Annotated in this window: 53 protein-coding genes; 18 read left to right on the top strand and 35 right to left on the bottom strand. The window is 69.1% G+C overall.

Annotated features, from left to right (window positions below; all coding sequences use genetic code 11):
* Window positions 1-213 precede the first annotated feature (213 nt).
* Complete coding sequence (locus EV651_RS36005; protein WP_133789737.1) at window positions 214-1,059, top strand: alpha/beta fold hydrolase; 846 nt, start codon at window positions 214-216, stop codon at window positions 1,057-1,059.
* Window positions 1,060-1,069: 10 nt separating this feature from the next.
* Here EV651_RS36005 and EV651_RS36000 read toward each other — a convergent pair whose 3' ends face one another.
* Window positions 1,070-1,390, bottom strand: a complete 321-nt coding sequence (locus EV651_RS36000) for a nuclear transport factor 2 family protein (protein ID WP_133789736.1) — start codon at window positions 1,388-1,390, stop codon at window positions 1,070-1,072.
* Between the two features lie 160 nt (window positions 1,391-1,550).
* Window positions 1,551-2,129, bottom strand: a complete 579-nt coding sequence (locus tag EV651_RS35990; RefSeq protein WP_133789917.1) for a Uma2 family endonuclease — start codon at window positions 2,127-2,129, stop codon at window positions 1,551-1,553.
* Between the two features lie 183 nt (window positions 2,130-2,312).
* Here EV651_RS35990 and EV651_RS35985 point away from each other — a divergent pair, with 183 nt between their 5' ends.
* A complete protein-coding gene (locus tag EV651_RS35985; RefSeq protein ID WP_133789734.1) occupies window positions 2,313-3,899 on the top strand; it encodes an MBL fold metallo-hydrolase in 1,587 nt (528 codons plus the stop codon).
* Here the strand turns inward: EV651_RS35985 and EV651_RS35980 are convergent.
* The 18 genes from EV651_RS35980 to EV651_RS35895 form a co-directional block, all read right to left on the bottom strand.
* Entirely contained in the window at window positions 3,838-4,524 is a 687-nt protein-coding gene (locus EV651_RS35980) for a sugar transferase (RefSeq protein ID WP_133789733.1), read from the bottom strand. The two genes, EV651_RS35985 and EV651_RS35980, sit on opposite strands and share 62 nt — an antisense overlap.
* A 9-nt stretch (window positions 4,525-4,533) precedes the next feature.
* Window positions 4,534-5,607 (bottom strand): hypothetical protein, encoded by a 1,074-nt coding sequence (locus EV651_RS35975; protein ID WP_133789732.1) that lies wholly within the window; start codon window positions 5,605-5,607, stop codon window positions 4,534-4,536.
* Entirely contained in the window at window positions 5,604-6,899 is a 1,296-nt protein-coding gene (locus tag EV651_RS35970) for a polysaccharide biosynthesis C-terminal domain-containing protein (protein ID WP_133789731.1), read from the bottom strand. The genes EV651_RS35975 and EV651_RS35970 overlap by 4 nt, the downstream gene beginning before the upstream one ends.
* Window positions 6,896-8,215, bottom strand: a complete 1,320-nt coding sequence (locus EV651_RS35965) for an O-antigen ligase (RefSeq protein ID WP_133789730.1) — start codon at window positions 8,213-8,215, stop codon at window positions 6,896-6,898. Before EV651_RS35965 ends, EV651_RS35970 begins: the two co-directional genes overlap by 4 nt.
* Window positions 8,212-9,264, bottom strand: coding sequence for an aminoglycoside phosphotransferase family protein (locus tag EV651_RS35960; RefSeq protein WP_133789729.1), 1,053 nt, complete (start codon window positions 9,262-9,264; stop codon window positions 8,212-8,214). The genes EV651_RS35965 and EV651_RS35960 overlap by 4 nt, the downstream gene beginning before the upstream one ends.
* Window positions 9,261-9,701 (bottom strand): hypothetical protein, encoded by a 441-nt coding sequence (locus EV651_RS35955; RefSeq protein ID WP_133789728.1) that lies wholly within the window; start codon window positions 9,699-9,701, stop codon window positions 9,261-9,263. The genes EV651_RS35960 and EV651_RS35955 overlap by 4 nt, the downstream gene beginning before the upstream one ends.
* The gene (locus tag EV651_RS35950; protein WP_133789727.1) at window positions 9,698-10,897 is read right to left on the bottom strand and encodes a glycosyltransferase; all 1,200 of its coding nucleotides are present in this window, start codon (window positions 10,895-10,897) and stop codon (window positions 9,698-9,700) included. The genes EV651_RS35955 and EV651_RS35950 overlap by 4 nt, the downstream gene beginning before the upstream one ends.
* Window positions 10,897-11,895, bottom strand: coding sequence for a hypothetical protein (locus tag EV651_RS35945; protein ID WP_133789726.1), 999 nt, complete (start codon window positions 11,893-11,895; stop codon window positions 10,897-10,899). The genes EV651_RS35950 and EV651_RS35945 overlap by 1 nt, the downstream gene beginning before the upstream one ends.
* A 68-nt stretch (window positions 11,896-11,963) precedes the next feature.
* Complete coding sequence (locus tag EV651_RS35940; protein ID WP_133789725.1) at window positions 11,964-13,193, bottom strand: hypothetical protein; 1,230 nt, start codon at window positions 13,191-13,193, stop codon at window positions 11,964-11,966.
* Window positions 13,194-13,221: 28 nt separating this feature from the next.
* Window positions 13,222-17,394: a PKD domain-containing protein gene (locus tag EV651_RS35935; RefSeq protein WP_238157418.1), complete on the bottom strand. Its 4,173-nt coding sequence runs from the start codon at window positions 17,392-17,394 to the stop codon at window positions 13,222-13,224.
* 61 nt (window positions 17,395-17,455) lie between these two features.
* Window positions 17,456-18,916 (bottom strand): RtcB family protein, encoded by a 1,461-nt coding sequence (locus EV651_RS35930; protein ID WP_133789723.1) that lies wholly within the window; start codon window positions 18,914-18,916, stop codon window positions 17,456-17,458.
* 37 nt (window positions 18,917-18,953) lie between these two features.
* A complete protein-coding gene (locus EV651_RS35925; RefSeq protein ID WP_133789722.1) occupies window positions 18,954-20,429 on the bottom strand; it encodes a nucleoside-diphosphate sugar epimerase/dehydratase in 1,476 nt (491 codons plus the stop codon).
* Window positions 20,426-21,688: a DegT/DnrJ/EryC1/StrS aminotransferase family protein gene (locus EV651_RS35920; RefSeq protein ID WP_133789721.1), complete on the bottom strand. Its 1,263-nt coding sequence runs from the start codon at window positions 21,686-21,688 to the stop codon at window positions 20,426-20,428. The genes EV651_RS35925 and EV651_RS35920 overlap by 4 nt, the downstream gene beginning before the upstream one ends.
* Window positions 21,689-21,787: 99 nt before the next feature.
* Entirely contained in the window at window positions 21,788-22,501 is a 714-nt protein-coding gene (locus EV651_RS35915; RefSeq protein ID WP_133789720.1) for a response regulator transcription factor, read from the bottom strand.
* Window positions 22,498-23,115, bottom strand: a complete 618-nt coding sequence (locus tag EV651_RS35910) for a response regulator transcription factor (RefSeq protein WP_133789719.1) — start codon at window positions 23,113-23,115, stop codon at window positions 22,498-22,500. The genes EV651_RS35915 and EV651_RS35910 overlap by 4 nt, the downstream gene beginning before the upstream one ends.
* Window positions 23,112-23,744, bottom strand: a complete 633-nt coding sequence (locus EV651_RS35905) for a sensor histidine kinase KdpD (RefSeq protein WP_133789718.1) — start codon at window positions 23,742-23,744, stop codon at window positions 23,112-23,114. The genes EV651_RS35910 and EV651_RS35905 overlap by 4 nt, the downstream gene beginning before the upstream one ends.
* A gap of 597 nt (window positions 23,745-24,341) precedes the next feature.
* A complete protein-coding gene (locus tag EV651_RS35900) occupies window positions 24,342-25,403 on the bottom strand; it encodes a sensor histidine kinase KdpD (protein WP_166658902.1) in 1,062 nt (353 codons plus the stop codon).
* The gene (locus tag EV651_RS35895) at window positions 25,396-26,061 is read right to left on the bottom strand and encodes a response regulator transcription factor (protein WP_166658901.1); all 666 of its coding nucleotides are present in this window, start codon (window positions 26,059-26,061) and stop codon (window positions 25,396-25,398) included. The genes EV651_RS35900 and EV651_RS35895 overlap by 8 nt, the downstream gene beginning before the upstream one ends.
* A 157-nt stretch (window positions 26,062-26,218) precedes the next feature.
* Between EV651_RS35895 and EV651_RS35890 the strand changes: the two genes are divergently transcribed.
* A complete protein-coding gene (locus EV651_RS35890; protein WP_238157417.1) occupies window positions 26,219-26,986 on the top strand; it encodes a helix-turn-helix domain-containing protein in 768 nt (255 codons plus the stop codon).
* A gap of 4 nt (window positions 26,987-26,990) precedes the next feature.
* Here the strand turns inward: EV651_RS35890 and EV651_RS35885 are convergent, their stop codons facing one another.
* The 4 genes from EV651_RS35885 to EV651_RS43070 all read right to left on the bottom strand — a co-directional run bounded on the left by EV651_RS35885 (window position 26,991) and on the right by EV651_RS43070 (window position 31,560).
* Window positions 26,991-27,776, bottom strand: a complete 786-nt coding sequence (locus tag EV651_RS35885; protein WP_238157416.1) for an SDR family NAD(P)-dependent oxidoreductase — start codon at window positions 27,774-27,776, stop codon at window positions 26,991-26,993.
* A gap of 36 nt (window positions 27,777-27,812) precedes the next feature.
* Window positions 27,813-29,003, bottom strand: a complete 1,191-nt coding sequence (locus EV651_RS35880) for an epoxide hydrolase family protein (protein WP_133789714.1) — start codon at window positions 29,001-29,003, stop codon at window positions 27,813-27,815.
* A complete protein-coding gene (locus EV651_RS35875; RefSeq protein ID WP_133789713.1) occupies window positions 29,000-29,425 on the bottom strand; it encodes a MarR family winged helix-turn-helix transcriptional regulator in 426 nt (141 codons plus the stop codon). Before EV651_RS35875 ends, EV651_RS35880 begins: the two co-directional genes overlap by 4 nt.
* An 86-nt stretch (window positions 29,426-29,511) precedes the next feature.
* Window positions 29,512-31,560 (bottom strand): FHA domain-containing protein, encoded by a 2,049-nt coding sequence (locus EV651_RS43070; RefSeq protein ID WP_133789712.1) that lies wholly within the window; start codon window positions 31,558-31,560, stop codon window positions 29,512-29,514.
* 532 nt (window positions 31,561-32,092) lie between these two features.
* Here EV651_RS43070 and EV651_RS35865 point away from each other — a divergent pair.
* On the top strand, window positions 32,093-34,393 hold the full coding sequence (locus tag EV651_RS35865; RefSeq protein ID WP_133789711.1) for a M4 family metallopeptidase: 2,301 nt from the start codon (window positions 32,093-32,095) through the stop codon (window positions 34,391-34,393).
* Between the two features lie 54 nt (window positions 34,394-34,447).
* Here the strand turns inward: EV651_RS35865 and EV651_RS35860 are convergent, their stop codons facing one another.
* Window positions 34,448-35,128 carry an SRPBCC domain-containing protein gene (locus EV651_RS35860; protein ID WP_133789710.1) on the bottom strand — a complete coding sequence of 227 codons (681 nt, stop codon included), beginning with the start codon at window positions 35,126-35,128 and terminating at the stop codon, window positions 34,448-34,450.
* Window positions 35,125-35,709 carry a transcriptional regulator gene (locus EV651_RS35855; RefSeq protein ID WP_238157415.1) on the bottom strand — a complete coding sequence of 195 codons (585 nt, stop codon included), beginning with the start codon at window positions 35,707-35,709 and terminating at the stop codon, window positions 35,125-35,127. The genes EV651_RS35860 and EV651_RS35855 overlap by 4 nt, the downstream gene beginning before the upstream one ends.
* Before the next feature lie 132 nt (window positions 35,710-35,841).
* Between EV651_RS35855 and EV651_RS35850 the strand changes: the two genes are divergently transcribed.
* The 10 genes from EV651_RS35850 to EV651_RS35805 all read left to right on the top strand — a co-directional run bounded on the left by EV651_RS35850 (window position 35,842) and on the right by EV651_RS35805 (window position 46,347).
* A complete protein-coding gene (locus EV651_RS35850) occupies window positions 35,842-36,759 on the top strand; it encodes a DNA polymerase beta superfamily protein (RefSeq protein WP_133789709.1) in 918 nt (305 codons plus the stop codon).
* A complete protein-coding gene (locus EV651_RS35845; RefSeq protein ID WP_238157414.1) occupies window positions 36,749-37,504 on the top strand; it encodes a DNA polymerase beta superfamily protein in 756 nt (251 codons plus the stop codon). Before EV651_RS35850 ends, EV651_RS35845 begins: the two co-directional genes overlap by 11 nt.
* Window positions 37,505-37,630: 126 nt before the next feature.
* On the top strand, window positions 37,631-39,748 hold the full coding sequence (locus tag EV651_RS35840; RefSeq protein ID WP_133789708.1) for an alpha-galactosidase: 2,118 nt from the start codon (window positions 37,631-37,633) through the stop codon (window positions 39,746-39,748).
* Window positions 39,749-39,782: 34 nt separating this feature from the next.
* On the top strand, window positions 39,783-40,727 hold the full coding sequence (locus tag EV651_RS35835; RefSeq protein ID WP_238157413.1) for a carbohydrate ABC transporter permease: 945 nt from the start codon (window positions 39,783-39,785) through the stop codon (window positions 40,725-40,727).
* Window positions 40,724-41,605 carry a carbohydrate ABC transporter permease gene (locus tag EV651_RS35830; protein WP_133789707.1) on the top strand — a complete coding sequence of 294 codons (882 nt, stop codon included), beginning with the start codon at window positions 40,724-40,726 and terminating at the stop codon, window positions 41,603-41,605. Before EV651_RS35835 ends, EV651_RS35830 begins: the two co-directional genes overlap by 4 nt.
* On the top strand, window positions 41,605-42,960 hold the full coding sequence (locus EV651_RS35825; protein WP_133789706.1) for a sugar ABC transporter substrate-binding protein: 1,356 nt from the start codon (window positions 41,605-41,607) through the stop codon (window positions 42,958-42,960). The genes EV651_RS35830 and EV651_RS35825 overlap by 1 nt, the downstream gene beginning before the upstream one ends.
* 170 nt (window positions 42,961-43,130) lie before the next feature.
* Window positions 43,131-43,634: a DUF1707 domain-containing protein gene (locus tag EV651_RS35820; RefSeq protein ID WP_133789705.1), complete on the top strand. Its 504-nt coding sequence runs from the start codon at window positions 43,131-43,133 to the stop codon at window positions 43,632-43,634.
* A complete protein-coding gene (locus EV651_RS35815) occupies window positions 43,631-44,044 on the top strand; it encodes a hypothetical protein (RefSeq protein ID WP_133789704.1) in 414 nt (137 codons plus the stop codon). Before EV651_RS35820 ends, EV651_RS35815 begins: the two co-directional genes overlap by 4 nt.
* On the top strand, window positions 44,037-45,497 hold the full coding sequence (locus EV651_RS35810) for a multicopper oxidase family protein (RefSeq protein ID WP_238157412.1): 1,461 nt from the start codon (window positions 44,037-44,039) through the stop codon (window positions 45,495-45,497). The genes EV651_RS35815 and EV651_RS35810 overlap by 8 nt, the downstream gene beginning before the upstream one ends.
* A 43-nt stretch (window positions 45,498-45,540) precedes the next feature.
* On the top strand, window positions 45,541-46,347 hold the full coding sequence (locus EV651_RS35805) for a hypothetical protein (RefSeq protein ID WP_133789703.1): 807 nt from the start codon (window positions 45,541-45,543) through the stop codon (window positions 46,345-46,347).
* Here EV651_RS35805 and EV651_RS35800 read toward each other — a convergent pair.
* The 6 genes from EV651_RS35800 to EV651_RS35775 form a co-directional block, all read right to left on the bottom strand.
* The gene (locus EV651_RS35800; RefSeq protein ID WP_133789702.1) at window positions 46,344-46,523 is read right to left on the bottom strand and encodes a hypothetical protein; all 180 of its coding nucleotides are present in this window, start codon (window positions 46,521-46,523) and stop codon (window positions 46,344-46,346) included. The two genes, EV651_RS35805 and EV651_RS35800, sit on opposite strands and share 4 nt — an antisense overlap.
* Window positions 46,524-46,620: 97 nt before the next feature.
* Entirely contained in the window at window positions 46,621-47,721 is a 1,101-nt protein-coding gene (locus tag EV651_RS35795; protein ID WP_133789701.1) for a sulfite oxidase, read from the bottom strand.
* Window positions 47,722-47,763: 42 nt separating this feature from the next.
* On the bottom strand, window positions 47,764-48,372 hold the full coding sequence (locus EV651_RS35790; RefSeq protein ID WP_133789700.1) for a response regulator transcription factor: 609 nt from the start codon (window positions 48,370-48,372) through the stop codon (window positions 47,764-47,766).
* A 175-nt stretch (window positions 48,373-48,547) separates the two neighbouring features.
* A complete protein-coding gene (locus EV651_RS35785) occupies window positions 48,548-49,681 on the bottom strand; it encodes a sensor histidine kinase (RefSeq protein ID WP_133789699.1) in 1,134 nt (377 codons plus the stop codon).
* A 41-nt stretch (window positions 49,682-49,722) separates the two neighbouring features.
* The gene (locus tag EV651_RS35780) at window positions 49,723-50,457 is read right to left on the bottom strand and encodes an ABC transporter permease (RefSeq protein WP_133789698.1); all 735 of its coding nucleotides are present in this window, start codon (window positions 50,455-50,457) and stop codon (window positions 49,723-49,725) included.
* Window positions 50,454-51,392: an ABC transporter ATP-binding protein gene (locus EV651_RS35775; RefSeq protein ID WP_133789697.1), complete on the bottom strand. Its 939-nt coding sequence runs from the start codon at window positions 51,390-51,392 to the stop codon at window positions 50,454-50,456. The genes EV651_RS35780 and EV651_RS35775 overlap by 4 nt, the downstream gene beginning before the upstream one ends.
* Before the next feature lie 209 nt (window positions 51,393-51,601).
* On the opposite strand from EV651_RS35775, the gene EV651_RS35770 reads away from it, so the two are divergent.
* On the top strand, window positions 51,602-52,255 hold the full coding sequence (locus EV651_RS35770; protein WP_238157411.1) for a DUF1269 domain-containing protein: 654 nt from the start codon (window positions 51,602-51,604) through the stop codon (window positions 52,253-52,255).
* Window positions 52,256-52,275: 20 nt separating this feature from the next.
* Here the strand turns inward: EV651_RS35770 and EV651_RS35765 are convergent, their stop codons facing one another.
* Window positions 52,276-53,265: a hypothetical protein gene (locus tag EV651_RS35765; protein WP_133789696.1), complete on the bottom strand. Its 990-nt coding sequence runs from the start codon at window positions 53,263-53,265 to the stop codon at window positions 52,276-52,278.
* A 72-nt stretch (window positions 53,266-53,337) separates the two neighbouring features.
* On the opposite strand from EV651_RS35765, the gene EV651_RS35760 reads away from it, so the two are divergent.
* Window positions 53,338-54,249: an aminoglycoside phosphotransferase family protein gene (locus tag EV651_RS35760; protein ID WP_238157410.1), complete on the top strand. Its 912-nt coding sequence runs from the start codon at window positions 53,338-53,340 to the stop codon at window positions 54,247-54,249.
* Window positions 54,250-54,324: 75 nt separating this feature from the next.
* Here EV651_RS35760 and EV651_RS35755 read toward each other — a convergent pair whose 3' ends face one another.
* Both EV651_RS35755 and EV651_RS35750 read right to left on the bottom strand, forming a co-directional pair.
* Entirely contained in the window at window positions 54,325-54,900 is a 576-nt protein-coding gene (locus EV651_RS35755) for a dihydrofolate reductase family protein (RefSeq protein ID WP_133789694.1), read from the bottom strand.
* A 228-nt stretch (window positions 54,901-55,128) separates the two neighbouring features.
* The gene (locus tag EV651_RS35750; RefSeq protein ID WP_133789693.1) at window positions 55,129-55,761 is read right to left on the bottom strand and encodes a TetR/AcrR family transcriptional regulator; all 633 of its coding nucleotides are present in this window, start codon (window positions 55,759-55,761) and stop codon (window positions 55,129-55,131) included.
* An 80-nt stretch (window positions 55,762-55,841) separates the two neighbouring features.
* Here EV651_RS35750 and EV651_RS35745 point away from each other — a divergent pair, with 80 nt between their 5' ends.
* Both EV651_RS35745 and EV651_RS35740 read left to right on the top strand, forming a co-directional pair.
* Entirely contained in the window at window positions 55,842-57,296 is a 1,455-nt protein-coding gene (locus EV651_RS35745; RefSeq protein ID WP_133789692.1) for an NAD(P)/FAD-dependent oxidoreductase, read from the top strand.
* Window positions 57,297-57,351: 55 nt separating this feature from the next.
* Window positions 57,352-57,591, top strand: a complete 240-nt coding sequence (locus EV651_RS35740) for a hypothetical protein (protein ID WP_238157409.1) — start codon at window positions 57,352-57,354, stop codon at window positions 57,589-57,591.
* Window positions 57,592-57,671: the final 80 nt, after the last annotated feature.

The raw sequence follows: 57,671 nt of genomic DNA, 5'->3' as shown, positions 1-57,671 counted from the left end.
CTTCTTGCCCGCACTTCCACGACACCCGACCGTCTGGATGCGGAACTTCGACAAAAGTTGTACAGACTTTCGTCCGGAAGGAGCGTTGGTCACGGTGCGTGATGGCGGAAGCGGCGAGGGTTCGCAGAGGCGGCGAATTGGTGCCAGCGGGAAGACAGCGGTGCGTCAGTGGTGTTGGACATCCTGGGATCTGTGAGCGAGGGAGGACCGGGGATGGGGGACACGGAGACGTGGGAGCGGGAGCTGGTCTCGGGGGTCGACGTCTTGTCGACCGGGGCCGGGCCCGGTGTGGTGGTGATTCCGGGGAACAATCGGCGGGCGCATCACTACGAGGGGCTGGCGCGGGCGCTGGCCGGGGCGCATACGGTGCATGTGGTGGAGCGGCGTGGGCGTGGAGCCAGTGCTGCGCGCGGTACGGCGTACAGCGTGGAGACCGATGCCGACGACGTACTTGCGGTGCTCGAGCACACGGGCGCGCGGGCGGTGTTCGGGCACAGTTACGGCGGGTTGATCGCGCTACATGTTGGTTTGCGGCGGCAGTTGGATGCGCTGATCGCGTACGAGCCGGGCGTGAGTATCGACGGGTCGTTCGACGGGAGTTGGCTGGGCGGGTTCACGCGGCAACTCGACGCGGGCCGGCGCGTTGCCGCGATGACGACGTTCCTCAAAGGCACGGACCTGTTGCCGTTCCGCGCCGTACCTTTGCTGTGGGCAATCTCCCTCGTGCTCGTCCGCGGACCCGGCAGTCGCGAGACGCGGGACATGATGCCGACGACGCCGGCCGAGATCGCTGAGATCCTCCGCCTCGACTCCGACGGCAGCCGGTACGCCGGGATCGCGTCGAGGACACTGCTGCTCGGTGGGGCCAAGTCGCCCGCGTACCTGACCGGCGTACTGCCACGCCTCGCCACGATCATGCCGAACGCCGAGTTCCGGATCCTCCCGGAGCTGGACCACAACGCCCCCGACGAGAACGCGCCGGACACGATCGCCCAGGAGCTTCGCCTGCACCTGGTCCGCGGCGAACGCCACCACCACGACACGCTGCGCGATCGCTAGCCTCGTGTAGTCACGCGGGCTGGACGACGTCCCAATGTTCGACGATCTGGTTGTTCTCGAAGCGCCAGATGTCGACTACAGCCTGGGTGGCTTCGGGGGTGGTCATCAGGTAGTGCACGACGACGTGGGTGTCGTCGGCGATGACGCGTTGGAGTGCGAGCTCGGCGCCGGCGACCGGGGCCTTGGCGAGGAACTCGATGAAGGCGTCGCGGCCGGAAGGGTTGCCGGGGCTGTGTTCGACGAAGTTCTCGTGCAGGAGCGGGCGGAGCGGTTCGAGGTTGCCGTTGGCGAATTCCTGGAAGGCGTGCAGGGTGAGCTGCTTGATCGTCATACGTACGACGATGCGCCGACCGCCGCGGCGCTGTCGATTACCTGCCTCGTCATGGCGCGGCCCTGGATACTCGGGTGTGTGAGTGACGACAGGCCGGTTGGGGAGTTGTTGCGGGAGTGGCGGCGGCGGAGGAAGCTGAGTCAGCTCGACCTCGCGGATCCTAGTGGAGATCTTCCAGGTCGAGGTTGATCGAGAACGGGTCGGTGCCGGTGAAGGTGCCGCCGACAACCTCGGCGTCGAGGTAGCCGAACTTGTCGGTGAGGTGGCACGCCAGCAGGGAGACCGGCTCGTCGATGTCGACGATCCAGTAGTGCGGGATGCCGGCGTCGGCGTACTCGGCCCGTTTGACGACATTGTCCGTACGGCGTGACCCAGGGGAGACGATCTCGATGACGACGAGGATCTCCGACGCGCGGATCAGCCCGCCTTCGGTCCTGACCCGCGGCCTGGCGGTTCTCCGCACGACGATGACGTCAGGTCGCCGGGAGAACCCGGGCTGGTCGGGCGGCGCGAGCTCGAGATCGATGTCCACGTCGGTAATGACCTCGAGATCCAGGGGCAGCTGCGGCATCAACTGCAGGGCGATTCGCAACCCGGCCATGTTGTGATCCGGGCTGGGGCTCGGCGACATCAAAAGATTGCCCTCCATGAGCTCCGACCGGCCGGTCTCCTCCTCGCCGAGTGTCGCGTACTCGCCGACGGTGAGCAGATGGGCGGGCGGCAGCGGGACAGCTGTCATCATCTCCTCCTCATCTCCAGCAACCATTGTTCCATGCGTGTATCTTCAACTCGGATCCGGCGCCGACTCGCCCCGTTACAGAATGGCTGATGGTGACTCCGTTGCGTGACCGCTGAATGGCGTAGGGGGGTTCGTGCGGGTGGGGGATGCGGGGTGGGGGCGGGGGTCGGGAGGCTTGGGGGTATGGGCGAGGGGACTGTCACGGCGCTGGGGCACGCCGGGTTGCGGGTGGATGGGGACGGGGTGCGGATTCTGGCGGATCCGTGGTTGTCGGCCGGCGGTGCGTTCCTCGGGTCCTGGTTCCCGTTTCCGGACAACTCGCATCTGCTGACGGCGGGGTTGCTCGACGTCGATCTCGTGGTGGTGTCGCACGAGCATCTGGATCACCTGGATCTCGACCTGATCGCCGGACTCTCCCGAAGCATTCCCGTGGTCGTGCCGCGGTATCCGTCGACGATCATGCAGCGCCGGTTGCGCGCGATCGGGCGGGCCCGGATCGTCGTGCTCGATCCCTGGGAGCGTTACCGCCTGAACGAAGACGACTGGCTGACGGTGATACCCGAGCAGTGCCCGATGAGCCACGACGCCGCCGTACTGCTCAAGCTCGGGAACCGGAGCGTGCTGCACACCAACGACGCCCGGATCTCCCTGTCCCAGGCGCGGCGCGCGATGACGGAGGTCGGCGGACAGCTGGATGTGATGGGTGTGCAGATGTCGGGGGCGAGCTGGCACCCTGTCCGCTACGAGTACGACGAGGTCGAGCGGGAGCGGATCTCGACGATCAAACGGGTCGGCAAGTTCAAGGCTGTCACCCGGCTGGTCCGGCAGGTCCGGCCGCGGCTGGTGATGCCGTACGCCGGTCCGCCGTGCTTCCTCGACGACGAGCTGTTCGAACTGAACAGCGGCCTCCGTCCGGGTGGGATCTTCCCCGATCAGGGCGAGGCGCTGGCCTGGCTCGCGGACCGGATCCCCGACCAGCCCGGCGTCTGCCTGCTGCCGGGGGACCAGATCCAGCTGGACGACCTCACCGTCGTACGGGACCCGCACTGGAACGACTTCGCGCTGGACGCCGGACCGGAGCAGCGGCGGCAGTACCTGAAGGAGTACGCCGCCCGCCGCCGGCCGGCCATCGACGCCGCCTGGGCCGCGAACCCCGTGTCGCGGCCCGGGTTGGCCCAACGCTTCAAGAACCATCTGGAGTCGCTCGGCACGCTCTCGGAGTACTTCCTCGCCCGGATCGGTATGACGTTGCGCTTCGACGTCTCGGGACCGTACGGCGGGATCTGGGACGCGCACATCGGACCGGACCGTGTGGTCGTCGATCTCGACGGCGGCGCAGGCCATGCCGACTACTGCCTGACCATGGACGGCCGATGGCTCGACGGGGTGGTGTCCGGCCGGACCCGCTGGGAGGAGCTCCTGCTGTCGATGCGTTTCACCGCACGCCGCGACCCGGACCGGTACAACGACTACCTGGTCGGCCTGCTGAAGCACGCGGACCGAGCTGCGCTCCGGGCGGTCGAGCGCTTCGAGGCCGCCCGCGATCCGGAGGAAACCACAACGATCGTTGTCGGTGGCAAGCAGTTGGAGATCGGCAGGTACTGCCCGCACGCCGGCGAGGACCTGGCCGAGACGGGCGTCGTGGTGAACGGCGTACTGCGCTGCCTCGGCCACAACTTCGAGTTCGACCTGACCGACGGGACCTGTCTCAACGCCCGCTGTGACCCGGTTCTGGTGAAGCCGGCGCCGTACGTGGACGAGGCGGTGTGACGGACTGCTGGAGGTCCGCCAACCCGACCATGAACAGGCCGGTGACCAGGACGTAGTACAACGTGCGGGGGATCGTCGGCCGGTCCAGGTACTCCCGGTCCGCGGCCACGCGGAGCGGCACGAGTACGTCGAGGTACCACAGCTCCACGTCCGTCCAGGCGTCCGGCGGTACCGCGGAACGCTCGCGGTACCGCAGCTGCGCCGGACCGGTCAGTCCCGGCCGTGCCATCAGCACCGGCCGGCACGCGTCCGGATAGCGCGCCGCCAGAGTCGCGCTTTCCGGACGCGGACCGACCAGCGTCATCTGCCCGCGAACCACGTGCCACAACTGGGGCAACTCGTCGATCGCCGTCCGCCGCAGGAAGGCGCCGATCGGCGTGATGCGGGCGTCGCCCGTGCTGGTTACCTGGGGGCCGGAGGCAACCGTCCGCATGGTGCGGAACTTGTACAACGTGAAGGTCCGGCCGTTCTCGCCCACGCGAGCCTGACGGAACAGGACGGGCCGGCCGCTGGTGACGAGCACGAGTACGCCGACCACCAGCAGCAGCGGCGACGCGACCACCAGTAACAGCGCGCCGATCAGCACGTCCAGCAACCGCCTGACCGGACCGACCTGTGACGACATGTCCGTCTCCTAACCGGTGCCGGCGGCAACGAAGACCGCGGTGAACGCATGGGCCGCGAGGTCGCACTCGTGGTCGAACGCGGCGGAATCGGTGGGCATCGTCGACGGCGTCATGTGGGTGATCAACCGCACGCCCAGTCGCCGTTCCTGGAGCAGGGAGGTCCACAGCGCGTTGCTGCCGAGGTCGGGCGCGAGCAGGCTGAAGACCTTGCCCTGGTAGCGCTGCCGCCAGGTCCAGATGTCCACCGCCTGTGCCCCGGCCGATACCGGTGCGGCGATGTACGTGGCCGTGTCGGTCGCGGCCTGGGCGGCGTTTCCCTGGTAGCCGTCGGCGGCCGCGAGCGCCTTGCGGGACTGCAGGATCGTCAGCGATTCCCAGCCCTGGGCGCGAACGCGACTCCAGATCTCGGTCTGTGCGGTGTGCTGGTCCAGGCCCCAGGTCTGGTAGGTGTTCGGGCTGAGCAGGCCGGTGCTGAGGTCCAGTCGGTCGATCAGGTCGGTCCGCAGGTAGCCCTCGACGGCCGCCGCACTGGCCGCCGGGTACTTCAGCCGGACCCGCTGTGCGCAGCCTTCCTGGTTGCCGCCGCGCCACGGCAGGCACCCGAGCTCCGGTACGACGGCGTCCACCAGAATCTGCTTGCCTGGGGCAACCTTGGCCAGGCCGCTGCGGGCCTGCCGGAGGAAGTCGGCGGCCTGGGCCGGGGAGGTCAGGCCGTCGCCGTACCCGATCTCGTCGGAGATCTTGAACCCGGCGGTCCCCGGTACGGAGGCCAGCTGCCCGAGCCGGGCGATCGCTCCGTCGAACGCGGCCTGTCCGTCCAGCCAGCGCTTCACCAGATCGGTTTCCCACCAGATGGCCACGCCCTTGTGGTGCAGCGCGGTGGCGAGCGCGACGTACCGGTCACCGGGGAGCACCACCGGCGCGCTGCCGCCCGTCGGCGTGCTGGACGGTGCCTGAGTCGGACCGGGAGTCGTTGCCGCCGGGCTGCTGTCCGGGAGTGCCGTCGGCTGAGCGGCGGGGCTGCTCGTCGAACAGCCGGCCAGCAGCATCAGCAAACCGGTAGCGATCGCCATCGCCTTCATGAGCTTCCCTCTCCGACAGCGACGGCCGCGCCACGGCGGGCCGACGGCGCGCTGAGCCGCAGCAGCAGACCGATCAGCAACGCATCGGTCGACAGGTACGCCGCGGTCGACGCGACGGCCGCGCCGAGTGCCCCGTAGCGAGGTATCAGCGTCACGTCGAGGACCACTGTGACGACCAGCCCGGCGCCGAGAACGATCGAATTGAGCCCCGGAGTACCGCGCCCGTAGAGATAGCCACTCGCGACGCCCGAGGCGCCGGCGAGCACCATGCCCACGACGAGCACCCGGGCCGGCGTGACCGCCGATCCGAACGACGCGCCGTACAGCAGTCGCAGCACCGGGTCGGCGAGCAGCGCGACCGGAACCGCGGCGATCGCGACGCCGGCCAGCGTCGGCCGGATCATCCGCCGTGCGAGCTCGGCCGCGCGATGCTGCTCGAGTTTCGCCAGGCGGGGGTAGAAGACCCAGGTCAGCGCGGTGCCGGGCAGCCGGAGCAGTTCGGCGTACTTCGAGGCGACCGCATACCCGCCGAGTACTGCGGGACCGGCGAGCGCGCCGAGGATCACGACGTCGAGCCGGAGGTTGAGCAACGTGATCAGGCCGCCCACCTGGCCGCGCAGGCCGTACGACGCCACCTGCCGGGCGAGGTTCTTGTCCGGCCGGCCGAACCACCCGCGGCCGGCACCGGCCAGACCGAAGCGACGCCAGCCGAGCCGGCCGGCGACCCGGCGCCATGCGTCGACCGCGACCACCAGGTCGGCGAGTCCGAGACCGAGGACGATCGCACCGATGCCGTGCACGCCGACGACCAGCGGGAGGACGAAACAGGGCAGGAATGCGAGCTCCTCGGCCGCGATCACCACATCACCGCCCCGGCGGTCCTCGAGTCCTTGCAGGGCGGTCTTGCCGAGCGTCAGCATCAATTGACTCGCGACGGTCGCGCCCGCGGCCGCGACCAGCCAGGGCGCCTCGTGCGGGAAGAAGACCTTGGCCAGCAGCGGCGTCGCGGCGATCCAGAGCGCCGTACCGACGGCCGCTCCGGCGCCCCCGATCGTCATCAGGGTCGGCCAGAGCCGGGGCAGGTCCCGCCGGGGTACGGCGAGGAAGTACGCGAGCGCCCCGGGCAGACCGAGGACGCACAGTACGCCGACCAGGCCGGGCACCATCCGGAGCAGCGCGTACTCGCCGACGGCCGACGGTCCACCGGTCCGGGCTACCAGGACGGTAGCGAGCGTGAGTCCGAGGACGGCGAGCAACCGCGCCGAGCAGTTGGACACGACGGATCGGATCATCGCGCCACCTCGTGCTGGTCGTGCTGGTCGTGCTGGTCCTGCATGGCGAGGACGAGGGCCGCGACCAGACCGAGCCAGGTCCACAGATGCCGGAAGTGCAGAACCTCGTAGAACCCGGCGGCGGTCGCCATCACCGGCCCGACGACGGCCAGCAGCCACGGTCTCGGTACGAGTTCGGCGTACGTCTTCGGCAGGTTCCCGAAAACCAGCCGCAGGCAGCGGGCGAACACCGCGACGCCGAACACCAGCAGGCCGATCCCGCCGATCACCCCGCGCTCCAGCAAGGTCGCCAGGTAGTCGTTGTGGGCTTCCTTGACGTACGGCGCGTGCGTGGCCTCCAGAGTCGCCTTCGTCCGGGCGGGCCCGTAACCGGCCGCATCGCCCTGGAGGAAGAGGTTCGCGCCCTCGCGGACGATCGTCGCGCGTTCGCCGCTGGAGTTCGCGCTGCGCCCGAACGAATCCCGCAGCAGCGGGACACTGCCGGCCGCCTCTTCACGGAGCTGGGTGAGGTCGACGCGCGGCATCACGAAACCGGCCGTCAGCCCGCCGGCCAGCGCGGCGGTGGCGAGGACAGCGAGGCCCGCCACAGCACCCCGGCGCCGGTAGGAGGTCACCGCGACGGACAGCACCAGGCCGACCATCAGCGTGAGCATCGCGCCGTTCGAGCCGGTGAACCCGATCGCGAGAAGGACCAGCAGGTAGGCGATCAGGCGGACGCCGGGGGAGCGTGGATGCTTGCACGCGGCGATGACGAACAACGAGACGACCAGGTAGTTGCCGGCCAGGTTGGGATCGCCGAAGGTGTACGGCGCCCGCACCCCGTCCTTGGCGGACACCCCGGTCAGCGCGTTGAAGCCGACCAGATACGCGGCCGCCATGACGCCGGAGTAGATCGCTGCCGTCCGGCACCAGGACACGGTGACGGCGCGGACGATCGCTGGATTGTGCCGGCCGAGCGCGAGCGCCGCGCCCCAGGCGAACAGCAGTAGATCCTGGATCAGCACCAGCGCGCTGCCGAAGGGCGCGATCGAGATGTACGCCGCGAACGCTCCGCCGAGCATCAGCCCGGCCACACCGGCGGCGTACGGCAGCCTGATCGGCAGGTGTTCGCGCCCGGCCCACAGCACGCTCAGCACGATGCAGAGCAGGATGCCCGCGTCCGCCGGCGCGGTGTTGGCGGGGCCGGCCGGGACGAGGAACGGCAGCAAACAGGTCGTCAGGCCCATCATTGCCACCAGCGCGTCACCGCGTGCCAGGCCGGGCGAGGCGACGATGCCGGCCGGTGGCGTGGGCTGGATCGACGTGGTGGTCGTCATCGGGGTTCGGCTCCGTCGGTGAGTGGCCGGCACGGGAGACTCGTGAGCAGTTCCAGGTGCTGTGCGGAGAACTCGTCGTCGTTAGCGCTCGCGGCGATCTCGCCCAGCCCGGCCAGCGCGGCGCCGTACCAGAGGGTCGTCGGCAGGCCGAGCGTGTCGAGCCCGGTGCGCAGGTACAGCCGGACGAGGTCCGGCAGCCAGCCGGTCTCGAGCAGGCCGTACCTGATCCCGGCGCCGAATCCGGTACGCCGCAGGCCGTGGTGCCCGCGTACCTCGTGACCGGGCCGGGTGTGGCGGTCGAGATAGAGGCAGTAGCTGAGCGCGAACCGGACCAGGTCCCGCAGCGGCCATCCGGTACGGGCGCCGCTCTCCCAGTCGACGACTCCGGAGATCCGGCCGCCGTCGACCAGCAGATTCCCGAACCAGTAGTCGCCGTGCACCACTGTGGTGGCGACCCGATGACTGCGCAGCTGTCGGTCCGCCGCCGCGAGCCGAACCTGTGCGGCCTCGAGTTTCGGGTGTCCGGACCAGCGGGTGCGCAGCCGGCCCGCGACCTCACCGGCCCAGGTGATCCGGGCACGCTCACCGGCGGTCGCCAGCTGCAGATGCCGGAGCCATCCGCCGGCCAGCGCGAAGTCCTCGGCCACCGGGCGCTGCCGCGAGGTGTGCAGCCAGCGGTGGTACGCGACACTCATCGGGACACCACGCAGTACCGTCGTGACCACGGCCGGCAGCCCGTCGCTGTCGAGCGTCTCCAGGTAGGAGGGGACGGTCCGGCCGAACTCGCCCAGGTCGATCTCGCCGAGCGCCAGCAGCATCCGGGTCTCGCGCGAGATCGCGCCCGCGGCGGCGACCGTGACAGGGATCTTCATCGCCACCGGCCCGGCCGGGCCGTCCACGAAGGTACCGGCCGGCGGCGTGACGACCAACGTCCGCTTGGCATCGGGATCCTTCGAGGTCGCGATCAGCACGCCGCGGCTGCCCGGCGCGAACAGCAGGTCGTGCACGGACCGCGGGCGAGGCTGGAACGCCTTGGTAGCTACGGTCATCGCCGCCTCCCGACGACGACGCGGGCAGGTGCGAGGGCGCCGGTCCAGCGCCAGGGTGCGAGCCGTGCCAGTCCGAGACACGCGGACGCGGGCAAGGCGAACGCGAAGCCGGGAGGCACCGTGGCCACCGCGGTCCAGAAGTACTTGATCGCTTCCTCGACGTCGTCGACTACCACCATCGGCCGGTCGAGCGTCGGCAGTACGACGAACTCCCGCTCCAGTACGACCCCGAGCTCCCGCGCCGTACGCCGAAGCCGGCGGCGGCTGCGCGCACGCTGATCGAGCAGCACCACCGGGCCGTCCGGGGACAGCTGGGCGGCCCCGACCGGACCGAAACGCAGGTCGAGTTCGACGGTCCCGGGTGGGCACAGCTGCAGCCACGGCGAGATCGGGCGCTTGCGCTCGCCCTGGGCGACGTTCTCGACCGGACTCGTCATGACGCCGCCAGCTGCGCCGGCCGCCCGGCCGAGTACACCTGGTCGAGCACCTCGGCCAGACTCCCGGCGTCGTACGTACTTCCTGCGGCGGACTGCCCGCGCCGGGCCATCCGTTCGGCCTTCGGGCGATCGTCGAGCAGCTCGTCGATGGCCTCGGCGAGCAGGCGTGGACGGCCCGGTGGGACCAGGATCCCGCTCTCGCCGGGGACGACCAGGTCGGGCACCGAGTTGACCGCGGTCGCCACGACCGGAAGGCCGCAGCGCATCGCCTCGACGACCGCACAGGGCAGGCCCTCGTACCGGCTGGCCATCGCGAACACGTCGAACGCCGGTAGCAGCTGCGGTACGTCGGACCGCTCGCCGGCGAAGACGAACCGATCCGCCAGGCCCCTGCGTCGGGCCAGTTCCTTCGCCTCGCGGTCGCCCGGCCCCGAACCGATCCAGACCGCGACGGCGTCCGTGTGCCGCAGTGCGGCGACGGCGGCGATCAGGTGTTCCGGAGCCTTCTGGTAGTCGATCCGGCCGACGGTGCCGATCAGCGGGGTGCTCGGGTCGATCCCGAGCTCGGCGCGGGCCGCCGTCCGGGAGGTGCCGGTTCGCGGCACGGTCACCGCCTCGACCACCGGCGTGATCGTCCGCAGACTGCGCGGCGTGGCGAGTCCGAGTCGCAAGGCCTCCGTTGCCACGCCCGTCCCGATGGCCAGTACGTCGTCGGTGATGCGGGCCAGGCGCCGTTCGATCGCGATGTAGGCCCTGCGCCGCAACGGGTTCTGGAACTGGTGGAAGGGGAAGCCGTGGTAGGTGTGCACGATGCGCGGCACTCCGGCGCGATGAGCGGCGAGCCGGCCGAGCGCGCCCGCCTTGGCGCTGTGAGTGTGGACGACGTCGTACCCGCCATTGGCGCACAACGCGGTCAAATGGCGCAGCGCCCGGCGGTCGTCGTTCGGTGACAAGGGTGAGACCAGCGAGGGCTCGATCAGCACGCGCATCCCGGCGGCCGCCGCGCGGTCGGCGAGCGGGCCGCCCTGTCCGGTGATGATCGTGACCCGGTAGCGGGCCCGGTCGAGCGGGAGCACACCTCGAAGCGCGACACCGCCCGCACCGGCGATGAACCGGGTGACGATCTGGGCGACCTCGATCCGGCCGCCCTCGATCCGGCCGCCCTCGATCCGGTCTCGCTCGAGCCGGCCGGCCATCAGCCGGCCCGCCCGGTCCGGATCGCGGCCAGCGGACGCCGGAGCAGCTCGGTCAGCCCGGCACCGGGCTCCCGGCCGAGGATCAGCTCGACCGCGGGCAGCCGGGTGGTGAGCCGGTCGGCGACCTTCTCGATCGGCGGGTGCACCGGTCCGCATCCGGTCGCCGTTGCGACCAGCGCCGCGATCGACCAGAAGCGCCGGAGTTCGCCGGCCGCGTAGGTACCGGCGACGAGTCTGCGGGCCGCTGCCGCCGGGCCGAGTTCGTGCAGTTCGGGCAAGTCCTGTGTACCTCGCCGCAGTACGACGACGAGTTCTGGAGGCAGCGACCTGACCCGGTGTGTCCAGGGCTGCTCGCGCCGCCCGTGCAGCGCCCGCCGCCCGGTACCGTCGAGGAGCCGCAACGGCTCGGCCACGCCGTAGGCTGTCGCCCCGTCGCAGACCGCCAGGTTGTCGCACGTCGCCCGGCAACCGTCGGCCAGCGCCCGCGCGACCAGCGTCGACTTGCCGACGCCGCCCGGTCCGGCCAGCAGGGCAACGACACCACCGACCTCGACGATCGAGACGTGCAGCGGCGCGAACCCCTGCTGCATCGCGAACCACAGCGCCGGGTAGTGCAGCAGGACCTGGCTGTTCAACGCGTGCTGCCGAGCAGGGAGCAGCCTGGCCGCGGCGGACTCCCGGTACGACGGCCGCCGCCGGCTGGCGACCCGGAGGCCGTCCACGTCGACCGCCCACCGCTGATCGAAGCCGGAGCCGCCGACGTTCGTCAGCACAGCCTCGCCGCCCGGTGTCGCCCAGACGCCGCGCGTGATCAGCTCCGCTCCGCGCGTGCCGAACGGCTCGCGGGTGTCCTCGACCGCGAGGACCACGTTCGGCGGGTCCGCTGCGAGCCCGGGTCGCTCCGGCCCGTCCGCGGCGTCGAGGAGCGCTCGTACGACGCTCTGCGAACCATGCACCGCGACGCGTTGACCGGCGGTGTGCAACATCCCGGTGCTCATCCCGGTGTTTATCCCCGTGCCGGCCCCTGAACGCACGCTGGTGCTCAGCGGTCTGCTCACCGCCGCACTCATCGCAGCCTGCCGAACCGACGCGGTGCCGGGCCGTGCACCAGCCCGAGCACCGGCCAGCGAACGGCCTTCAGGACGTCGTCCAGGTCGTCCAGCCGGCGCAGCAGCACTGTGCCGGTGGACACCACGACGACCCCGGCCGTCATCTCGTCCTGGGGGGTGACGGCCGACAGCCCGGTGAAGCGGACATCGGTGAAACCGTCGAGCTCGAAGACCGGCCCGGTGTCGTCCGGACCGGCCGGCTGCTTCGACTGCTTCGGAGCATGAGTCCGTCCGGACAGCGAGAACAGCAGCTTGCTCACGGTGTCGGCGTCGTCGGAGTCGGCACCCATCAGCACTACCGCATCGACGCCCTGCCGCCGGGCTGCGAGCGCCATCGTGTTGCGGAGCGAGTCGATCTCCTCGGTCGATGTGCCCAGCACCGGAGCCTGAAGCAACCGGGCCAGCGCGCGGATGCCGTTGACGCGCGGACGGAACGTCTCCAGGACCGTCGCGGCCGTGAGGCCGAGCACGAGACCGAGCAGCAGCGCCAGCGCGAGTTGCGGAAGGATCGTGCTCGATGCCCGTCTGATGTCAGGCTGGTTGCTGACCAGCACCGCCTGGTCCCTGGCCGCGTCATTCGCGATCAAGGTCGCTCGCTGGCCACTGAGTTCACTCAGCAACTGGTTGGCCGACTGGATCTGGACACCCAGATCGGACCTGGCGGTGACATCGGCGATACCGCGCAGCTGGGTGATCAGTTTGTCGCGGCGTGCGGTCGCGTCGTCGATCTGGCGGGTCAGGTCGGCGAGTGTGCTCCGGAACGTTGCCTGGCCACCCTGGTTCATGAAGAGCGCGACCCGGGTGGCGAGCTCGCCCACGATCCGTCCGGCCGCGAGCGGGTCGTTGTCACTGACGCTGAGCTCGACGATCGAGGACCCGCCGATCCGCTGTGCCGCGATGTTGGTCGCCGCATAGGTATCGACGTCGCGCTGCACATTCGCCGCCTGCAACGCCGCACCGAGCAGGCTCGGTGTGGTCGCCACGGCCAGCACCCGGCTGTTCATGCCCTCGGCCTCGGTCGCCGACTTCGGTGAGCCGGCGATCACCTGGAGGCGGATCGAGGCCACGCTCGGGTCCGGCCGCCCGGCGATCAGGATCGCCGCGCCGGCCACCGGGATCAGCACACAGACCAGGATCAGCGCCAGGTGGGCGCGCACGATCCGGCGGAACATCTCCTCGAGCGTCATGACTGCGCCCTTCTTCGGTTCTGGTGCATCACGGCTGGACCTGCACGGTCTTGCTCGCGGACGAGGACGTCCCGATGGTGTCGGTCACGGTCACCGTCACCGTGTAGAGCCCCGACGAGTTGTAGGTGCAACTCGTACTGGGACTGGTCTGCGGCGGTTTCGTCGTGCCGTTGCCGCAGTTGAAGGTGTAGGTGGCGATCGGTGTCTTGTCCGGGTCGGTCGACTTCGAGGCGTCCGCCTGGACGGCCTGCTTCGACTTGACCGTCGTCTTGTTCAGCGTCAGCACGGCCGTCGGCGCCACGTCGGCGAGGATCTTGACCTGGGTGGTCGCCCGGCTGGTCAGGCCGCCGGTGTCGGTCACCGTTACCGCCGCGGTGTAGGTGCCGGCGGTCGTGTAGGTGCAGTTGGTCGTCGATGTCGTCAGCGGACTCGTCGTCTGGCCGTTGCCGCAGTCGAACGCGTAGCTCGCCAGCGGACGGCCATCGGCGTCGGACGACTTGGAGGCGTCGAGCACCACCGTCTGGGGTACGTAGGCCTGCGTCGGCGTGGCGGTCAGCCGTGCCGTCGGTACCCCGTTCGGCTGTACCACGATCGGCGCGCTCGTCCAGGTGTCGGTCCGGCCCGCGGTGTCGGTCACCGTCAACGTCGGGCTGTACGTCCCGGCAGCGGTGTAGGTGCAGGTCCCACTCGACTGGGCGATCGTCGTACCGTTGCCACAGGCAATGAGGTACGACGCGATCGGAGCGGACAGGCCGACGCTCGTGCCGCCGTCCACGGTGACGGCCACTGGTGCGAAGCCGGAGGCCGGCGTGACGGTCGCCCGGGCCACCGGACCGATGTACTCGTAGGCGCCCAGGTCTGCGTAGGTGACCGATCCGGTGCCGGTGTTCGCGACCGCGGGATCGTCGGCCGGCGCGAGACCGTCTTTGTCGGTCGCGCTCCAGCCGGCCGGGGTGGTGTCGGCCGCGTCGATCGCGGGAGACGTGGAAGTCAGGTGCAGGTCGCGCCCGGCCAGGTTGACGAACTTCGGGTTCGCCGCCTTGCCGGTCGGTTCCTGACCGCTGGCGGTCTGGTACGAGCTGAGCATCGTGTACGGCTGGGACGCCCACTCGAACAGCGGTCCGCCGTTGCTCTGGAAGACCAGGTCCCGGTCCAGGCTGGTGCCCTGGCTGGACGTCTCGTCCACCCGGATCTCGCCGATCGTCCGGGTGCTGCCGACGGCGTTGTCCGTCGTCACGTTGTCCCGGGTGAGGGCACCGGTCGAGCCGCCCTCGAAGTTGATCCCGGCGGTGGCGTTGCCGACCACGGTGTTGCCGATCACCTGCGTGCCGGGTGCCTGGAAGTCGTCGATGCCGTGGTCGCCGTTGTCGTAGACGACGTTCCGGCGTACCAGGGTCCCGGTGGCACCGGTGTAGGACTCGATGCCCGAGTCGTCGTTGCTGTACGACAGGTTGCCGTCGACAACGGTGTTCTGCGCGGACAGCGACACGTCGATACCGGCCGCGATCCGGGTCGACAGCCGCTTGTTCCGGTACGTCGTCACGCCGGTCACCGTGTCCCGAGCGCCGCCCTGGATGCTGACACCGTGGAAGTTGTTGTCGTGCGTGACCGAGGCACGGACCGTGCTGTCGGTGGTGCCGAAGAACCGGACCCCGATGGACAGGTTCGCCGACGCCTGCACTCCGCTCACTGTGACGTTGGCGGAGTTGTCGGCGGTGACGCCTTGGGCACCGGACTGCGCCGTGTCGATCGTGTCCAGCGAAACGCGCTGCACAGTGTCGAAGTACACGCCGCTCAGGTTGGTCTGCCGGACCGCGAAGCCGCTGATGTTGATGTCGCTGACCTGGCGGAGCAGGATGCCGAAGGTGCGCGCGCCGGCGCTGACGGTGTGCCCGGTCGCCGGGTTGGTGCCGCCCGTGTCGACGTACAGTGTTGCCGTCGGGGTGTCGTAGAACCAGCTGCCGTTGGTGGTCGCCGTACTGCTCGTTGCCTTGGCCAACGGTTGCCCGTCCAGGAAGACCTGGGACGGCACCGGGGTGTAGGCGTGCTTCCAGGCCGTCGTCGACGTCCCGGACCAGCCGGCCGCGTCGGAGACGTCGTTCGTGCCGAGGATGACGGCCGACGGCGAGGTCGCGCGCAGCGTGATCGGAGCGCCGGGTTCGCCGCTCGCGGTGAGCTGGACCTGCTCGCGGTACTGACCGGCACCGACCAGCGCGGTGTCGCCGGCCAGCATCTTCTTGGTCGCCGCGCTGATCGAGCAGAACGGGGTGGCCACGGTGCCGGGACCGGTGTCGCTGCACGACGGGTTCGTCTGCTCGACGGAGTAGGTCTGCAGCTGCCGTAGGCTCACGACCTCCTGCGCGGTCGCTGTGTCGGTCAGCCCGGCGGTGTCGGTGACCGTCGTGGTGACCGTGTAGGTCCCGGCCGCCGCGTACTTGTGGGTCGCGGTTGCCGTCGCCTGCGGACCGGCCCCGGTGCCGTCACCGAAGTCGAAGGTGTACGACGCGATGCCGTTCACGTCGGCGTCGCTGGACCCGCTCGCGTCCACGGTCACCGGCGTCGACGGCGGCATGTTCACCGCGGCCGGGTTGAGCACCGCGGTCGCGTGCGGCGGGTAGTCGGTCGCACCGGCGACGGGCTGGAACTCCAGAGCGCCGCGATCCGCGTACGCCGGAGTACCGGCGCCGCTGTCCGGCACGATCGGGTCGTCGGCGAGCGCGTTGCCGGCCTGGTCCGAGGACACGAAGTTCGGCACCGAGGAGCCGGCCGAGTCGACCGCGGCGGAACCGGCCGTCAGCCGGAAGTCCGCGCCGGCCGGGTTGACGAAGTCGGGGTCGACCGACAGCCCGTGCGCCTCCTGGCCGGTCGCCGTGGCGAACGCGGTCAGCGTGTTGTAGATGACGCCGTTGACCTTGGCGCTCGGTGCGGCCACGTGGTTGTAGGCCATGTCGCGGTCGGCGGTCAGGCCGGAGTACGAGCCGGCGTCGACGTACAGGTCGTACTCGGTCGCGGCGGTGCCGTTGTCGACCAGGAGGTTGTTGGCAACGGTGGCACCGGTCGAGTTGCCCTCGACCGACAGGCCGTCCCGGCGGTTCCCGTACGCCGTGTTGTTGAGGTACTGCACACCGGTCGAGGTCAGGGTGTCGAAGCCGTGGTCGCCGTTGCCGTACGAGATGTTGCGCGCCACCAGGGCCCGGTGACTGCTGCTGTAGACCTGGATCCCGCTGTCCTGGTTCTGGTACGTGACGTTACCGATCACCTGGTTGTCCGGCGAGCTGGTGTCGACGTCGATGCCGTTGGCGGACGCGTTCGGGTTCAGCGAGACGTTTGCGTACGCCGTGTTGCCGGTGAGCAGATTGTTCGGCGAGGTGGCCAGTCCGATCCCGTGCAGCCCGTTGTCGTGACTGCTCGACGCGGTGACCGTCACGCCGCTGGACGCGTTCAGTTTGATCCCGGTCGTCAGCGCGTTGTCCACGGCGGCGGACCGGATCGTGATCGAGCTGCTCGGGCAGGTGTCGACGAGTACGCCGTTCGCGGCCGACTGAGACGTGCTGACGTGGTCGACGGTGATCCCGGACGACGACAGCAACCGCACGCCGGCCAGGTTGGCGCGGTCGAGCTCGAGGTTGCTGATGACAACGTTCTGCTTGCTGCTGGTGGTGACTCCGAACGACTGCGCACCCGCCTCGACCTGGTGCCCGTCACCCGGGTTGGCGCCGCCGAGGTCGACGTACAGAACCTTGGCGGTCGCGTCGTAGAACCAGCTGTTCGGTGTCGTCGTGGTGGCGGACGTGGCGGTCGCCAGCCGCTGGTTGTCGACGAAGACCTGCTTCGGTGCGGACGGCGGGGCGTACGGCGTGGACCACGCTGTCGTACTTGTCGCGGTCCACAGCGCCGCCCCGGCCAGCGACCGGGTGCCGAGCACGACGACACCCGGCGCGTCGCCGGTGACCGTGATCGGGTCGGTGGCGGTTCCCGAGGCATTGATCGTGATCTGCTCCCGATAGGTGCCTGGGGCAACGTGTACGGTATCGCCCGGCAGCACGGCCTTCTTGGTGCCCTGGGAGATCGTGCAGAACGGCGCAGTCTGGGTGCCTGCACCGGTGTCGCTGCAGGCGACCGTGTTGTTGACGAAGTACCCGGTGCCGGCCGCCGATGCCGGGCTGCTGGTGACAACGAGCAGCAGCAGAGCCGCGGTCATGCCGATGACCGTCCCCACTGCAAGGCTCCGTGAATGCTTGCTCATTGTTCGCTCCGAACCGTCAGTGCAGAACTGCGACAGGACGCATCCGCGCTACCGGCTTGACCAGCCCGTTGCGGACGAGGACGTCGAGGGCCGCGTTCACGCCGCGGTCGTCGAAGTGGAAGGCGTCGGTGGGTGCACCGTCGTCGTACCGGTAGCGGCGCGTTTTCCGCTTGAGCGGGTCGTCGCCGGAGACGCCGCGGGCCACCAGGTCGGAGACTACGGTGCCGGCGCCGTGGCAGGCGGAGTACAGGCTGGTCGCGGCTCGGTCGCCGGCGACGGCCAGATAGCTGGAGGTGCGGTGCGTGCCGGGGAGCAGGACGGCCTGACCGGTCTCGGCGAACGTCGTACCCGGCGTCATCATCGAGGCCGGGAAGGCCCGGCAGGCGTTGTGCCGGTGGACGACGCCGGTACGGTCCCCGACCGGCTCCTCGTAGATGCTGTTGTGCGGTGAGTCGACGACCAGTCGGCCGACGGCGCCGCCGAACGACTCGGCCGCGATCCGGCGCAGCGCGGCGTACGTCGCGGTCCGGAAGGCGAACCCGTAGTTCATCGCGGCCGCGGTGGCGAGCATCAGCCGCCGGCCCTCGTCGCTGGCCAGCGGGAGCGGTGTGCAGCCGGCCGTGAAGTACAGCCCGAGCCGGGCCTGCAGTTGGGCGAAGGATCGCGCCGACCGCAGGTGGAACCACGGCTTCAGCGCAGCGTTCACTGCCTTGAGCTGCGCCGGGTAGTCCTTGCGGCGGAAGAACAGCCGCCCGATCTCACCCGTGAACACGCCGCCGCCGCCGTGGTACTGGATGGTCAGCTGGCCTTGGCCGACACCGAGCTTGGCGGCTCGTTCGGGGTCGAGGATCTCCTCGACCCGCTGGAGCTCGACGAAATGATTGGACGGGCCAATGGTCCCGAAGCGGTAGCGGGCCAGCTGGAAGGCGAGGCCCGGGAGTTCGGTGCGCAGCCGGTCGAGACCGCCGTACCGCTCGAGGTCGATCCGGCCGCCCTCCTCGATCCGCTCGAGGTCGTCGGCCGGTGCTGCCCAGCGGTCCACGCTGAACTCGGACCCGGCGCCGACCGCCTTGGCGACGTCTTGACGGCTGAGCTCGGCGGTTCCGCGGGTCGGGTACGGGTACCGTTCGCGGACCGCGCGCATGAAGACATCGACGGCCCGCTCGTCCGGTACCTCGGAGTCGACGGCGATCAGCGCCATCCCGCAGTTCACCGAGGAACTGGTCAGCTCGGGACGAACGGTGCCGTTGGTCGCCACCGCGACACTCGACGGCAGCTCCATCTTCGACTTGTGGTGGAAGTCCGGAAGGACCACCGGTGGAGCGGCCAGGTCCGCGCCCTCGACACGATGTCCGAGCGCCGAGATGGTCGCCCGGCCCGCCGGGAGCAGGGTGGGGTCATCGAAGACCGTCGGGGGGACATCGACGGTACCGTCGAGGACGCGGACGTCCAGTGGCGGCCTGGCCTCAGTGGTCATGCTGTACTCGCAGTCTCTCGTCGTCAGATGTGTGCGGTCAGAAGCCGTCCGGGTAAGGCGCACCGGCCGACACCAGCCCGGGCGACGGGCAGTACTCCGGAACCAGCGCGCGCAGGTGCCGGAACACCTCGTCCGGGCGGTTGTGCCCGGCAGCGTCGTACAGCTCTCGCAGCCCGGCCCGGAAGCCCGCGGGCGGCGGCGGCGCCACGGTCATCGAGATCCGCGGATGATCGGTCGGCGTGGCTTCCTCGCCGGCGCCGAACAGCTCCTCGGTGAGCTTTTCGCCCGGCCGCAGCCCCGTGTACCTGACATCGACGTCGCGGATGTTCAGCAGGGCGGCGAAGTTGTGGACGAGGTCCACGATCCGCACCGGCTCGCCCATGTCCAGCACATACGTCGCCGAGCCGTGCGACATCCGCGCCGCCTCCAGCACGAGCCCGACGGCTTCCTCGATCGTCATGAAGAACCGGCTGACGTCCGGGTGGGTGATCGTCACCGGTGTACCGCCGGCGAGCTGGTCGCGGACCACATGCAGCAGCGAGCCCCGGCTGCCGAGGACGTTGCCGAACCGTACCGCGGTCAGGATCGTGCCGGCGGTCCGCTGTGACTCCAGCACCAGCTCCGCCAGGCGCTTGGTCGCCCCGAGCACCGAGGTCGGATTGGCGGCCTTGTCGGTGGAGATCAGCACGAACCGCTCGACGTCGTGGGCGATCGCGGCCTCGACCAGGTTCTGGGTGCCGCGGACGTTCGACTTCACGCCTTCGCACGGGTGCCGCTCGAGGACCGGAAGATGCTTCAGGGCCGCGGCGTGGAAGACGATCTGGGGCCGATGGTCGCGGAACAGCTGGAACAGCCGTTCGCTGTCGCGGATGTCCGCGACCACGGTGTTCTCGGTGTCCAGCAGCGCCTCGCCCCAGAGCTCGAGCTGGGTGCGGTGCAGGTTGGACTCGTCGTGGTCGAGCATGATCAGTTGCTCGGGACCGAAGCCGTGCACCTGCCGGCACAGCTCGCTGCCGATCGATCCGCCGGCGCCGGTGACCAGGACCCGCTTGCCGGCGATTTCGTCCCGGGCGTGCCGGCTGACGACGTGCATCTCCGGCCGGCCGATCAGCGGGCCGACCTGGAGCGCCTGCATGTCGGTGCCGGCGACCTGCCGCTGCAGCGCGGCCAGGAACGGCGGCAGGTGCAGCACGGTCGCGCCCAGGGCGGCGGCGCGCAGTCCGAGCTGCCTCACCTCGTGCGACGGCATCGACGGGATGGCGACCACCACGACGTCGGCCCGGGAGCGCTCGAGCACCTCCTCCAGGTCGTCGAGGTTGCCGAGGACCCGGCGTCCGCCGTACCGGCGGCCGCGTTTGGCGGGATCGTCGTCGAGGAAACCGACCGGCTCCAGACCGAACGAGCTGACCCGGTGCAGGTCGCGGGCCAGGGCCAGACCGGCCTCACCGGCCCCGACGACAACGGTCCGCAAGAGGCTCTTGTCATGGTTCTGCAGGAGCAGCGGCTCACTCATTCCGTTCCCTTTCCTGAGATGCCCTGATGTGCGATGCCGGTGATCGCCGTACACACCGCGTCGACCTGTTCGGCGGTCAGCCGGGGATACATCGGTAGCGACAGCAGCTGGTCGAACAGCGCGTCCGCTCCGGTCAGCCCGGCCGACGGGATCAGGGCCGCCTGGCTGAAGTAGGCGAGTTTGTGGACCGGGATGAAGTGCACCGATGTGCCGATGGCACGTTCGGAGAGTGCGGCGATGACTTCGTCGCGGTCGACCCCGCCGTTCAGCCGCAGCCGCACCGGATACAGGTGCCAGGCGTGCGTGCCGTCCCCGGGAGCCGGGCGGTGCGGCAGCCCGACGCCGGGCAGTCCTGCGAGCTGTTCGTCGTACCGCGCAGCGATCTGGGCGCGCCGGCGCTGCCAGGACGGGAGGTGCACGAGCTGCGCCCGGCCCATCGCAGCCTGGATGTCGGTCATGTTCGCCTTCAGGCCGGCGTCGGCGACGTTGTAGCGCCAGCTGCCGCCGGGCAGATACCGTCGCCAGGCGTCGGCCGTCATTCCGTGCAGGCGAGCCTTCCGCAGCCACTCGGCGCGTTCACCGTCGTCGGTGGTGATCATCCCGCCCTCGCCGAGCGGCAGGTTCTTCGTGGCGTAGAAGCTGAAACAAGTCGTCCCGGGACCGGAGCCGACCGGCGCGTCGCCGGCGTACGTGCCGAGCGCATGCGCCGCATCCACCACCACGCGGTCGAGCGGTACGCCGGCCGCCTCGACCAGCGCGGGCACGTCGGCCACGTCGCCGGCCCAGTGCACAACCGTCAGCGCGGCCGGCGGCCCGTAGGCCCGTACGGCGGTGCGCACCGTCGCCGGTGTCGGCATGCCGGTGGCCGGGTCGACGTCGACCAGAACCGGCTGGTGGCCGGCGTGCACGATCGCCTGGACTGCGCCGCAGAACGTCATCGTCGAGCTCAGCACCAATGACCCGGGCGGTAGTCCGAGCGATCGCAGGGCGAGCTCGATCCCTTGTGTGCAAGACGATACGGCCACCGCGAACTCGGCACCGACCGCGGTCGCGAACTCGGCCTCGAACGCCGCGACCTCGCGGCCGGTCGTCACCCACCCGGACTGCAGGACCCGCAGTACGGCGGCCTGCGCCTCGGCGGTGATGTCACAGTCGGCGAACGGTACGGCGATGTCCTCGGCCGGCGCCGGACGGAGTCCTGGACGCAGCCCTGGACGCAGCCCTGGACGCGGCACAGCAGCAGTGATTCGGGTAGTCATCCCGATGCCCCCTCGAGGCCCCCCACGGGCCTTGATGTCCACTGACGCTACGGGCTGTGACCGCTGCCCGCGCCCGCCGGTGAGACGAGAACCTCTACGTCAAGAGGATGATCCGGGCTCGGCGGGGATTACGGACTCTTCGGTCTCGTCGATGCCGGTCACACCGTGTGAGCGGGCAAAGGCGACCAGTGCGAGCGCCGAATGCTGGCCGGACCGCCGAAGCAGACTCTGGATGTGGGTCCGGACCGTGTTCGTGGACACGAACAGGTGGGCGGCGGCCTCGGCCCTGGTCATCCCCGACACCAGGCAGCGCAGGACGTCGAGTTCGCGTGGCGTCAACCGGTCCACGAATCCGGCTGCCGAGCGTCGCCGGCGGAGATCGCCCAGGAGATGGCCGAGCACGGGTTCGAGCGTCGCGGGTCCGAGGTACATGTGACCGTCGAGGACCTGCCAGATCGCCGCGACCACGGCGGTCAGCCTGGTGGTCTTCGCCAGCCAGCCGCGGGCGCCCGCGTCGAGGGCGTGCACGATCAGCCGCGGATCGGCACTCCCGGACAGCATGATCACGGCCGGCGGGCCGGGCTCGGCCATCAGCTCGGCCAGCAGGTCGGAGCCGGACTCCTCGCCCAGCGACAGGTCGAGCAGCACCACGTCCGGCCGGGCGGACGCGATCCGCATCCGCGCGGTGCGGAGGTTCGACGCGGTGCCGACCGGGCCGATACCGGGCTCGGCCGCGAGCAGATTCGCCAGTGCTTCGGCGAAGACCCGATGGTCGTCGACCAGCAGGATCGCCACACCGGCCGGTGCCGTCACCGGCGGCCGCCCTCGAGCAGTTCCCGTACATCGACCAGTCCGGCGTCGGCGGCCGCGCGGGCGAGCTTGCCGCGGCCGTGCACACCGAGCTTGCGAAGCAACTGCTGGACATGGGTGCGGACGGTGTGCCTGCTGACTCCGAGCACGCCGGCCATCTGTTCGGTGGTGTAGCCCCGGACGACCAGGCGCAGTACTTCCAGCTCTCTGGCGGTCAGCGGCTCGATGACAGGATGTTGCCGGCGCCGGCCCTGGGCCGGCCGGCCCAGGGCGATGTGATTGCCGTTAGCAACCGATTCGGTCACGTCGAGCACGGTCCGCAGGCTGCAGGCCTTGCTGACCACTCCGTCGGCGGTCCCGTGGTCGAAGGCGTCCCAGGCCAGATCGTCCTGCGCGTCGGCGAGCAGCACGACGTACGGCGTCCGGCCGGTGCGGCGCGGCAACCCGGCCACCGCCGGGGCGTCGAGCACGTAGACATCCGGAGGGCAGCGATCCGCGGCGTCGAACAACTGCTGCGGATCATCGGTGGACGTGACGATCTCGTGGCCCTGCCCCTCGAAGGCGGCGGCGAGGACCGAGGCGAACAACCAGTGTTGCTCGCAGACAGCCAGTTTCATACCGGCCTCACCGCGCGGTGCCCGCCGGACAGGCAGAGCCGGACGGTGGTTCCGCTACCAGGAACGCTGCTGATCTCCAGCCGGCCGTCGTACGTGCGCGCTGCCGCGGCCACCACCTGCAGACCGTGGCCCGTTCCGGCGGCGACGTCACCGAAGCCCGGGCCGTCGTCGGACACCTCGACGTACGCCTCGTCGTCGGCCGTCCCGACGCTGACCTGGACGTGGCCGGTGCCGCCGGCCGCGCGGCAGGCGTTGTCGAGCAGGTTGCCGATCGCACGGCGCAGCAGCGCCTGGTCTCCGGCGACCACCACCCGGGCGACACGTTCGAAGATCACCGGTGCGCGGTACGTCAGGCGAACCACGTCGGCGCACTCACCGGCCAGTTGGGTCAGGTTGACCCCGCCGATCCGTCGGGTGGGCGCCTGCTCGACGTCCAGGAGCTCGGCGATCGCGTCGAACTGCTGACGGATCAGCGCCAGCCTGGCCGGCTCCGCGCCGGGATCGGCCGTCGGCTCGGACAAGCAGAGACCCGCGGCGACGTACTGCCGCAGATCATGACACAGGCGCAGCAGGTGCTCCGGATCGTCGGCAAATCCACCCCTTGCCGGCGACGCGTCGCCAGAGCTCATCGGTCACCCCCCTCAGGTCCCGACCGAGCCGGCCGCCCACCGCGGCACCACGTCACCAAGCCCTCGACGACCACGGACGGTCACTGCCGACCTGGCCTCCCTGAACGAGCCCCCAAGGCGCGCGTCTCGGTCTTCACCGACCAGTAGAGGCTGTCGCCAGGCGGAAGAGGCAGAGCAGAAGGGCATTCGTCATGATTCGGTCATCTTCACGCCATCTTTCGGGTTCAGCTTGTCTGGGATCGACTCGTCACCGATCGTGATCAGGGCTGGTATTCGTAGGCGCCGAGGTCGTCGTATCGTCGTGGCCCCTCCGCGAAGGTCATAGCCACAGAGTGCGGCCGGGTGGTGCCGGATCGCATCATCGGTTTGACGTAATCGATCCTGCCGGCGGTAGGAGAACGGCTGCGTACGCCCCGAGCCGAACCGGTTCGGGCGTCCGGTCACGACGAGGGGGTGTCGTTCACCGGAACCGGCACGGCGCCCGGAGCATGTGGGGTGCGTCCGGACCTCGGGCGACGTACGCAGCGGGTTCCCCACTGCAGGGTGGCCCGGAGGTCCGGCCGAGGCAACAAAGATGACGTGGCCGTCATCGACTCGTCAGCCGCCCGGCAGTCGCAGCTCGAAGACGGCGCCGCCGTTCGGCCCGTTCTTCGCCGTGAGCTCGCCGCCGTGCGCGATCGCGGCGGACCGCGCCATTGCGAGCCCGAGACCGGTGCCCATCCGGCCGTTCGGCGGCATCCGGTGCCAGAACCTGTCGAAGACGTACGGCAGGTCCTCCGGCTCGATCCCCGGGCCGGAGTCGGCCACCTCGACGATGCAGTGGCCGTCGGCTCTCCAGCAGCGCAGGCTGATCTCGCCCCCCGCCGACGTGAAGTTGAGCGCGTTCTCGATCAGGGCGTCCAGAGCCTGTTCGATCCACTCCGGGTCCGCCAGGACCCAGCCGGTCGGCTCGCAGTCGAAGCGCCAGGTCCGGTCCGGCTGAGCCGACCAGTTCGCGGCCAGCTCCCGGATCAGGCTGCCCAGGTCGGTCGGCTTCTCGGACAGCGCGCCACCGGAGTCGAGTTGCGCGACAGCCAGCAGCCGATCGGACAGTGCGGTCAGGCGTTCGAGCTGCAGCATCGCGACGTACAGGTCCGAACGCACCTCCTCGTCCAGCTCCCCGGCGGCCACGAGCTCCAGGTGGCCGCGCGCGATGGTCACCGGGGTCCGGATCGCATGCGACGCGTCCCGGACGAACTCGTGTTCCCGCTGGACCGCCTCGAGCTGCCGGCCGGCCATCTGTTCCAGCTCCTCGACCGCCGCGACCCGGCGCCGGACGTGCCAGATCATCACCAGCAGCACCATCGGCATCAACGCGATCTCGGCCAGCTCGGCCTTCGGCAACCGTCCCGCGGCGGCCTGCTCGGCCATCAGCCAGCCGCCCAGCAGGGTGAACGCGACCGTCGCGGACAAGATCGGGACCAATGGCCAGGTCCGGTAGCCGTAGGCGATCGCCACCGCCAGGAACATCAGGTGGAACGGCCCGGCTTCGAGGCTGGGCAGCACGATCATCAGCCCCAGCATGCCGACGACGACGGCGGCCACCGAGATGTCGATCAGCAGACCGATCCGCTGCGCGGGCCGGAAGTAGGCCGCCCGCAGTCCCGCCAGGTCAGGCACTTTGGAGCTGGTACCCGACATTGCGCACCGTCAGGATGAGGTCGGGCCGGATCTTCGATCGGAGCCGGCCGACGCAGACGTCGACGACGTTGGTCGACGGGTCGAAGTCGTAGCCCCACACCTCCGACAGCAGTTCCTGCCGGGAACAGACCACGTCAGGATTGCGCATCAGGTGCCGCAGCAGCAGGAACTCGCGCTTCGGCAGCGTCGTCGGGCGGCCGTCGATCAGCAACTGCCGGGCCTCGAGATCGAGCACCATGTCACCGACCCGGAGCCGGTTCTTGCGCCGGTTGCTCGCGTCCTCGCCGAGCCGGCCACGGACCCGGGCGATCAGCTCGCGGATCGCGAACGGTTTCGCGAGGAAATCGACCGCGCCCTGCTCCAGACATCCGATCCGCAGCTGGATGTCCGCGGTGGCGGACAGGACGAGGATCCGGAAACCGGGGTCCTGCGCCAGCAACGCCGACAGCACCGCCTCACCGTGCATCCGTGGCATCACGAGATCGAGCACGATCAGCGCGGGCCGGTGCTCCAGCGCCAGCTGAAGGCCCGCCAGCCCGTCGGTCGCGCCCAGTACCTGATATCCCTCGGCCTCGAGTGCCCGCCGAACGAACCGGATCAGGTCCGGCTCGTCGTCGATCACCAGAATCTTGGTCATCCTTGCGCCCCTCACGATGATGACCGTGTGTGGCTCTGGCGCCATTGTCGGATCTCCCGCCCGCGCACGGAAGGGGAGTCGAGGTCTTTTCTTGCGACTCTCCGTTAATCAATCGTTTATCTGGGAGGTCGGGCCGGGCCTCGCAATAATCGGGGGTGTGAGTGACGACAGGCCGGTTGGGGAGTTGTTGCGGGAGTGGCGGCGGCGGAGGAAGCTGAGTCAGCTCGACCTCGCGATCCGGGCGGACGTGTCGTCGCGGCATGTGAGCTTCGTGGAGACCGGGCGGACGATTCCGAGCAGTGCGATGGTGCTGCACCTCGCCGAGCAGCTCGACGTACCGCTGCGGGAACGCAACCGGCTGCTGGTCGCGGCCGGCCACGCGCCCGTGTACCGGCAGACACCGCTGGACGACCCGGACATGACGCGGGTCCGCGCGGCCCTCGAACAGTTCGTCCGGGCGCACGCGCCGTACCCGGCCGTCGCCGTCGACCGCCGCTGGAACCTTCTGCTCGCGAACGACTCGTTCAACGTGTTCCTCGCCGGTGTCGACAAGAAGTTGCTCAGAGCACCGATCAACCTCATGCGCCTCGGCCTGCACCCGGACGGTCTGGCGTCGCGGATCCGCAACCTGGAGCAGGTTCGCGGGTACCTACTGCCCCGCCTCGCCCGCCAGGCAGCGGCCTCCGGTGACCCCGAACTCCATCAGCTGTACGACGAACTCGTTGCCCACGGCCCCGTCGACACCACACCGCCGGACCCGGCCGACATCGCTCTTCCGATCCACATTCAGCACCGCGGCGTCGACCTCGCGTTCCTCAGCGCCGTCACCACGTTCGGCGCCGCGTTCGACATCACCCTCGAGGAGATCGCCGTCGAAACCTACCTCCCGGCCGACCCCGCAACGGCCGCGTTCTTCCGGCGCTGAGCGCTTACCGGAGGGCGGTCGTGACCAGGTTGTCCGAGAGGGCGCGGAGGCGTGCGCGGGCGTGGGCGTCGTACGCCTGCTCGTTGGCGCGGGCCTCGCGGAGGCCGTTGAAGTAGCGCCCGGTCGGCACGTCCGGTGCGGTGATCAGCCGCATCGTGGCGTCGGCACCCTCGGCGACGCTGCTGATCGGGCTGACGCCGCTCTCGGTCACCATCGTGGTGTCCATGAACGTTGCCGGGTGCAACGCATTCACCACGACCGACTGCTCCGCGGCGAGGTCGATGGTGAACATGATCTGCGCCAGCTTGCTCCGCTGGTACGCCGAGAACCCGTCCCAGCCGCGCTCCATCATCGGATCGTCGAAGTCGATCGGCTGCTGACCGGCCGACGCCACGTTGACGATCCGGCCGGTGCGCGCGAGCCGCGGCAGCAGGCGTCTCGTCAGGTGGTAGCCGGCGAGGTAGTTGACCGCGAACCGTAGTTCGATGCCGTCGGCACTCACCTCACGCGTCGTACCGGGCTTGCCGCCGCCGATGCCGGCGTTGTTGACCAGCACGTCGAGTTCGCTGTCGATGCTGTCGGCAAGCTTGTCGACCTGGTGGAGATCCGCGAGATCGGCCAGCAGGATCTCTGGTTCGGGACCGCCCGCGGCGCGGATGTCGGCCCGCACTTGCTCGGCGCGGGCCGCGTCCCGTCCGTGGATCAGCACGCGAGCTCCCGCCGTACCCAGTCGGAGCGCCAGTTCGCGCCCCAGGCCGTCTGTCGCACCGGTGATCAGAATCGTCTGCACGATCTCCACCGTACGTCGCGGTCGAGCCGAGCCGGATCAGCGCAAGGGACGGAACGTTCGCCGCAGGTCATCGGTCCACTCGGTGGGGAGCTCCCACGGGATGAAGTGACCGCCGTTGGGGTGGGCGGTGATGTTGGTGTGGTTGTACCAGGCGGCGCGGTCGCTCGCGAGGAAGTTCTGCACGCGTTCCTCGGGAGTGTGGACGCCGGGCGGGTCCTCGTGGCCGACGAAGGTGATGCCGGTCGGGGCCTCGATCACCGGCGTACGGTCGTGGGACGGCGTCCACGGGTAGCGGTTGTTGTTGGCGTACGTGCGGATCGAGGTGTCGATCGCGTTGCCCGCCCAGTAGATCGTCGCGTGGGTGAGCAGGTCGTCGTCGGTGAACGCCTCGTCGCCCTCCGACCAGCTCTGCCAGCGTTCGAGGATCCACGCGAGCATGCCGGCGGGGGAGTCGGCGAGCCCGAAGCCGAGGGTGCTCGGGTCGAGGACGTGCGTGGCGAGGTGCGCGGCGAAGCGACGTTCCAGCTCGATGATGCGGGCGTGGATCGCGGGCGGCAGCCCTTCCGGGATCGGGTTGCCGCCGCTCAGGTCCCAGCCGCGGTCGCCGTTGAAGAACGTGAGTTTCAGCGCCGACCCGATGTGGATCCCGTAGAGCTCATCGGCGTACTTGTGGCCGAGCTGCCCCGTCACCAGCGCGCCGACGTCACAGCCGGCCGCGGCGTACTTCGGGAATCCGAGGACGCCCGTCATCAGCTCGTGCCAGACGTCGGCGATCTTCCAGAAGTTCATGTCCGCACCTGTCGGCGTCGAGAAGCCGAACCCGGGCAGCGACGGGACGATCACGTCGAACGCGTCGTCCGGATCACCGCCGTACGACGCGGGGTCGGCGAGCCGGTCGATCACCTTCGACCAGTGCCAGAACGTCCACGGCCAGCCGTGACTGAGGATCAGCGGGATCGGCCGGGGGCCGACGCCCGGCCGGCGCAGGAAGTGCACCGGTACGTCGCCGACGTCGACACGGTAGTGGTCGTACGCGTTGATCGCCTTCTCGGCGGCGCGCCAGTCGAAGCCGTCGGCCCAGTACTCGACGAGCGGTTGCAGGCGGGTACGTCGTACGCCGTAGAAACCGTCGTCGTTGCCGGCGTCGCGCGGCCACTTCGTCGCGCGCAGGCGGCGGCGGAGGTCATCGAGAACCTCGTCGGGCACGGCGATGGGGGTGGGGATCATGGGGTGTCCTCAGCGAGTTCGGTCAGGCGGTGGAGTACGTCGATCGAGCCTGCGAGTACTGCGCGCTCGTCGGGAGTGAGTTGCTCGACGAGCGCGGTCAGTTTCGCGACCCGGTTCGTGTGCCGGGATCGGACGAGCTCCTGGCCTGTGTGGGTCAGTGAGAGCAGGCTGGCGCGGCCGTCGGCGGGGTCGGGGCGGCGCTGGACGAGGCCGTCCTGCTCGAGTTTCGCGACCAGGCTGGTCAGGGCGGGTTGCTTCAGTTGCTCGGTCGCCAGCAGATCGGTGAGGCGCAGCGGCCCGCGCCGGTGGAGCGTGTGCAGCACCGAGAGCGCCGAGAAGTTGAGCCGCCGGACGGACGGGAGGCGGATGAAGATCGTGTTGAAGTCCTCGATGACCGTGGTCAACCGGTCGACGTCCAGCATGTCGCCGCTCCCTCCGGGCCCACCGCGGTGGTGGGTTGCGGCGACTATATCAATTTTCGATGTAAGTCGGCCGGGGGTGCTCGAGGTCAGTTGCTGAGGGTGATCTTGGAGATGGCGAAGGACGTGCTGCCGGACTTGAACGTGAGCACTGCCGCGGTGGCGCTGTCCGGGAGGTGACCCTTGAACGTGAGCGTGCCGTGTTCGGTGCCGCCGGTCGCGATCCGGCTCGGCCAGGCGCTGCGGCCGGGGTCGGCGCGCAGGGTGGTGCCGTCGCCGGCGGTGAACGTCGTACCGTCGATCGGGACCGTGATCGACTGCTTGGCGGTGTTGACCAGCTTGATCTCGACGCGCGTGAAATGGCTCGTGTACGTGACGTTCTCGACGGTCATCGTGACACCGCTGCCGGGCTTCGAGACCGGCTTGATCAGCCGGTCCTCGCCGGTCTCGTTGCCGGTCAGGTAGCCGCCGACGTACTGCGCGCCCGCCGTCAGCGCGAACCCGCCGATCCCGACGCCGCCGAGCACCACGCCGATCGCGACGAGAACCGGCACGGTGAGACGGCTCGGCCGGTGGTCCTTCGGGGCTGCCGCATCAAGCAGCGCCAGGACCATCGCCACCACGAGTGCGATACCTGGCGGCACCAACCACCTGAGCACGCCACCAGGGCCGTCGGCGAGGAACGTGACGACCAGGTTCACAACCATCCCGACCACGATCACCGCCCCCGCCACAACCAGCACCCGCCCCAACCGCACCGTCCCCACGGCATCATCGCCGTCGCCTGTACGCCGCTCCGCTCCGGGCAACCGCTCCGATCCGGGGAGTCGCTCCGCTCCGGGCAACCGCCGTGATCCGGGGAGTCGCTCCGACCTCGCGAGCCGGTCGTCCGCGCCGGGCAACTGGCCCGCGGTCGACGCCCGCCGATCGGTCGGTTCGGGCCAGCCGGCGGACGCGTTCCAGTTCGCTTCCGACTGATCCATCTGCGCGGAGATCTCCGCCGGCGACCGCACCGGCTCCGGGTTGTCCGCCGACGGATAAGCCGCCCACGTTCCCCCCTCAAACCCAGGATCCACTCCCGCAGCCGCACCACCCTCTACGCCGACCACGTACTCATCAGCATCCGCACCCCGCCCACCCTCCGACTCAAACGGCCCAGCGTCGCGCCCCTGCTCGTCCTGCGCGAACGGGTTAGCGTCGTGCGCCTGCTCGTTCGCCCCGAACGGCCCGGCGGGGTGCGCCTGCTCATCCGGCGCGAATGGGCTGACGTCGTGCGGTTGCTCGTTCTGCGCGAATGGGCTGGGGGCGTGCGGCTGCTCATCTTGCGCGAAGGGGTTGGCGGCGTGCTGTTGCTCGTTCTGCGCGAACGGCCCGGCGGCGTGCGGCTGCTCATCTTGCGCGAATGGGCTGGTGGCGTGCGGTTGCTCGTCTAGCGCGAATGGGCTGGTGGCGTGCGGTTGCTCGTTCTGTGCGAACGGCCCGGCGTCGTGGGGCTGCTCGTCCGGCGCGAACGGGTTGGCGTCGTGCGGCTGCTCGTTCTGCGCGAACGGGCTGTTGGCTTGCGGTTGCTCGTCCGGGGGGAACGGGCTCGTGGCGGGGGGCGGGGCTGCGTGGGGGGACTGGGTGGTGGGTGGTTGGTTGGGTGGGGGGAACGGGTTCGGTTCGTCCTGGGGGTCTGGGGTGAGGGCGGCGTACGCGGGCGGGTGTGGTGGGTCGGCGTACGGCGCCTCGGGGTCCGGCGGGGTGGGGGTGGCTTGCGCCGGTGCAGGCGTGGGTGCGGCGGGTGGCGGCTCCGGGGTGGAGGCGGAGGCCGAGGTGGCGGGAGGTGCTGGGGGTGCGGTGGGGGTGGTGGATTTGTGGAAGGTGAGGATCGAGCGGCCGATGTGGATTCGGTCGCCGTTGGTGAGGGGGGTGGGGGCGGTGAGGCGGCGGCCGTTGAGGCCGGTGCCGTTGCGGGACTCGTCGTGGAGGGTCCAGGTGCCGCCGTCGCGGTTGAGGCGGGCGTGGATGCGGGAGATCTGGTCGTCCGCCTGCAGCCGGATGTCGGCATTGGAGGCGCGGCCGATGGTGATCGTGTCGGTCCCGGCCTGCAGCGTCCACTGCTGTTCGCCGAGCGACAGCACGAATTCGGTTTCCACTCACACCCCAGCCGGCGTCGTCCTGATCGCGATCCGGTCCCGCCGCCAGCACCCCGCGGCAGCCAACCCGTCTGCGTGATTCTGCCATTCGGACCAGCCCCGGACCACCAGCAGTCCCACCCCACCGCCACGCCCCCACCCTCCGCGACAACCCGCTCACCCACCCCCGGCCACGGTCCGCGAAGACACGCTGACCAGCCCCATCACGGTCCGCGATGAACTCCTCACCCCACCCGCCAAATTCCAGGTGTGGTCGTGATGAATCTCAGGATTTGGGAGGGTTTGTCAGCGCTTAGTAGTGATGACAACGCGGTCAGTTGTCTTGGGGGTGCCAACGGCACGACAGCGCCTTGCCCGGGTGGGGGTGCGGACATAGTGTCCGTCCGCGCGATCTATCGGGGCTGGATGGAAAGGGGTCTTCCGGACAGCCCGCCCGATGGATAGGCCGGAGGTTCCAGGCGGAGTGGTGCACCGCCTGCAGTCCGGCGAGGCGCAACCCGCCCAAGCACCACATCGCGAAGGGACCACATCCATGGTCTTGTTTCAGCGTTCCCGCAAGGTCGCTGTCGTCGTCGGGGCCACCAGCCTCGCTGCGGCAGCACTCGCCGGGTTCGGATCGTCGGCCGGTGCGGCGACGAGTGCGGCGCCTCCGCCGCGGCCCTCACAGGCGCAGTCGAAGGCGTTCGCCGCCGACTCCGCCTCCTCCCTCGTGGCGGGGCGTCCGAGCGCCCTGCACGCCTCGAAGGACGACAAGTTCACCGCGAAGCCGGTGATCTCGGAGCAGTCCGGTCTGCAGTACGTCCCGTACGAGCGTTCGTACAAGGGCCTCCCGGTCGTCGGTGGTGACTTCGTCGTGGTCACCGACGCGAAGGGTGCTGTGAAGTACACCTCGGTCGCCCAGACCACCGCCGTACCGGAGCTGTCGACGACCGCGAAGGTGACCCCCGCGGCCGCGCAGAAGACGGCGGCGAAGCAGCTCAAGAAGGTCGACTCGTCGACCACGCCGACACTCGCCGTCTACGCCCTGAACGGCACCCCGAGGCTCGTGTGGCAGTCCCGCGTCAGTGGCAACAACGGCCACGATCCGTCGAGCCTGTCGGTGTACGTCGACGCGCAGAGCGGCAAGGTGCTCGGTACCAAGGAGCACGTGATGGCCGGCAACGGTACGGCGGCGTACAGCGGACCGAGCCCGGTCCACCTGGACACCACGCTGTCCGGAAGCACGTACTCGATGAAGGACCCGAACACCACCAACCAGTCCTGCCAGGACGCGGCGAACAACACCACGTTCTCCGGCCCGGACGACAACTGGGGCAACGGCAACGCCACCAGTAGGGAGACGGGCTGCGTCGACGCGCTGTTCACGGCGCAGACCGAGCGGCACATGCTGACCGACTGGCTCGGCCGCAACGGGTTCGACGGCAACGGCGGCGGCTGGCCGATCCGCGTCGGCCTGGCCGACGTGAACGCGTACTACGACGGCACCCAGGTGCAGGTCGGTCACAACAACGCCGGCCAATGGATCGGTTCGATGGACGTCGTGGGCCACGAGCTGGGTCACGGCATCGACGACCACACCCCCGGCGGTATCTCGGGTTCGGGCACGCAGGAGTTCGTCGCCGACACGTTCGGCGCGGCCACCGAGTGGTACAGCAACCAGGCGTCGGCCTACGACCCGCCGGACTTCTACGTGGGTGAAGAGGTCAACCTGGTCGGCAACGGCCCGATCCGGAACATGTACGACCCGTCGCAGGTCGGCGACCCGAGCTGCTACTCGAGCTCGGTCCCGGGCTCCGAGGTGCACGCCGCGGCCGGTCCGGGCGACCACTGGTTCGTCCTGCTCTCGCAGGGCAGCGGCGGCTCGCCGAACGTACCGACCTGCAACAGCTCATCGGTGACCGGTCTGGGCATCCAGAAGGCGATCCGGATCATGTACAACGCGATGCTGATGAAGACCAGCAGCAGCTCCTACCTGAAGTACCGGACCTGGACGCTGACCGCGGCCAAGAACCTGTACCCGGGCAGCTGCACCGAGTTCAACACCGTGAAAGCGGCCTGGGACGCGGTCAGCGTGCCGGCTCAGACGGCCGACCCGACCTGCTCCACGTCGGGTGGTGTCACGGTCACGAACCCGGGCAACAAGACCGGCACGGTCGGTACGGCGATCTCGCCGTTCACGCTCACCGCGTCCGGCGGCACCGCGCCGTACACCTGGTCGGCGTCCGGTCTGCCGGCCGGCATCACCATCGGCTCGTCGACCGGCACCGTGTCCGGTACGCCGACCGCGAGCGGCACGTTCAACGTCACCGCGACGGCGACCGCGAGCGCCGGCGGCTCGGGCAGCACGTCGTTCACCTTCACCATCGGCGGCACCGGCGGCTGCTCCGGCCAGAAGCTCGGCAACCCGGGCTTCGAGACCGGTACGGCGGCGCCGTGGTCGGCGTCGTCCGGAGTGATCGACAACAGCACCTCCCAGCCCGCGCACGGCGGCACCTGGAAGGCGTGGCTGGACGGCTACGGCTCGACCCACACCGACACGCTGAGCCAGTCGGTCGCGATCCCGGCCGGATGCTCGGCAACGCTCTCCTTCTACCTGCACATCGATTCTGCGGAGACCACCACGTCGACGCAGTACGACAAGCTGACGGTGAAGGCGGGCTCGACCACGCTGGCGACGTACTCGAACCTGAACAAGGCGAGCGGCTACTCGCTCAAGTCGTTCAACCTCTCGTCGTTCGCCGGCCAGACGGTGTCGATCAGCTTCACCGGCACCGAGGACAGCTCGCTGCAGACCTCGTTCGTCATCGACGACACGGGCCTGAACCTGAGCTGACGCACTGAAGAGAACCCGGCCGCCGCACCTTCGGGGGTGCGGCGGCCGGCCTCGTCACTCGGGAAGCTCGAGTTCCTGTGGGTAGCGTTCGGTCCACCATGCGCGCCAGCGGGTCTCGAGCTCGTCGCGGTCGGTGTCGCCGTACACCGACAGGATCGCCATCGTGGCGCCCTCCGGCTTCCGGTCGCCGGGCGGGATGTGGCTGAGCACCAGCAAGCCGTTGCCCCAGGCATCTACCGTGAGGCCGAGCTGGTGGTCGGAGCGGTACCAGACCTCGCATTTGACGCTCTCGCCGAGCAGGTCGAGGTCGAACGCGTCGCCGGCCGGAATCCGCAGTTCGTGAGCGGGGGAGACTGCGCCGGTGCCCGAGTAGAACAAGGTACGGCGGGGATCGCCCGGATGCCGTTCGACGGCGAAGCGGAGTTGGTGGAGGAACGTGATCCAGCCCTCGGTGACGTCGTCGTAGTACGCGTCCCACTCGGGGTCGGCGCCCAGCGGCGCGCGCGTCAGCGTGATCCGGGATCCGCCCTCGACCGCCTCGACGGCGAACTCGTCACCGTTGCCGAGGCGGAGCGTCGTACCGTCCTCGTCGACTCCCGTGAAGTAGATCTGCTCGATCTCCTGCTCGAGACCGCCTTCGTACTCCCAGCCGTGCCAGTGTCGGATCTTCTCTTTGTTCCGCAGCGCGTCCCACACCGTTTCCACCGGGGCGGCCACCGTCACCACGATCTTCATGTCTCTCCCTCGGTACGGCGGGGCGCCGGATGCCCGCCCGCGATCAGCCGGTACGGCCGCCCGCCCTCGCTGTCGAACTCCTCGACGACCTGCTGCATCGCGGCGGTCAACGCGTCGGTGAACCGGTGGACGTCACCCGGCTCCGCGAACCGCACCTCGGTCTCGAGCGTGAACGTCAGCAGCCGCTTCCCGTCGGCGTCGGCTGCGGTCTGCATCCGCGCGACGTCCCGCACCGTGCCCGCGGCGACCTCGACCAGGTGCTCGGCGGCGTACTGGTCCTGGATCTGCGTGAACGCACGGCCCATGACGCCCGGATCGACGACCAGATCGGCCGACGCGCGCAGGATCCGCTCGGTGAATCCGCGCCGTCGGCGCTCCTCGACGAGCTCGAGCAGGCCGGCCTTCTCCAGTTCGCGAAGGTGGTAGTTCACGCGCTGCCGCGGCAGGTCGAGCGCGGCCGCGAGCTGGGTCGCCGACGACGGCTCCCGCAGCAGCTCGAGCAGCTGCCGCCGGATCGGCGACAACGCCAACCGCACCTTCTCGGGCTCCTCGACGTACCGCAGCATCTCCTCAATCTCCACTTGACAGGAAAATTTGTCAAGAGAATGCCGGACGCCCAGGCCATCACAATTGGCCGCTGCCGGGGGCGTTACGCGGGAATGGGCTCGGGCGGCGCTGTTGTGATGGCCTGCGCGTCCGGCAGCATGTGGCGGGTGGCAGTCCAAGGTCCGCAGTTGCCGGTGGGCACGCAGGTGGTGATTCGGGTGGCGGCGCCCGACGATCGGGGCGGTACGGCGCAGCGTGGGGCGACCGGGCGGGTCGCCGGCGTGACCCCGGACGGCCGGTACACGGTGCGCCTCGTGGACGGTCGCCAGACCCTGGCCCGGCGCGATCAGCTCAGCCTGCGGACGGCGTACCAGGACGAGGCGATCGAGCTCGACCAGCCGGACGGCGACCGCCTTGTCCGCGAGCACACGATCTACGCCGCGGTCGTGGGGTCACGCGCCTTCGGCCTGGACACCGACCAGTCGGACACCGACACGCGTGGTGTGTACGTCGCGCCGACCGAGTCGTTCTGGTCGCTCGCGAAACCGCCGACGCACGTCGACGGACCAGAGCCGGAGTGGTTCTCGTGGGAGGTCGAGCGCTTCTGCGAACTCGCGCTGAAGTCCAACCCGAACCTCCTCGAAGTCCTGCACTCACCCCTCGTCGTCCGTCAGACACCCCTCGGTGAAGAGCTCGTCGGACTCCGTACGGCGTTCCTGTCCCAGCTGGCCTACCAGACGTACTCGGGTTACGTGCTGAGCCAGTTCAAGAAGCTCGAAACCGACTTCCGCCGCGACGGTACGCCGAAGTGGAAGCACGTCATGCACCTGATCCGCCTCCTGCTCTCGGCCCGCGAACTGTTACTCGAAGCAACCCTCGTCGTCGACGTCGGCCCGCACCGCGAACGCCTCCTCGCCGTCAAGCGTGGCGAACTGCCGTGGGACGAGGTCGAGCGCTGGCGTCTCCACCTCCACGAGGAACTCGACAAGGCACTGCAGCACACAATCCTCCCGGCAACGCCAGACGTCGCAACCGTCGACGCCTGGCTCCGGTCCGTCCGAAAGAGGAGCCTCGGTGACACGTGACATGCGGCAACTCGACTACACCGAGCTCCGAACCATCATGGGGGAGCAGCCGTACCCGTTGCTCTTCGCAACAGTCTCCGGCGCCCACCTGTACGGCTTCCCGTCCCGCGACTCCGACGTCGACCTGCGCGGCGTACACGTGCTGCCGGCCGCCGAGGTGGTCGGACTGCGTCACGGCCCGGAGACCGTCGACCGCACCTGGTTCGAGAACGAGGCCGAGGTCGATCTGGTCACTCACGACCTGGCCAAGTTCGCTCGCCTGATGCTCCGCCGCAACGGCTACGTCCTCGAACAGGTCCTGTCACCCCTCGTCGTCGTCAGTACGCCGGAACACGCCGAGCTCGTCGCGCTCGCCAAGGGCTGCATCACCAAGTGGCACGCGCACCACTACCGCGGGTTCGCGCGTACCCAGTGGGAGTTCTTCGAGAAGAAACGCGAACTGAAGCCGCTGCTGTACACGTTCCGGGTGCTGCTGACGGGCATCAACTTGATGCGGACCGGTGTGGTCCAGGCGGATCTGCGGGAGCTTCCGGGCGGACCGCCGTACCTGCCGGAGTTGATGGCCGCCAAGGCCGAGGCCGAGCATGCGCCCCTCGAAGGGCCGGACTTCGAGCGGCTCGCCGCGGACGTACTGGAGCTACACAACGTGCTGGACGAAGCGGAGGCCGCGAGCGACCTGCCGGACCGGCCGTCCGCCGAGCCTGGACTGCACGAGCTGCTCCTCAAAGCTCGGCTCAGCCGCTGATCTCAGCCTTGTTCCTTCGTTGTAGCGCTCTAGGGTATTTACTTAACTTCGTGAAGCATTGACAACGGGCCTGACGAGGTAAATAGTTTCGTCCTGAAATCAATCAGAAAGCAGAGTGAATCAACAGTGTCGAACATCGAGATTCTGCAGCTCCGCGCCGGTGGCGTCAGCCTGGTGCTCGATTGCTCCGGTCCTGCCCTTCCCTCCGTCCTGCACTGGGGTGCGGATCTGGGCGAGCTGACCGAGAACGCTCTGCTGGAACTGCGGCGCGGCGCGGGTGCGGTCCAGGAAGGCAGTGGCCTGGACGAGAACCTTCCGATCGCGATCCTGCCCGAGTACTCGGCCGGCTGGTTCGGCCTCCCCGGTCTGAACGGCCATCGCGACGGTCATGACTTCTCGGCGAGCTTCACCCTGAACAGCGTCGCCCAGACCGACAACACCGTGCAGGTCAGGGCCGCCGACGCCGGGCTCGAGCTCGACCTCACGATCGAGCTCACCGACTCCGGCCTGGTAAGGGCGAAGGCCGACCTGACCAACACCGGCGAGACGCCGTACACAGTCGACGGGTTGTACCTCGCGCTGCCGGTGCCGACCGAGGCGACCGAGCTGCTCGACATGACGGGCCGGCACATCGGCGAGCGGCACCCGCAGCGACACGCGTTCACGCAGGGAGCCCACATCCGCGACAACCGCCGCGGCCGGACCGGTGCCGACGCGACCCTGCTGCTGCTCGCCGGCACCCCCGGCTTCGGCTTCCGTGCCGGCGAGATCTGGGGCGTGCACACCGCCTGGAGCGGCAACCACCGAACGTATGCCGAGCGCGGCATGAGCGGGTACGGCGTGATCGGCGGCGGCGAACTGCTCCTCCCCGGCGAAGGCCGCCTCGAGCCCGCGGGCACGTACAGCACGCCGTGGATCTACGGCTCGTACGGCGTCGGCCTCGACCAGGTCTCGCACCGCTTCCACGACTTCCTGCGCGCGCGTCCCAACCACCCGCGGACCGAGCGTCCCGTCGTACTGAACACCTGGGAGGCCGTGTACTTCGACCTCGACCTGGACAAGCTGAAGGCGCTCGCCAACGCGGCCGCCGAGGTCGGCGCGGAGCGGTTCGTCCTGGACGACGGCTGGTTCCGCGGCCGCCGCGACGACCACGCAGGCCTCGGCGACTGGTACGTCGACGAGGGGATCTGGCCGAAGGGCCTGCACCCGCTGGTGGACCACGTGAAGGGCCTCGGCCTGCAGTTCGGCCTGTGGGTCGAGCCCGAGATGGTGAACCCCGACTCGGACCTGGCACGCGAGCACCCGGACTGGATCCTCGCCACCGGCGACCGGATGCCGCCGACCGCACGCCACCAGCAGGGCCTGAACCTCGGCGTCCCGGCGGCGTACGACTACATTCTCGAGCGACTGGACAGCATCCTCCGCGAGTACGACATCGCGTACCTGAAGTGGGACCACAACCGCGATTTCGTTGACGGCGGCAACCAGCACACGGGTACGGCGGGCATTCACGAGCAGACCCTGGCGGTGTACCGGCTGATCGACGAGCTCAAGCGCCGCCACCCGGGGCTCGAGATCGAGTCCTGCTCGTCCGGCGGTGCGCGGGTCGACCTCGGCATCCTGGAGCGCACCGACCGGATCTGGGGCAGTGACAGCAACGACGCGCTCGAGCGGCAGACCATCCAGCGGTACACACAGCTCCTGCTGCCGCCGGAGCTGATCGGCTGCCACGTCGGCCCGCCGCGGGCGCACACCACCGGCCGTACGCAGACGCTGTCGTTCCGCGCGATCACCGCGCTGTTCGGCCACTTCGGCATCGAGTGGGACATCGCATCGGCCACCCCCGAGGAACGCGAGGAACTCAAGGGCTGGGTCGCCCTGCACAAGGAGTTGCGACCGCTGTTGCACACCGGGACGGTTGTCCGCGCCGACCGCGGGCCGGACGACGTGCTCGTGCACGGCGTCGTAGCGCGGGACGGCTCCCGTGGCGTGTTCAGCGTCGTACAGGTCGCGCAGTCGGTGACCTCGGCCGTCGGCCGGGTGCGGCTGCCCGGACTGGACCCGCAGCGGACGTACCGCATCAGCAAGGTCGCGACACCCGGACCCGCGTCGCGGTCGACGGCCTGGTCGGCCGACGGTGGAAGTGTGCAACTGAACGGCGCCGCCCTCGCCTCGGTCGGAGTACTCATGCCCGCGCAATGGCCCGAGAGCGCGATCTTGCTGGACGTGACTGCGATCGGATAAGCCGTCCGATCGCCGGACAGAGAAGGAGATCCCCGTGACCGCCACCACCAACGCACCACCTACCAGGAAACGAAGTCACGGGGACTCCGCAGCACCACCAGGGAAACGTCGAAGCCTGGGGGACCTGAAGGTCGCGATGATCTTCCTCGCCCCGGCGACCATCGGGTTCGTGGTGTTCTACATCTGGCCGACGCTGCGCGGCGCGTACCTGAGCTTCACCGAGTACAGCCTGCTCTCGGCGCCGAAGTTCAACGGTCTGGCCAACTACGAGCGAATGGTCCAGGACAGCTTCTTCTGGAACGCGCTCGGGGTCACGGTCGAGTACGTCGTGATCAACATCGGGGTGCAGACCGTGCTCGCGGTCGGGATCGCGATGCTGATGTACCGGTTGACGAAGTCGATCACGGTCCGCGCCGTCATCCTCGCGCCGTACCTGGTCGCGAACGTCGTCGTCGCGCTGGTCTGGTACTGGATGCTCGACGTGCAGGTCGGCGTCGTGAACACGTTCCTGGGCTGGGTCGGGATCGATCCGGTGGCGTTCTTCGGCGACTCGCACTGGGCGATCCCGACGGTCGCGGGGATCAACGTCTGGCGGCACATGGGGTACACCGCGCTGCTCGTGTTCGCGGGGCTGCAGACGATCCCGGCGTACGTCTACGAGGCCGCCGAGGTGGACGGTTCGACCGAGTGGAAGACGTTCTGGCGGATCACGCTGCCGCTGCTGCGGCCGGTTCTGGTGATGGTCCTGGTGGTCACCATGATCGGGTCGTTCCAGATCTTCGACACGGTCGCGGTGACCACGCAGGGCGGTCCGATCAACGCGACCCGGGTCATCTACTACTACATCTACGAGCGGGCGTTCACCCGGTTCGACTTCGGTTACGCCTCGGCGATGGCGCTGGTGCTGTTCGCGATCCTCGCGGTCGTGTCGCTGCTGCAGTTGCGGCTGCTGCGGGCGAAGGAGAGTGATCTGGCATGAGGCGGCAGGTGAGTGTCGGGCGTACGGTCGCCTGGGTCCTGTTGTTCGTCTTGCTGATCGTCACCCTGTTCCCGTTCTACTGGATGTTGCGTACGGCGTTCTCGGACAACACGCAGCTGCCCGGTCACCCGGATTCGCTGCTGCCCGTGGAGACCACCCTCGGCGCGTTCAAGCGGGTGCTCGGACTGTCGTCGATCGAGGAGGCACAGGCGCAGGGCGGCTCCGGCGCGGCCGTGAACTTCTGGTTGTACCTGCGTAACTCATTGGTGGTGGCAACCATCACGACGGTCTGCCAGGTGTTCTTCAGCGCGATGGCGGCGTACGCGTTCGCCCGGCTGCGCTGGCCCGGCCGGGACAAGGTGTTCGCGTTGTTCCTGGCCGCGCTGATGGTGCCGCCGATCTTCACCACGCTGCCGAACTTCGTGCTGATCAAGAACCTCGGGCTGCTGAACAGCTTCGCCGGCATCATCCTGCCGGGCGCGTTCATGACGCCGTTCGCGATCTTCTTCCTCCGGCAGTTCTTCCTCGGCATCAACCGGGAGCTCGAGGAGGCGGCGATGATCGACGGCGCCGGGCACCGGCGGATCTTCTTCGGGCTGATCATCCCGATGAGCGCGGCGCCGATCACGACGCTGGCGATCCTGACCTACATCAACTCGTGGAACGACTACTTCTGGCCGTTGCTCGTCGGTCAGCAGGAGAACGTGCGGGTGCTGACGGTCGCGCTGGGCGTGTTCCGGTCGCAGACGCCGCAGGGCGGTCCGGACTGGGCCGGGCTGATGGCGGCCACGCTGATCGCGGCGCTGCCGATGATCATCCTGTTCCTCGCGTTCGCCAAGCGGATCACCAATTCCATCGGCTTCTCCGGGATCAAATGATGAATCTCTCACGAAGGACCCTGCTGAAGACAGGACTGGCCGCGCTCGCCGTACCGGCTGTTGCCGCCTGCAACAACGGCGCCGCGGCACGGGGCGACGGCGAGATCATCTACTGGCTGTGGGACTCCGCGCAGCTGCCGATGTACACCGAGTGCGCCAAGGTGTTCCACGAACAGAACCCGCAGTACTCGGTGAAGATCGAGCAGTACGGGTGGAACGACTACTGGTCGAAGCTCGTGACCGGGTTCATCTCGGACACCGCGCCGGACGTGTTCACCGGGCACTCCTCGAAGTACCCGCTGTTCGCGGACAAGGGTCAGGTGCTGCCGATCGACGATTACGTTGCCAGGGACAACGTCGATCTGAGCATCTACCAGAAGGGTCTGGCGGACCGCTGGATCGGGGCCGACGGCAAGCGGTACGGCCTGCCGAAGGACTGGGACACCGAGGTCTACTTCTACAACAGCGCGCTCACCGAGGCGGCCGGGATCAGTGCCGAGCAGCTCAACTCGATGACGTGGAACCCGCACGACGGCGGCACGTTCGAGCAGATCGTCCGGCGACTCACGGTCGACTCCAAGGGGCGTCGCGGTGACCAGCCCGGGTTCGACAAGAACAACGTCAAGGTCTACGGGCTCGGGTACGCCGACGCCGGCGGCGGTGACGGGCAGACCAGTTGGAGCTGGTACGCCGCCATCAACGGCTGGAAGTACTCCGAGGGCGAGCCGTGGGGGACGAAGTTCTTCTACGGCGACCCGAAGTTCACCGAGACGATCGGATGGTGGCGTGGGCTCATCACCAAGGGGTACATGCCGACGTACGCGCAGGCGAAGTCCGGGGTGGACGTGACGACCTCCTTCGGTGCGGGGAAGTACGCGATCACCCCGAACGGCTCCTGGATGCTCGGGACGTACGGGACGCTGAAGCAGGTGAAGACGAAGCTCGCGCGGTTGCCGATCGGACCGATCGGGAAGCGGATGTCGATGATGAACGGACTCGCGGACACCATCTGGGCCGGAACCACCCGGCGGGACGCGTCCTGGGCCTGGGTGAAGTTCCTCGGGTCGCAGACAGCCCAGGACATCGTCGCCAAGGCGGGCGTGGTGTTCCCGGCGGTGGCGGCGAGTATGCCGGCCGCGAAGGCGGCGTTCGCGAAGAGCGGTTGGGACGTGACACCGTTCCTCGAGCCGGTCGAGGCCGGTGACGTCTTCCCGTACCCGGCCAACCCGAACGCCGCGGACGTGACCGCGGTGATGACACCGGCGATGGACGCGGTGATGTCCTTCGAGGCCGATCCCGCTTCGCTGAGCAAGGCCAACAACGATGTGAACAAGATCCTCTCGGCCAACGCTTAGGGGTTCACCCTGGGCTGGTCTACGCCCGGGGGAGTACGTCGTACTGCGTCCAGCGGTGCTTTGTGCTCCTCCGGGGGTAGGGGAGGTGTCGCCGCTGAGGCGACGCGGTGAAAGGGGTTCGAAAGACAGTCTTGGTGCCGTTGGAAGAACTACGAGCACCGAGGAGTGTCATGAACGACGAGAGGCCGGGCGGATCGATCCGTATCGGCGACAGTGAGCGTGAGGACGCCGTCAGGCGTCTGGGCGAGCATTACGAAGCCGGCCGGCTGAGCGCGGACGAACACTCCGAGCGCGTCGAGCAGGCGCTGAAGGCGCGGACCGGCGCCGACCTGGAGGGTCTGTTCGCGGACCTGCCGGGAGCACACCAGGCCACGGCCGGTGACGACAACGAGGGCTGGGCCGGTCCGTGGGGCTGGCGGCGACCGCCGTGGACCGCACCGGAGAACGCAGCGGGAGCAGCGGGACCGGGTGCCGGCCGTCAGCGGCCTCAGTGGGCGGCTCGCGGGCCGCTGGGGCGCATTCCGTTCCCGTTGCTGATCCTGCTGGGCGTCGCCGCGGTGATGCTGTCGATCGGCTGCACCGTGTTCGGTGGGCATCCGCCCGTTCTGCCGCTCCTGCTGATCGTGGCCGCGGTTCTGTTCGTGCGGAAGCGCCGGATGGAGGGGCGGGCATGAGGAACGTCTACCGGGTCGTGGGGATGCTGATCGCGATCGCGGTCGTGCTCCAGGTCGCCTCGATCGCGCTGGCCGGGTTCACGATCGCGAAGGACGCCGACGACGGCACCTCGATCGGCGCCGACTACAGCAACTTCGGGCAGAGCTACCACAGCATCGCCGGTTCGGTGATCGCGCTGCTCGCGCTGGTGTTCCTGATTGTGTCGTTCCTGACCGACGTACCGCGGGGCCGCGTGCTGGCCGGGATCGTGGTCGGTCTGGTGGTCGTGCAGTTCCTGCTCGCCGTGGTGTCCTTCGGGCTTCCGGCGCTGGGCGTGCTGCACGGGATCAACGGGCTCGCGATCGCCGGTGTGGCGAGTGCGGGTGCGCGACGGGCCGCCGTACCGAATCAGCCTGTGACCAGTGGCTGACGTCAAGAACCGTCGGTGGGGCCGGCTGGTCGCTCTCGGGGTGACCCTGGCGGTACTCGTACCGCTCGGGTACCTCTGGGCGACCAGCCTGGTCCCGGGGGAGTACAACCCGGCGGAGATGGGGTACGCCGACCACGGCGGCGGACCGTCGATGCATCATGAGGGCCACACGATGAGCGGCCTGAGCGTGGTGGACCTGGCGGGACCCAAGACGGGTACGCCGAATGTCGACGTGACACTCGTGGCGCGGAAGCAGAAGTTCCAGCTCGCGTCGGGGGAGACGATCGACGGGTACACGGTGAACGGGACGTCGCCCGGGCCGTTGATCCGCGCGCGGGTTGGCGATCTGGTGCAGGTCACGTTCGTGAACGAGTCCGTGAAGGACGGCGCCACGTTGCACTGGCACGGGATCGACGTACCGAATGCCGAGGACGGGGTCGCCGGGGTGACGCAGGACGCCGTACCGGTGGGTGGGAAGCACGTGTACCGGTTCAAGGCGCCGGACGCGGGGACGTACTGGTACCACTCGCATCAGGTGTCGAGCGACGAGGTCAAGGGCGGTCTGTTCGGCCCGATCGTGATCGCGCCGGCTGCTTCTGGTGAGGTCGTCGCGGCGATCCACACGTACGACGGGAAACGCACGATCAACGGGCGTACCGGGACCGGGCGCGTGGACGTGACCGCTGGTACGACGGCGCGCGTGCGGGTGATCAACACCGACAACGCGATCCTGCGGGTCGGGCTGGTCGGGACGCCGTACAAAGTGGTCGCGGTCGACGGTCGCGACGTCCACGGACCGTCGGCCGTGACGGCCGCGTATCCGCTGCCTGCTGGTGGACGTGTGGACCTCGAGGCGGTGGTCCCGGCGGGCGGGATGCGGCTGGTGGCAGGTACGCCGGCGTTGTCGCTCGGGATCGGGCCCGCGGGCGCCGAGCCACCGGGCGGTGACCTACCGGGTGACAGTGTCGATCTGCTGAAGTACGGGACGCCGGCGCCGATCGGGTTCGACCCGGCGAAGGCGGACCGGAACTTCGAGTACCGGATCGGGCGACGGCCCGGGTTCCTGGACGGTATGCCGGGATTGTGGTGGACGATCAACGGCCACAAGTTCCCCGACGTACCGATGTACATGGTCGCCGAGGGAGACGTGGTCCGGATGAAGATCTCCAACACCAGTGGGCAGGCCCACCCCATGCACCTGCACGGCCACCACGCCGTCGTCCTGTCCCGCAACGGCATCGCGGCGACCGGTTCGCCGTGGTGGGTCGACACCCTCGAGGTCGGCAACAAGGAGACCTACGAGATCGCGTTCGTCGCCGACAACCCCGGCCTCTGGATGGACCACTGCCACAACCTCCCGCACGCCTCCGAAGGCCTGATGACCCACCTCATGTACGAGGGCGTGACGACGCCGTACCGGGTCGGCGGCGACTCGCACAACGAACCGGAATGAAACCGCGGGGCGCCGAGCTGCGTCCATCGCACATGATGTTCCGGTGAGCGACCCCGATGACGACCTCCACGGCCGGCAACTGCTCCTGTTGCTGCTGTTCTTCGCTACGGTCGGCGGCGGGTTGTACTTCCTCGGCTGGCTGACCCGCCCGAGTTTCTTCTACGACAACCCGATCGTCTGCGCCGCGATCGCGGGCGGGGCCTGCTACCCCGCCCGCTTCCTCGTCGAACAGTTCGCCTGGTGGAACCGCCTCGAGCAGCCGAGCAAACGCACCCAGCGCCGCCGCGAACGTGCCCGCGAGCGCGACCTGGCCGAGGCACGCGAGGCGGCCCGGGCCCGGCTGGTCGAGGTCGAGGGCGAGAGCCCGGCGGAGGGCGGCAGGCATCGGCGCGCGGGCCGCGGCCGGCCCGACTGGCTCGGCTGGTTCAGCTGGCTCGGCCGGCTCGGCGGTGGTGTCCGGCCGATCGTGGGCGGCGTACTGGTGCTGGGCTGTTTCGCGATCGCGCCGCTCGGGATCGCGGATGCCCGCCACGACCAGCAGGTGGCGCGCTCGGCTCCGGTGCGGTCGGCCGTGGTGCTGTCGGTCCACGTCGACAAGTGGTCGAAGAACCACGACGTCACGATCACGGTGACCCATCCCGGCGACGGCTCGAAGGTGGAGATCGACGGCGCCGACCAGCTCGATCCGCTCCCTTCAGTAGGCGATCGGATCGACGTGCAGATCGACCCGGACGATCCGTCGAACGTACTCGCCGCCGGCGCCGACTGGACGGTCCACTGGTACGTCTACGCCCTCTTCGTTCTCGGCGCGCTCGCCGGCGCCGCGGTGGTCGCCCTGTTCTTCTTCTAGGAGGCCTGCTGGAGCTCCGCGAGGTGGGTGCAGGCGGCTTCGAAAGCGGCCGGCTGGGTGGGGTACGAGCCCCACCAGACCGGGTTGTCCGGTTGCGGATCGAGCTCGTCGTCGACGTCGGCGTACCACTCGCCGGCTGTTCGGAAGACCCGCGCGTGCAGCTGGTTGGCGTTCACCGCATCACTCCTGGAAGTGAGAACCGTGTACGTCTCCAGAATGTGACTGCGGTACGCCGGAACACGCGAACGACACGCGGGTTTCAGGTGACCGAGATCAGGTGACGAGCACTGTGATGCGCTGGGCGGTGTTGTTGCCGAAGCCGCCGCGGTTCCACGGTGCCTCGATCGGTTGTTCGCGGCCGCTGGCGTCGTAGGCGCGCACCGTGAGGACGTGCTCGCCGGGTGTTGCCTCCCAGTCGTAGGCGAAACCGCGCCAGGCCAGCTCGTCTTCGTTGCCAGGGGCACCCAACGTGGCCTCGTGCCAGTTCACGCCGGCGTCGGTGCTGACCTCTACCCGCTCGATCGGCGCCCAGCCGGACCAGGCCCGGCCGAACAACGGAACGGGGCCGGCGGCAACGAAGCGGTGGCGACTCATGAAGTCCGGGAAACCGGGCGGGATCAGTAGCGCCCGCGGCTCGATCCGGGTGACCGCGACACCTTGGTCGTCGGCGTCCGTGCGGATCCGGTACGCGACCGCGTTCTGGAACCCGTCGAAGGTGTGGTCGATGACCTCGATCGACCGCAGCCACTTCACGCTCGCCATCCCGTACCAACCAGGTACGACGAGACGCAACGGATACCCGTGCTGCGGCGGCAGCGGCGCACCGTTCATCTCCCAGGCGACGAGCGCGCCGGAGTCGATCGCCTCCTCCACCGAGAGCCCACGCTGGTAGTCCTGCTCGACACCGCGCTCCACACCGTGGTCGGCGCCGGTGAACACCACATCCACGGCGTCGGAGCGCAGCCCGGCGAGCCGGAGCAGATCGGACAACAGCACGCCCGTCCACTCCGCCGTACCGACCGCCTCCGACAACCAGGGCTGACTGATCGGCCGCGGCTGCAGCGTCGCCCGGCCGTTGCCGGCGCACTCCAACGTGACGCGGACCGTACGGCGTCCCATCGCGCGCAACTCGGTCAGCCCGAACGCCAACGGTTGCTCGACGCACCCGTCCACGCTCAGCAGCCAGTCGCCTGCGTTCGTTGCCGGGATGTCGTAATGCACCAGCACGTAGTGCAGTCCCGGCGGCGTCACGTCGTACCGCAACCCCTCCAGCGGCATCCCGTGGTTCCGCGCCGCGAGCTGCAGCTCGTCAGGCGTGATCCCCTCGCCCGTGTCCGCCAACCGCCCCCGCACACTGAAATCCTCGATCGACATCACAGATCCCTCCCCTGGGGTAACCCTAGAGGCAGAGACCGGCTACAACCAGCCGTTGTCGAGGGCTATGCGGGCGGCTTCGGCGCGGGTGCGGGCGCCGGTTTTGCCGATGGCGGCGGAGAGGTGGTTGCGGACGGTGCCTTCGGACAGGTGCAGTTCCTTGGCGATGTCGGCGACGGTGCCTCCTTCCCGGGCGGCCCGCAGTACGTCGGACTCGCGGCCCGTCAACGGGCTGGTGCCGGCTACCAGGGTCTCGGCGGCGAGCGACGGGTCGACCACACGGAGCCCCTGATGCACCCGCCGTACGGCGTCCGCCAGCTGTGTCGCGGGCGTGTCCTTGACGACGAACCCGGCCGCGCCGGCCTCCATCGCGCGCCGCAGGTAGCCGGGCCGGCCGAACGTGGTCACCATCAGCACCCGCACCCCTGGTACGGCGGTCCGCAGCGCGGCGGCCGCCTCGATACCGTCCAGGCCGGGCATCTCCACATCGAGGAGCGCGACGTCCGGCCGGGCGTTCTTCGCGGCCTCGATCACCTCGTCACCGCGGCCGACCTCGGACACCACCTCCAGGTCGGGCTCGAGATCGAGCAGGGCGGCGAGGGCGCCGCGCACCAGCGCCTGGTCGTCGGCGATCAGCAGTCGGATGGTCACAACCCCATCCTAAGAGGGCGTCTGAGGACCCTGCGCCTACTGCGCGGCACTCGGCGGGCACCTCGCTGCACTGGAGCGAAGGGAACGATGCTCCGCATCGAACCCTCCGCTCCAGCACACCGAGGCACTCCGCCGAGCACCTGCTCGCGACGGCGCAGGGTCCTCAGACGCCCTCTCACAGGCCGACCTTCACGGCCAGCCGGAACCCGCCGCCGGGCGCCTCGCCGACCTGCACAGTCGCGTCGGCCAGGTCCGCCCGTTCCCGGAGCCCGATCAGCCCGTGGCCCGACGTACCTCCGCCCGGCGTCGGCCCTTTGCCGTCGTCGAGGACTTCGATCTGCGCCGCCGTGATCCGGATCGTGCAGCGCTTCGCGCCGGAGTGCCGTACGACGTTCGTGACGCCTTCCCGCACCACCCAGGCGAACAGTTCGCGGTTCTCCTCCGGTACCTCGTCGACCGTGGTCGGCAGGTCCGCCTTGATCTCCGCGGCCTGCAGCGCGGACCGCGCCGAGACGAGCTCACCGGCCAGGCTCAGCTCGCGGTACCCGGCGACAGCGGCCCGTACGTCGGCCAGCGCGGCCCGCGCCAGGCTCTCGACATCCGCGACCTCGGCGGCCGCCCGCTCCGGGTTCGCCGCGATCAGCTTGCCGGCCAGCTCCGCCTTCACCGTGATGACGGTGAGCGAGTGGCCGAGGATGTCGTGCAGGTCGCGGGCGAACCGGTTCCGCTCCTCCTGCACCGCCAGCTCGGCCATGTCCTTGCGGGCCGCGTTCAGCTCGATACTGCGCTGGATCGCCCGCCGGATGCCGAACACGGCCAGCGCGCCGAGGAAGATCGCGAACCCGAAGCTGCCGTCGTCGGTCCAGCCCGGCACCACCCGCATCGCCAGTTCGACGCCGCCGAGCAGCACCGCGACGACGCCGATCGCGATCCTGAGGTCGAGCGCCATCATCGCGACCGCCGAGATGTACACCAGGCAGGTGAGCGCCTGCTGACCCGCCGACGGCAGCAGCAGCAGGCACAGGGCGAGCATCCCGCCCAGGTACACCAGGCGCTGCCAGGTCGGCAGACCGCCGGAGCCGATGCCGACCCAGCGGATCCACCCGAAGAACCCGATGTACGAGAGCGCGAACAGAGCGAGCGTGACCAGCCCGAGAACCCGGGTCGTCCCCTCCCGGTGGATGATCTCCTCGAACGGCTGGGACAGGTAGAACAGCCAGACCCCGGCCGCCAGCCAGCCCCACCGCCCAGGCCTTTCGCGACCGTCGCGATCGGCGAGCGCATCCATCAGGGTCGGCGAAGTCTTCACGGTGGTCACGCTATCGCCCGGTTGCTTCAGTCACCCACGTGTCAGGCGCGGGCGGTGTCGGCGCGGAACCGGCGGAGTCCGACGAACCCGAGTACAACGGTCCAGCCGATCACCACCAGCAGCGCGTGCGTGTCCAAGCCGCTCGCCGTCAGCGCACTCCGCGAGCTCTGACCGGTCCAGTACGCCGGCGTGAGCTGGGCGATGTGCTTCATGATCGACGGCATCTGGTCGACCGGCAGCCACAGGCCGCCGAAGGCCGCGATCAGCATCGTGCTCAGGCCGGTGATCGGCTGCACGCTGTCCGGCTTCGCGATGTACCCGATGACCAGGCCGATCGCCGCGAACGGCAGCGCGCCGAGCCACGACACCAGCGCGACCGTCAGCCACTGGGTGGCGTTCAGGTGCACGTGCCCGAACACCATGCCGGTGACGAACACGACCAGCAGCGGCGGGACCGCCAGGAGCAGGCTCAGGATGACCTTGTTCACGACGTACGCCTGCGGCTTCAGCGGGGTCAGCCGCAGCGTCCGGTTCCAGCCGCCGTCGCGTTCGGCCGCGATCACACCGCCGCTGCTCATCGCCGCGGACATCGAACCGAACATCGCCATACTGACCATCACGTACGCGATCGCGGAGATTCCGGCCTCGTTGGCGTCCTTCGGGATCGTCAGGCCGAAGATCAGGAACAGCACCAGCGGCATCAGGATCGAGAAGATCAGCACCCGCCGGTTCCGCAGGGTGCGGCGGATGTCGAAGATCAGGTAGTCGCGGTTCATGCCAGGGTCTCCTGTGCCTTGTTCTGGTCGGCCTTGTTCTGGTTGGCCTTGTTCTGGTCGGTGATCGCGAGGACGGCGTCCTCGAGGTCGGCCGAGCTGACTTCGATGTCGTGGGCTTGTGTGTTGTCCAGCAGGTGCCGCAGCGTGTTGTCGGAGTCGGCGCACTGCAGCAGGACCACGTCGCCGCGGGTCTCGACGTTGCGTACGCCGGGCAGCGACGCGAGCGCGGCCAGATCGGCGCCGGGGATCGTGGCGCGGATGGTCCGGCCGGAGACGCTCGCCTTGATCTGCGCGGCGGTGCCGTCGGCAACGATCTTGCCGTTGCGCATCAGCACCACGCGGTCGGCGTACGAGTCCGCCTCCTCGAGATAGTGGGTCGCGAACAGCACCGTGCGACCGCGGGCGGTCTCGGCGTGCATCGACGCCCAGAAGTCGCGGCGGGACTCGACGTCCATACCGGTCGTCGGCTCGTCCAGCACGATCAGGTCGGGCTGCGGGATGATCGCCATCGCGAACCGCACCCGCTGCTTCTGGCCGCCGGACAGGCCCTTCATGGTCCGCTTGGTCAGGTCGGCGATCCCGGCCCGCTCGAGTGCCTCCTCGACCGGCATCGGGTCGTTGTGCAGGCCGGCCACCAGGTTCAGGAGTTCGCCGACCTTGGCGTCCTCGATGATCCCGCCGCTCTGCAGCATCACGCCGACCTGCCCCTTGGCGATCGCGTCCGTGGGCGTACCGCCGTACACCTGCACCGTGCCCTGGTCCGGCTTCACCAGGCCGAGCAGCATCTCGATCGTGGTCGACTTACCGGCGCCGTTCGGCCCCAGCAACGCCACCACCTCACCGGCCCGGATGGTCAGATCCACCCCGGCGACGGCCTGCACATCCGCATACCTCTTGGTCACACCCCGCAGGCTGACCGCAGTCGTTGTCGTCATACCTAGAGCTTGCTGGAGCGGGCCGTCGCACCCCTGGATCGCTCGTCACGACCCACCCATGACATCCGTCAGCCGGGTACGGGTGAGACCTGGCACCGGGCGGCTTGCGGTGGTGGACTCGTGACCTGGGGGAGAACGTCGGCAACTGATGGGTGAGAGGGAGCGTCCAGTGAAGTGTTGATGCAGGGATTGCGATCGGGGTGGGTGAAGTGGGTACTGGAGCGCGCGGTGCGGCCGGAATCGTGCACGGCAGGGTGGGTGTGCGGCGGACGCGGGGCGCACTGGCGGCGGGGGCTCGGGTGCGGGTCGGCGTACCTCAGCAGGCACGCGCTAGGCGGGAGTCGGCGGATGGGCGCGAGGAGAGCGGTGCGATGGCGACGTTGACGGTGTGGAAGTTCGAGACCTGGGACGGGGCCAACCAGGCGATCGGCACGTTGGAGAGTCTGGCGAAGCAGAAGCTGATCCGGATCCATGACGCGGCCTCGGTGTCGTGGCAGCCGGAGAAGCGGCGGCCGCGGACCCGCCAGGTGCGCAACATGACAGGTCCGGGAGCGGTCGGTGGGATGTTCTGGGGGATGCTGTTCGGAACGATCTTCCTGATGCCCTGGGCGGGCGCTGCGATCGGCGCGGCGGCCGGAGCGGTGGCGGGCTCCCTGATCGACGTCGGGATCGACGACGACTTCATCAAGGAGGTACGCACCCAGGTCACGCCGGGGACGTCGGCGCTGTTCCTGCTGTCCAGCGACGAGGTGGCGGACAAGGTCCGCGAAACCTTCCGGAGGACGGGCCTGCGGGCCAAGCTCATCCACACCGACCTGACCGACGACCAGGAAGCCGCCATCCACGAGCTGTTCGGGAACTGATCACTCCTGCGGCCGAGACTTCACCGTTTCGCGAAGTCCAGAGCCTGCAGCCAATCCTCTTCGAGGAGATCGTGCGTGCCGGGGCGGACGTGGTACCCGATGCCGTTCGGGCCGAAGGCCGGCCGGGCGGCGACGACAGCCAGGTACTCGCCGACCGGGTCGGCCCACGCGTCGTCCTCGGCGCTGGCGACGTAGACGCGGCGCGGGGCGATGCTCGCGAGCAGCTGGTGCTGGTCCACGGGCAGGTTGCTCTCGTTACCGGCGTACGTCGAGAACGACGGGACGAACCAGTGCGGGAACTTCGTGGTGATGGCGGCGATGTCCTCGCCACCCGGATGCCGGAACAACGAGGCGCCGCAGCACCCGGATCCGTTGGTGACGGTGACCGCGAACCGCTGGTCCTGCGCACCCGCCCACAGCGCGGCCTTGCCCAGCCGTGAGTGCCCGAGCACGACCGGCTCGGTCGGATCCACGCCTTCGATTCCGTCCGCGATGTCGAGGAGGCGGGACAGGCCCCATGCCCAGGCGGCGACCGCTCCCCATGGCTCGGTTGTGTCGGTTGTCTCGGTCGTTTTGGTCGGGAACAGTGCGCGTACGCCGGGTGTGGGCGGTGCCGGGTTGTCGGGCTCGATCTGTTGGTAGTCGACTGCTAGTACGGCGTATCCGGCCTGCATCACCTTCGCGGAAGGCACCTCGTCGCTCTTGAAGTTGAGGGCGACGACGACCGGTACGGGGTGTTCGGCGCTCGCTCCGGCCGGGAGGTGCGTGATGGTGTCGAGTTCGAGGTTGCCCAGCGGGCAGGCGATCACCGCGTGGTGACGCAGGCGGTCGGCTGCCCCGTCGAGGACGCCGTTCTCCCGCGAACGCAGTACCAGCTCGGTCAGCCGCCCACCTTCCGGCGTACGGCCGTAGATCGTACGGGCGAACTCGTCGACGACATCGGGTCCGATGGCCGGCAGCTGCGGAACCTCGGCATGCTGCCATGCCTCGGGGAGCGGGGGATTCGTCATGGAATCATTCTCACGCACGCGCGCTGCTCGAAATCGGTTGACCGTACGTCGTCCCGGTGTGAGGGTCGCGCCGTGACGGGTGTTCCGAAGCTGCATGACGACGAGGTGGAAATCGACGCCGCGGTGGTGGAGCGACTGCTGGCAGAGCAGTTCCCGCGCTGGGCGCGGCTGCCGGTGCGCGTGGTCGAGCGGTCGGGGACCGACAACGTGACCTTCCGCGCGGGCGACGATCTGTCGGTTCGCCTGCCGCGGACATCGCGGAACCAGGGGCAGGTCGAGATGGACCTGACCTGGATGCCGCGCCTGGCGCCGTACGTCTCGCTGCCGATTCCGGAACCACTCGAACTCGGTCAGCCCTCCGAGGTCTATCCCTTCACCTGGGGCGTCTACCATTGGTTGCCTGGGGCACCATTCGTACCGGAGTCCGTGGACAGAACGCAGGCCGCGCACGATCTGGCCGGCTTCGTGCGGACCCTACGAGAAGTCGACACGACCGGCGCACCGGTCCCGGACGACGATCCGTTCAGCCGCGGCACGCCGCTGGCACCGCGGGACGAAATGTTCCGCGAAGCGTTGGACGAGCTACGTGAGCACTTCGACACCGCGCGCGTGTTGGCGGCATGGGAGGAGTCGCTGGCGGCCGACACCTGGGACGGTACGCCGAGGTGGATCCACGGCGATCTGATGTCGGGCAATCTGCTGGTTGCTGATGGCAAGCTTTCGGCGGTGATCGACTTCGCCACGGCGCGCGCCGCCGACCCGGCCGGCGACGTACTGCCCGCGTGGTGGATCTTCGAAGGCGAGTCCAGGAGGGCCTACCGCGACGCGCTCGAGGTCGACCACACCACGTGGCTCCGCGCCCGCGGCTGGGCACTCTCCCTCGTGATCATCGCAATCCCCTACTACATGACCCGTTTCCCCGACACCCTCCCCAACGGCCAAGCCTCAGTCGCCGACATCCTCACCGACTTCCCCGCACACTAGCCACCTTCTACGCAAGGGTTTGTGGAGATCTGTGGCGATGTTCGCGGACTTGCCGTCTGCTGCCGTTGGCGGGACTCAGGTGTGGAGGGTGGGGCGGTAGGTGAGTTCTTGGGTGTTGGTGTCGAGGGTGTGGGATTCGATCAGTTCCAGGTCCAGGTCGGGTGTGTTGTCGAAGATGCGGCCGAGTCCGCTCTGGCCGGTGATCACCGGGAACAACGTGACCTGGATGCGGTCGACGAGGCCGGCGGCCAGTAGAGCGCGGTTCAGGGTCAGGCTGCCGTGGGAGCGGAGTGGTACGTCCGACTCCTTCTTGAGGCGGGCGATGGCTTCGACGGGGTCGCCGGTCAGGACCGTGGCGTCCGGCCAGTCGAGTGGTGCTTCGAGGGTGTTCGACACCACCGTTGTCGGCAGGTTCCGCATCCGGGTGACCCACGGGTCGCGTACCTCGGACCCTGCGGAGCTCGAGGCCAGCATCGCCGCCATCCCCCGAAAGGTGTTGGCCCCGAGGACCAGACGCTGCTCCTCGCCGAACTGGTTGAAGCGGTGCTCGAGAAACTCCGGACCTTGCTTCCCGAAGTAGCCACCGAACGTCCTGCTGTTCGAGTAGCCGTCGAGGCTCGAGAAGATGTCGAAGGTGTAGCTGGCGGTCATTTTGTTCTCCCCTGGTTTGGTGGGCGCCTCCTCGGCGCCCTCACCACAACTACGACCACGTCCGCCCCGATCCGACACACCTCCCAGATCAATTTGTGTCGGCTGGTCCGAGGAGCGTACTTCGGCAACGGTCCGCGCCAGGGCCTCCGGCCAGGCCTCGTTTGCAGGGCGTGGATCTGGTGGGGGACGGCTTGGGGTACGGCGGTCTCGGGTGGGACTCGAGGTGCATCAGGTGGTTTTGAGGGTGTGGAGGCCCTGCCAGAGGAGGTCCTGGAGGGTGCGGGCCACCTTTTCGGGGGTGGGGGGCGTGGCGGCGCGGGTGCGCCAGATGGCGAGGCGTTCGGTGGCGCCGGAGATGCTCTGGGCAACGATCTGGACCTCGTCGTCGTCGACCGCACGGCCGGCGGGGAGGTTCATCCGGACCATCGTGGCGATCAGTTCGATGAAGGCCGCGCGTACCTCGTCGGTGGCTTCCGCGGCGGGGCCGGCGCTCAGCATGCCCTCGTCGACCAGGACGGACCATGCCTGCGGGTGCTCGTCGAGGAAACGGAACCAGGCCAGGAACCCGGCGTACAGCGCGTCCTCGGCGTCCGGGGCCGCCATCACAGCGTCGGCGACGGTGTCCAGCAGTTGGCCGCGGAGCCGTGCGAGACAGGCGAGGAACAGGCCGTCCTTCGAGCCGTAGTACTGGTAGATCAGCGGCTTCGACACCCCGACCTGTGCGGCGACGTCGTCCATCGACGTGCCTTGGTACCCGCGCTCGCCGAAGATCCGTTCGGCCGCCTCGAGGATCTCCCGTTCCCGCGCGGCCCGGTCGCGGCGGCGCTTCGGCGGGCCTGGGGGAACCGTGGTCGAGGTCACTTGCGCAGTCTAACTGACTCCGAGTAACTTACTGCGAGTAAGTTCCGCATGAGTAACTACCGAACGGGCTGGAGAACCTCATGGGCGAGCGGCATCGGATCGTGGTGATCGGCACCGGGTTCGCGGGCATCGGGATGGCGGTCCGGCTGAAGCAGGCCGGGTACGACGACTTCGTCGTACTGGAGCGCGCCGAGGATGTCGGAGGTACCTGGCGGGACAACACGTACCCGGGGTGCCGGTGTGACGTGCCGTCGCACCTGTACTCGTTCTCGTTCGCCCCGAACCCCGACTGGTCGTCGACGTTCTCGCCGCAGCCCGAGATCGAGGACTACCTGCGCAACGTCACCGAGGCGTACGGCGTGCGCCCGCACATCCGCTTCGGCAACACGGTCGAATCCGCGCGCTGGGTGGACGGCATCTGGCAGATCACCACGAACCAGCAGACGTTCACCGCGGACATCCTGCTGTCCGGGATGGGTCCGCTGGCGGAACCGTCGTACCCGAAGCTGCCCGGGATCGAGGACTTCGAGGGGGAGGTCTTCCACTCGGCGCGCTGGAATCACGACCTGAACCTCAGCGGTCGCAAGGTCGCCGTGATCGGGACCGGCGCGTCGGCGATCCAGTTCGTGCCGGCGATCCAGCCCGAGGTCGAGGAACTGCACCTGTTCCAGCGGACGCCGCCGTGGGTGATGCCGCGGCCCGACCGCAAGATCACCGCGGCGGAGAAGGCGATCTACCGCCGGTTCCCGCTGGTGCAGAAGGCCGTCCGGGCCGGGATCTACTGGGGTCGCGAGTCGATGGTGCTCGGGTTCACCAAACTGCCCGCGATCATGAATCAGGCGCAGAAGATCGCCGAGAAGCACCTCGCGCACCAGGTCCGCGACCCGCTGCTGCGCGCCAAGCTGACGCCGGACTTCACCCTCGGCTGCAAGCGCGTACTGATCTCCGACGACTACTACCCCGCGCTCGCGCGGCCGAACGTCGAGGTGGTCACCGACGGGATCGCCGAGGTGACGCCGACCGGCATCGTCACCACCGAGGGCGTGAAGCACGAGGTCGACACGATCATCTACGGCACCGGTTTCAAGGTCACGGACCTGCCGGTGATGGACATGGTGCACGGCCGCGACGGTGTCTCGCTGCGCGAGGCGTGGGCCGACGGGATGGAGGCTCATCTCGGTACGGCGATCGCCGGCTTCCCGAACTTCTTCATGCTGATCGGCCCGAACACCGGCCTCGGGCACAGCTCGATGGTGTTCATGATCGAGTCCCAGATCGCGTACATTCTCGACGCGCTCAAGACCATGGACGCCCAGGGGCTGCGAGAGGTCGAGGTACGGCGGGACGTGCAGCGCGCGTTCGTCGACGGGGTCCGCTCATCGATGCGGAACACGATCTGGACCCGTGGCGGCTGCACCAGTTGGTACCTGGACTCGCAGGGACGCAACACGACCCTCTGGCCGTCGTTCACGTTCCGGTTCCGGCAGCTCACCCGGCGATTCGATCCCGCCGAATATCAGACTCTCGCTATGTGACATCACTCGTGTTACATTCGATCGGTCGGATAGTCCGGTCGATCGGAGTACACACGTGCTGCCACTGCATGGGATCGGCGGTCGAGGAGACCTGCCGGTGCCGTTGTGGCTAGCGATCTACTCCGCCGGCGCTGCCGTCGCGGTGTCGTTCTTCGCGCTCGCCGCGTTCTGGTCGCGCCCGCGATTCGAGGGCTCCGTGGGCCGGCCGGTCGAGGTCCTGACCCGGATCGTCGATCACCCGGCGACGCGCGTCGTACTGAAGCTGGCCGGGCTGGCAGCGCTAGTGTCGCGTTAGCGAAGTAACTTTACTCCGGGTTGGTTCTTCGGAATCATTGGTTCGTGGCGTTGACTGTGGTGGTGGATGTGTCGCCGGGC

The organism is Kribbella sp. VKM Ac-2571 (assembly GCF_004362255.1).
GTDB classification, from domain to species: Bacteria; Actinomycetota; Actinomycetes; order Propionibacteriales; family Kribbellaceae; genus Kribbella; species Kribbella pratensis.
The sequence above is the reverse complement of the archived record's forward strand: the minus strand, read 5'-3'. Positions and strand labels throughout refer to the sequence as shown.

Bases quoted from the DNA above. Each gene is read 5' to 3' on its own strand.
- EV651_RS36005 (WP_133789737.1), top strand. From the start codon at position 214: ATGGGGGACACGGAGACGTGGGAGCGGGAGCTGGTCTCGGGGGTCGAC.
- EV651_RS36000 (WP_133789736.1), bottom strand. From the start codon at position 1,390: ATGACGATCAAGCAGCTCACCCTGCACGCCTTCCAGGAATTCGCCAAC.
- EV651_RS35990 (WP_133789917.1), bottom strand. From the start codon at position 2,129: ATGACAGCTGTCCCGCTGCCGCCCGCCCATCTGCTCACCGTCGGCGAG.
- EV651_RS35985 (WP_133789734.1), top strand. From the start codon at position 2,313: ATGGGCGAGGGGACTGTCACGGCGCTGGGGCACGCCGGGTTGCGGGTG.
- EV651_RS35980 (WP_133789733.1), bottom strand. From the start codon at position 4,524: ATGTCGTCACAGGTCGGTCCGGTCAGGCGGTTGCTGGACGTGCTGATC.
- EV651_RS35975 (WP_133789732.1), bottom strand. From the start codon at position 5,607: ATGAAGGCGATGGCGATCGCTACCGGTTTGCTGATGCTGCTGGCCGGC.
- EV651_RS35970 (WP_133789731.1), bottom strand. From the start codon at position 6,899: ATGATCCGATCCGTCGTGTCCAACTGCTCGGCGCGGTTGCTCGCCGTC.
- EV651_RS35965 (WP_133789730.1), bottom strand. From the start codon at position 8,215: ATGACGACCACCACGTCGATCCAGCCCACGCCACCGGCCGGCATCGTC.
- EV651_RS35960 (WP_133789729.1), bottom strand. From the start codon at position 9,264: ATGACCGTAGCTACCAAGGCGTTCCAGCCTCGCCCGCGGTCCGTGCAC.
- EV651_RS35955 (WP_133789728.1), bottom strand. From the start codon at position 9,701: ATGACGAGTCCGGTCGAGAACGTCGCCCAGGGCGAGCGCAAGCGCCCG.
- EV651_RS35950 (WP_133789727.1), bottom strand. From the start codon at position 10,897: ATGGCCGGCCGGCTCGAGCGAGACCGGATCGAGGGCGGCCGGATCGAG.
- EV651_RS35945 (WP_133789726.1), bottom strand. From the start codon at position 11,895: ATGAGCACCGGGATGTTGCACACCGCCGGTCAACGCGTCGCGGTGCAT.
- EV651_RS35940 (WP_133789725.1), bottom strand. From the start codon at position 13,193: ATGACGCTCGAGGAGATGTTCCGCCGGATCGTGCGCGCCCACCTGGCG.
- EV651_RS35935 (WP_238157418.1), bottom strand. From the start codon at position 17,394: ATGACCGCGGCTCTGCTGCTGCTCGTTGTCACCAGCAGCCCGGCATCG.
- EV651_RS35930 (WP_133789723.1), bottom strand. From the start codon at position 18,916: ATGACCACTGAGGCCAGGCCGCCACTGGACGTCCGCGTCCTCGACGGT.
- EV651_RS35925 (WP_133789722.1), bottom strand. From the start codon at position 20,429: ATGAGTGAGCCGCTGCTCCTGCAGAACCATGACAAGAGCCTCTTGCGG.
- EV651_RS35920 (WP_133789721.1), bottom strand. From the start codon at position 21,688: ATGACTACCCGAATCACTGCTGCTGTGCCGCGTCCAGGGCTGCGTCCA.
- EV651_RS35910 (WP_133789719.1), bottom strand. From the start codon at position 23,115: ATGAAACTGGCTGTCTGCGAGCAACACTGGTTGTTCGCCTCGGTCCTC.
- EV651_RS35905 (WP_133789718.1), bottom strand. From the start codon at position 23,744: ATGAGCTCTGGCGACGCGTCGCCGGCAAGGGGTGGATTTGCCGACGAT.
- EV651_RS35895 (WP_166658901.1), bottom strand. From the start codon at position 26,061: ATGACCAAGATTCTGGTGATCGACGACGAGCCGGACCTGATCCGGTTC.
- EV651_RS35880 (WP_133789714.1), bottom strand. From the start codon at position 29,003: ATGATCCCCACCCCCATCGCCGTGCCCGACGAGGTTCTCGATGACCTC.
- EV651_RS35875 (WP_133789713.1), bottom strand. From the start codon at position 29,425: ATGCTGGACGTCGACCGGTTGACCACGGTCATCGAGGACTTCAACACG.
- EV651_RS35865 (WP_133789711.1), top strand. From the start codon at position 32,093: ATGGTCTTGTTTCAGCGTTCCCGCAAGGTCGCTGTCGTCGTCGGGGCC.
- EV651_RS35860 (WP_133789710.1), bottom strand. From the start codon at position 35,128: ATGAAGATCGTGGTGACGGTGGCCGCCCCGGTGGAAACGGTGTGGGAC.
- EV651_RS35830 (WP_133789707.1), top strand. From the start codon at position 40,724: ATGAGGCGGCAGGTGAGTGTCGGGCGTACGGTCGCCTGGGTCCTGTTG.
- EV651_RS35825 (WP_133789706.1), top strand. From the start codon at position 41,605: ATGAATCTCTCACGAAGGACCCTGCTGAAGACAGGACTGGCCGCGCTC.
- EV651_RS35820 (WP_133789705.1), top strand. From the start codon at position 43,131: ATGAACGACGAGAGGCCGGGCGGATCGATCCGTATCGGCGACAGTGAG.
- EV651_RS35815 (WP_133789704.1), top strand. From the start codon at position 43,631: ATGAGGAACGTCTACCGGGTCGTGGGGATGCTGATCGCGATCGCGGTC.
- EV651_RS35795 (WP_133789701.1), bottom strand. From the start codon at position 47,721: ATGTCGATCGAGGATTTCAGTGTGCGGGGGCGGTTGGCGGACACGGGC.
- EV651_RS35780 (WP_133789698.1), bottom strand. From the start codon at position 50,457: ATGAACCGCGACTACCTGATCTTCGACATCCGCCGCACCCTGCGGAAC.
- EV651_RS35775 (WP_133789697.1), bottom strand. From the start codon at position 51,392: ATGACGACAACGACTGCGGTCAGCCTGCGGGGTGTGACCAAGAGGTAT.
- EV651_RS35765 (WP_133789696.1), bottom strand. From the start codon at position 53,265: ATGACGAATCCCCCGCTCCCCGAGGCATGGCAGCATGCCGAGGTTCCG.
- EV651_RS35755 (WP_133789694.1), bottom strand. From the start codon at position 54,900: ATGACCGCCAGCTACACCTTCGACATCTTCTCGAGCCTCGACGGCTAC.
- EV651_RS35745 (WP_133789692.1), top strand. From the start codon at position 55,842: ATGGGCGAGCGGCATCGGATCGTGGTGATCGGCACCGGGTTCGCGGGC.